Source organism: Pantoea pleuroti, assembly GCF_014156615.1.
Classification (GTDB): Bacteria; Pseudomonadota; Gammaproteobacteria; order Enterobacterales; family Enterobacteriaceae; genus Pantoea; species Pantoea agglomerans.
The window spans coordinates 1-48938 of the sequence record NZ_SBFD01000013.1 but is presented as its reverse complement, the minus strand read 5'-3'; the positions used below and the strand labels follow the sequence as shown (position 1 = coordinate 48938).

The following is a 48938-nucleotide window of genomic DNA, read 5'->3' as shown; positions in this document are numbered from 1 at the left end:
AAAAAAAAAAACCCTGCCGTAATGGCGGGTTTTTTTATCTTTTTTTCACTTTTTTTATTTTGACTGGAATCATCACCACGCAATAAAACCCCTGTTTGATTAGCGCTTGTTGAGCTTTAATGGATAAGTCTCGCCGATTCTTTACTATTCAGGTCATGACTTAAATTTAAGCGTACCGGTAAGGGTTTTACCGCCTGTTAAATATTATAACTCACTGAAAGTGAATGAATTACAGGCAGGCATAGAAAGCTTTAATTATATTTTTCAATGAGATAAATCCCCCGCGTTACGCTTGCCGGTTCAGGCGCACCCTCTACACTTAATCCTGTCACTGCAGGGAAGTTAAGTGTCTTTGCGAAGTCTCAGGGAGCAGCAACCACATTATGTAGTCCTGAATGAATCTATTAACGGAGTAAGTTATGGCAGAGCATCGTGGTGGTTCAGGTAATTTCGCAGATAATCCGCAAAAAGCGTCTGAAGCCGGTAAGAAAGGCGGTCAGAGTAGCGGCGGCGGAAATTTCAAAAACGATCGTGAAAAAGCATCAGAAGCCGGGAAAAAAGGCGGCAAAAAGTAGTCGTCGCCCCTTTCTCAGCCCAGATCAAGGCCTGAATGTGGCCTGGCAATGATGTGTATGACACTTTGCCCCGTCCTCCCATAGAGGTCGGGGCTTGTTGTTTTGTGCCTGTCGCGCTTTTCCAAAAGAGTCTGATCCGTTGAACGACTCGCTAAGCAGTGCCCGCCTCCCGATGTTAAACTTGAGCCATTCATTCATTTTGTTGCGCATCATCACTGATGCCGCACAGGGAATCTGGCATGCAACCCTCTTATGGCAGACTGGTAAAGCGTGCTGCGCTCGGCGCGACCATTCTTGCGTCTGTGCTGTTGCTCGTGAAAATTTTTGCCTGGTGGTACACCGGTTCGGTGAGTTTACTGGCCTCTCTGGTGGATTCACTGGTGGATATCGCCGCCTCGCTGACCAATCTGCTGGTGGTGCGTTATGCGCTGCAGCCTGCCGACGAGGATCATACTTTCGGGCACGGCAAAGCGGAGTCGCTGGCAGCGCTGGCGCAAAGTATGTTTATTTCTGGCTCGGCGCTGTTTCTGTTTCTGACCGGCCTGCAGCATCTGGCGACGCCCAATGAGTTGCGGGCGCCCGGCGTCGGTATTGTAGTAACCGTGGTGGCGCTGAGCTCAACGCTGGTACTGGTGGCCTTTCAGCGATGGGTGGTTCGTAAAACCCGCAGCCAGGCGATCCGGGCTGACATGCTGCACTATCAGTCCGATGTCATCATGAATGGCGCTATTTTGATTGCGCTGGTGCTGAGCAGCTACGGCTTTGCCCGCGCGGATGCCCTGTTCGCGCTGGGCATTGGTATTTTTATTCTCTACAGCGCACTACGTATGGGCTACGAGGCGGTTCAGTCATTGCTGGATCGCGCGTTACCGGAAGAGGAACGGCAGCAAATCCTGACGCTTGCGACAAACTGGCCGCAGGTGCAGGGCGTTCACGATCTGCGAACCCGTCAGTCCGGGCCGACCAAATTTATTCAGCTGCATCTGGAACTGGAAGATCAGCTGCCACTGGTGCAGGCGCATCGGGTAGCCGATCAGGTTGAGAAGGCGTTACGCAAAGAATTTCCCGGGTCAGACGTAATTATCCATCAGGATCCCTGTTCTGTGGTACCGTTCGAGAGAAAGGATTCTTTAGGTTTTTAACTTAAATGAATCAAATCGATACGGCAGGGATGACGTAACGCTAACATTGCTGCAAAAAATAGTGAAAAGTTGTCTGACCTGAATCAATTCAGCAGCAAGCCTTTGATATACTATCTGCCATCACGTGTCGCGCGAGTCGTAAAATGAGCTTCAGCAGCGATCGACAGGCAGGATTAACCCTTAGTTTTGAACAATCCAGAGGTTGTCATGATCAAAAAAATTGGTGTATTAACCAGCGGCGGTGACGCCCCAGGCATGAACGCAGCTATTCGTGGCGTGGTGCGTTCCGCGCTGAGTGAAGGACTGGAAGTTTTTGGGATCTATGACGGTTACCTGGGATTGTACGAAGATCGCATGATCAATCTTGATCGCTACAGCGTTTCAGACATGATTAACCGCGGCGGCACTTTCCTGGGCTCAGCTCGCTTCCCTGAGTTCCGTAATGAAGATGTGCGTCAGGTTGCCATTGAGAACATGAAAAAGCGCGGCATCGATGCGCTGGTTGTTATTGGTGGTGACGGTTCCTACATGGGGGCTAAGCGCCTGACTGAAATGGGCTTCCCGTGCATTGGTCTGCCAGGCACCATCGATAACGACGTTGCCGGAACGGATTACACTATCGGTTATTTCACTGCGCTGGAAACCGTGGTTGAAGCGATTGACCGCCTGCGTGATACCTCTTCATCGCATCAGCGTATTTCGATTGTGGAAGTGATGGGTCGCTACTGTGGCGATCTGACACTGGCGGCCGCCATTGCGGGTGGCTGTGAGTTCATCGTACTGCCTGAGTTCCCGTATACTCGTGAAGAGCTGGTAGCGGAAATCAAAGCGGGCATCGCCAAAGGTAAAAAGCACGCTATCGTGGCGATTACTGAGCACATCTGCGATATCGACGATCTGGCGCGTTTCATCGAAACAGAAACCAAGCGTGAAACCCGTTCTACCGTTCTGGGCCACATTCAGCGTGGCGGTGCACCTTGTGCGTATGACCGTATTCTGGCTTCACGCATGGGTGCCTACTCCATTGAACTGCTGATGCAGGGTTACGGCGGCCGTTGCGTCGGTATTCAGAACGAGAAGATGGTGCATCACGACATCGTCGACGCCATTGAGAATATGAAGCGTCCGTTCAAACGCGACTGGCTCGACACCGCGAAAAAACTCTATTAATTCCTCTTCGGGGTGTGCGACCTGGCGCGCCCCGGCATCCCGCCTCTATATTCCCCATGGTTATAACAGCTTATTTTTAATTCTTTTAGCTCTGTATTGGTTTATGTCACGCTTAGCCCATAACGACATTGGGAGAGTGCGTAATGAACAAGTGGAGTATCGGCGTTACCCTGTTGCTGGCCTCAACCAGCGTTCTGGCGAAAGACATTCAGCTGTTAAACGTTTCCTACGATCCAACGCGTGAGCTTTACGAACAGTACAACAAAGCGTTCAGTGCGCACTACAAACAGGAAACCGGCGATAATGTCGTGGTCCGTCAGTCGCATGGCGGTTCCGGTAAGCAGGCGACCTCCGTGATTAACGGCATTCGGGCGGATGTGGTCACCCTGGCGTTGCAATCGGATGTTGATGCCATTGCAGAACGCGGTCGTATTGATAAAAACTGGATTCAGCGTCTGCCGGACAACTCTGCGCCCTACACCTCGACCATTGTCTTCCTGGTTCGTAAAGATAATCCTAAAGGCATCCATGACTGGAGCGACCTGACGAAGCCAGGCGTATCTGTTATTACCCCTAACCCGAAAACGTCCGGCGGCGCACGCTGGAACTATCTGGCGGCCTGGGGCTGGGCGCTGGATCATAACAACGGCGATCAGGCCAAAGCGCTGGCTTACGTCAGAGCGCTGTTTAAAAACGTTGAAGTGCAGGATTCCGGCGCACGCGGCGCAACCAATACCTTCGTTGAGCGCGGGATTGGTGATGTGTTGATCGCCTGGGAAAACGAAGCGTATCTGGCGGTTAACAAGCTGGGCAAAGACAAGTTCGAGATTGTCACCCCGAGCGAATCGATTCTGGCTGAACCGACGGTGTCGGTGGTCGATAAAGTGGTAGATGAAAAGGGGACGCGTAAAGTCGCCGATGCTTATCTGAAATACCTCTACTCGCCAGAAGGCCAGACTATCGCTGCACAGAACTACTACCGTCCGCGTGATGCTGAAATTGCGAAGAAATTCGCCAGCACCTTTGCGCCAGTGAAGCTGTTTACCATTCAGGACAAGTTTGGTGGCTGGACACAGGCTCAGAAAGCTCACTTCGCCGATGGCGGCAGCTATGACCAGGTCATGAAACCGTAATGCGTTGCGGTCAGCGCATCCCTGCGCTGACCGCTTATCCTCTACCATCCCGGTTTTTCTCTTCTCCGCCCAGCCGCTGGGTTATCTGCCAGAATTCCCCGTGACATTTTTTTCTCGCCAGGCGAGGATGCAGGCTGCTAAGCCATTCAGGAAGCGTTGTTATGCCGACACATCGTCGTGCAACCCGCCTGGTTGCGGTTCTGCTGGTACTGGTCATTGCGGGGATGCTGGCTGCCGCACTGCATTTCAAAAAGAACAGTGATGCATTGTGGCAGATCGTCAGCGAGAAATGTCTGCCTCACCAGCAGAGTGGTGGAGAACCTGCGCCCTGTCAGCGCGTCGATCAGCGGCATCGCTATGCCATGCTGAAAGATATGCACGGGCCGTTGCAGTATCTGCTGATCCCGATCGACAGGATCACCGGCATCGAAAGCCCGAGGTTACTGCAATCCGCTACGCCCAACTACTTTGCTCTTGCCTGGAATGAGCGGACTCTGCTTGCGCAGCGACACGGCTCACCTATTGATGATCGGGTCCTGTCACTGGCTATCAATTCACAGTATGGCCGCACGCAGAACCAGCTCCATATTCATATTTCCTGCCTGCGACCCGATGTGCGTCAGCAGCTTGATCAGCTGACGCCACAGCTTAGCGGGCGGTGGCAGAGCATCACGCTGCGTAAGCACCGCTACTGGCTGCGTGCATTGACCCCGGACGAGTTGACCCGGCAGAGTGCGTTTATCCGACTGGCCGATGAGCGGCCAGAGGCACGCAGCGAGATGGGGAAATATGGGCTGGCACTGGCTGAATTAAGTGATGGACGACTGGTGCTGATGGCGATAGAGCGAAACTGGCTGCTGCTGAACAGCGGTTCGGCGGAGGAGGTACAGGATCACGCCTGTCAGCTGATAGCGCCCATAAAAAAGGCGGCTTAAGCCGCCTTTAATCGGTACGTTTACTGCTTAGGCGCTTTTTGCAGCCGCTGCAGCTTTAACGATCACAGCGAAAGCGTCCGCTTTCAGTGAGGCACCGCCAACCAGCGCGCCATCAATGTCGGGCTGGGTGAAGAGCTCAGCCGCATTTTTATCGTTAACTGAGCCGCCGTACTGAATGATGACCTGTTCTGCGATAGCCGCATCTTTCTTCGCGATATGGTCACGAATGAATTTGTGAACGGCCTGAGCCTGAGCAGGGGTGGCAGATTTGCCGGTACCGATGGCCCAGACTGGCTCATACGCGATGACCGCATCTTTAAACGCTTCGGCGCCCTGAGTTTCCAGAACGGCATCCAGCTGACGAGCGCAGACTTCTTCAGTTTTACCCGCTTCGTTTTCCGCTTCGGTTTCACCAATGCACAGCACCGGTACCAGGCCCACTGACTTCAGCACCGCGTATTTCTTCGCGATGAATTCGTCGCTCTCTTTGTGGTAAGTGCGGCGCTCTGAGTGACCGATAATGATATATTTCGCGCCGATATCTTTCAGCATCTCTGCGGAAACTTCACCGGTAAACGCACCAGACAGGTTAACGTCTACGTTCTGCGCACCCAGTGCGATGTGGCTACCGGAGATGGCGTGTTTTGCCTGCTCGAGATAGAGAGCTGGCGGTGCAATGGCGACGCCACAACCCTCAACGCCAGACAGTTCCTTGCGCAGACCGGCGATCAGTTCAGCTGTGATCTGCTTGCTGCCATTCAACTTCCAGTTACCCATAACCAGTGGATGTCGCATTCTATCCTCCGCATAAAGCGATACATGAAAAATCGCTGCCAGCTGGCAGCGTTGTCTGCCAGACAGTATAGAGATCAAATGTAGCGATGGCTTTGCTTTTCGTCATTTTCGGCCTCATCATCAGGGGCTGGCGAGCGCCAGTTTCACCGGCTCAACGGCGAAAGTCAGCCCCTTGTCGCCATTGTCAGCCACCACAAAACGCAACGCGCCCTCGACCTGCGCAAAGTAGGGTAAATCCTTACCTTGATTCAGCAAACCCTCCAGCTTTTTACGTCCCTCATCGGCGCTCAGTCCCGGTACAAAGAAGCGCAACATGGCGGTCATGTAGGCCAGCGCTTTTTGCTGTGAGGCGTTCTGATCCGGGCCTGGCAACGGTAGCCAGGTAATCTGCAGCGTCTTAATTTTGCCGGTACCGGGCTCCAGCGCGGTAGACGCATAGAGAGTTTCATTGATTTTGCTGGCGGCGCGCGTCAGGGTGCTTTTGTCACCCCGATTATCAATGGCGCGATATTCCGGCAGCATCAGCGCCCCGTTGGCCTGATTATACTTTTCGCGGAACTGGCCGATAGTCATATCAAAAGTGGGGGCGCCCGCCAGCAGATAGGGGGCGGTGGGCAACGCATCGGGCCGATCCTGCGGTGGCGGATCGGCGGCAAAGACCGGAACCGTCAGCGCAAACGATAACAGCAGTGCGCCAGGCAAATTCTTCATTTTGTCGATCCTAACCCGTAAACTCAGGCGCAAATTAAAACGGTTTTTATCCGCGAGGTCAAAACCGCAGCGGTTCTCTTCTCTCTGGATGATAATGCATGACGTTACAACAATGGTGTTTTTCCTGGCGCGGCCGGCTGGGACGACGTGATTTCTGGATCTGGCAGGCGGTCTGGTTGCTGACAACAACCCTGTTATTCGCGTTAGCGGCTAACGACTGGCTTGATACTCAGATGGCGGCCTTTGGCGTGGTCTGCCTGCTATGGCCCGCCAGCGCGGTTATCGTTAAACGATTGCACGATCGTAATCGCCGCGGCTACTGGGGATTTCTGGTGATTGTTGCCTGGCTGCTGGTGGCAGGGAACTGGAGCATGCTGGACGGCATACTGCCCTGGCTGTTGGGTCGCGCCATTCCGTTTATGTTACTGGCTGGCCTGCTGCTCGATCTCGGCCTCTTTCGCGGTACCCCCGGCGCTAACCGGTTTGGTACCGCGACTCAGCCGGTGCGATACCGGCAAACGGCTCACCAGTAATGTTCGCTGGTGATATGGCCCGGCTTGCGCTTCAGGTGCTTGCGCATCTCGCGCGTCTCTTTCAGTAATTGCTGGGTATCACGCACCATCTGCGGGTTGCCGCACAGCATCACATGGCTGCTGTCAGCATCCAGGCTTAACCCGGTGGCGCGCTCCAGCTCACCGTTTTCGATCAGCGCCGGGACCCGGCCAGTCAGCGAACCGGCGATCTCTTCGCGACTCACCACCGTCTGGATGTGCAGCTTGCCTTGATAATGTTGTTGCAGCTGCTGCATCAGCGGCAAAAAGCTCAGGTCGGCTGCATAGCGTGCAGCATGAACCAGCACGATGTTTTCAAAGCGATCCAGACCTTCGCCCTGCTGTAGCATCGACAGGTAGGGGCCAATAGCGGTGCCGGTTGCCAGCATCCATAAGGTTTTGCACTCAGGGACTTCATCCAGCACAAAGAATCCTGCCGCTTCTTTGGTGACCATCACCTGATCGCCAGGCCGAAGTGCCTGCAGATGCGGACTCAGTTTGCCCTCTGGCACGGTGACCAGGTAAAACTCCAGCAGATCATCTTTCGGCGCATTGACGTAAGAGTAAGCGCGCTGTACCCGCTCACCGTCGATTTCCAGTGCCAGCTTGGCAAATTGCCCGGCGATAAAGGGATCGATGGGCGCTTTTACCCGGAGACTAAACAGCGCATCCGTCCAGTTTTTTACTTCCTTTACTTCAGCATTGACCCACTCAGCCATAATCACTCCCTGGTTGTTGATTATTCAGGCAGGTCACTATTTTCGCGGCTGCCCGGTGAGATTGCCAGCCTGCGCCGGGGCAAAGGCTCTAATCGACAAACTGTTGCTTTGTCTTTACAGGCTGGCCCATAAACTTGACAGGCGCAAGCCGGGACCTTTTCGCTCACCTCTCGCTTTGTCATCTAATCCTGATATTTTGCCCGCCATAACAAGATGACTGGCGGGTGAACCGCTGTTTTAACCTCCTTTCACAGAAAGAAATTTTGCATAATCATGATGACTAAACTCGAAAATCGCCCGCTGCTGGTGATGCTCATTGTGCTGGTGGCAGTAGGGCAGATGGCACAGACTATCTACGTCCCGGCGATGTCGGTGATGGCGGATGCTCTGAATGTGCGGGATGGCGCGCTGCAGCGTGTGATGGCGGCCTATCTGATGACCTATGGCGGATCCCAGCTGATCTATGGCCCGCTGTCAGACAGCATCGGTCGTCGTCCAGTGATCCTGGCGGGCATGATGATCTTTATGATCGGCGCAATTACGGCACTGATGGCGACGTCGCTCGATATGCTGGTGTTCGGCAGCGCTGTTCAGGGACTGGGCACCGGCGTAGCAGGCGTGATGGCCCGCACCATGCCGCGCGATCTCTACGAGGGGCACGCGCTGCGCCGCGCTAACAGCCTGCTTAATATGGGCATTCTGGTCAGCCCGCTGCTGGCGCCGGTGATTGGTGCACTGCTGACGCAGCTCTTTGGCTGGCACGCCTGCTTTGCCTTTCTGCTGCTGCTCTGTCTGGCGGTAACCGTTTCAATGGCACGCTGGCTGCCGGAGACCCGACCGCAGAGTGCGGAAGTGACCCCTTTCTTTAAACGCTACGCCCGCCTGCTCAGTGACGCGAATTTCGTTCGCTACATTGTGCTGCTGATTGGCGCGCTGGCCGGGATTGCGGTATTTGAGTCGAGCTGTGGCGTTCTGCTGGGCGGCGTGCTCGGCCTGCACAGCCTGACCGTCAGCATTCTGTTCATCCTGCCGATTCCGGCAGCGTTTTTTGGTGCCTGGTTCGCCGGGCGTGAGCAGGGTTCCTGGCACAGCCTGATGTGGTGGGGCGTTAATAGCTGTCTGCTGGCGGGCATCCTGATGTGGATCCCGGCATGGTTCGGCGTGATGAATATCTGGACGCTGCTGGTGCCTGCCGCGCTGTTCTTCTTTGGGGCTGGCATGCTGTTCCCGCTGGCGACTTCAGGCGCGATGGAACCTTATGCCTGGCTGGCGGGTAGCGCGGGCGCGCTGATTGGCGGGATGCAGAACCTGGGATCGGGCCTGGTGGCGTGGCTGTCAGCCATGATGCCGCAGCGCGATCAGTTCAGCCTTGGCATGCTGATGTTCTTTACGGCGCTGGTGATGCTGCTCTGCTGGTTACCGCTCTCACGTCAGCCGGAGCGCGGCAACCAGCCGGTTACAGGATAAAGGGATGGAGCGCCGGATCTTTACGGTCGAGATAGTGAATCGACTGAATACGGCGGATGGTGCGTGATTTACCGCGAATCAGCAGGGTCTCGCTGGTGGCGATATTGCCCTGACGCGTAATGCCTTTCAGGAGTTCGCCACTGGTAATGCCGGTGGCGGCAAACACCACGTTGTCATTGCGTGCCATCTCATTCAGCGTCAGCTTTTTGCCCGCTTCAATCCCCATCTCTGCACAGCGCTGCAGCTCCTGTTCACCCAGCAGACGGTTTTCAGCGCTGTCGCCTTTCACGTGGTGACGCGCCAGCAACCGGCCCTGCATATCCCCATCCAGCGCGCGGATCACCGCCGCAGAGACCACGCCTTCCGGTGCGCCGCCGATGCCATACATCACATCGACTTCGCTGTCCGGCATGCAGGTCAGAATGGAGGCGGCGACATCGCCATCCGGGAAGGTAAACACCCGCACGCCCAGCTGCTGCAACTGGCCGATCACTGCGTCATGACGCGGCTTTGCCAGAATTGACACGGTTAGCTGCGACAGCGGCTTATTCATCGCGATGGCGATGTTACGCAGGTTGGTTTCCAGCGGCAGGTCGAGATCGATCTCTCCACGCGCTGTGGGGCCAACAATCAGTTTTTCCATGTACATGTCGGGTGCGTGCAGAAAGCTGCCCTTATCGCCTACGGCCATCACCGCCAGCGCATTAGCCTGGCCAAGCGCCGTCATGCGGGTGCCTTCAATCGGATCGACCGCAATGTCGACCGCATCGCCGCGGCCGGTACCGACTTTTTCACCGATATAGAGCATCGGAGCTTCGTCGATTTCGCCTTCACCGATCACAATCTGACCGTCGATTTCAATGGAGTTCAGGACATGACGCATGGCATGGACAGCCGCGCCGTCAGCCGCATTTTTGTCGCCGCGTCCTAACCAATGATAGCCTGCCAGGGCGGCAGCTTCGGTTACGCGGGAAAATTCAATGGCAAGTTCTCGTTTCATGGCATCTACCTGACAAAAAACAGGCAGGCAGTGTAACACAGCGGGGCAGTGGAGCGGGGAAAAGGCCCGCGACAGCAACGGTCGCGGGCATTGATATTACTCTTGTTCTTCCCACGCCTGGGCGCGGGCTACGGCTTTTTTCCAGCCAGCATAACGGAAGTTACGCTCGGTGGTTTCCAGGCTTGGACGGAATTCACGCTCAATAACCGCTTTAGAGCGGACTTCATCCAGATCCTGCCAGAAGCCGACGGCCAGACCTGCCAGATAAGCAGAACCCAGCGCGGTGACTTCACGCACTTCCGGACGCTCAACACGGGTGCCGAGGATGTCCGACTGGAACTGCATCAGGAAGTTGTTGGAAACCGCGCCACCATCAACACGCAGCGCCTGCAGGCGGGTGTTGGCATCGTTCTGCATCGCTTCCAGCACGTCGCGCGTCTGATAAGCGATAGACTCCAGCGTCGCACGGATGATGTGGTTAGCATTAGCACCACGGGTCAGGCCGAAGATGGCACCACGGGCATACGGGTCCCAGTAAGGAGCGCCCAAGCCGGTGAAAGCAGGCACCATGTAAACGCCGTTGGTGTCTTTCACTTTCATCGCAAAGTATTCAGAGTCAGCAGCTTCACTGATCAGCTTCATCTCATCGCGCAGCCACTGAATAGAGGCGCCACCGATAAATACAGCCCCTTCCAGTGCATAGTTCACTTCACCGCGCGGGCCACAGGCGATTGTGGTCAGCAGGCCGTGCGTTGAGGTTACCGCTTCAGTACCGGTGTTCATCAGCATAAAGCAGCCGGTGCCGTAGGTGTTTTTCGCCATGCCAGGCTGAACACAGAGCTGGCCATACAGCGCAGCCTGCTGGTCACCGGCAATACCAGCGATTGGAATACGTGTACCGCCTTTACCGCCGATGTTGGTCTGACCATAAACTTCAGAAGAGGATTTCACTTCTGGCAGCATTTCACGCGGGATATCCAGGATATCCAGCATACGCTGATCCCACTCCAGCTTATGGATGTTAAACATCATGGTACGGGAGGCGTTGGTATAGTCGGTGATATGCACCCGGCCCTGGGTCATTTTCCAGACCAGCCAGGTATCGACGGTACCAAACAGCAGTTCGCCACGTTTTGCACGCTCACGTGAGCCTTCAACGTGATCCAGAATCCACTTCACTTTGGTTCCGGAGAAGTAAGGGTTAATCACCAGACCGGTGGTGTGCTGGATATACTCTTCCAGACCCTCTTTCTTCAGTTTGTGACAGTAGTCGGCGGTGCGGGGATCCTGCCAGACGATGGCGTTATAGATCGGCTTGCCGGTCTCTTTTTCCCAGACGATAGCGGTTTCGCGCTGGTTGGTGATACCGATTGCCGCAATCTCATCAGAGCGGATGTCGGCATGTGCCAGGACTTCAACCAGCGTTGAGCTTTGTGAAGCCCAGATATCCATTGGATCATGTTCAACCCAGCCCGCTTTCGGGTAGATCTGGGTGAATTCGCGCTGCGATACCGCGACGATATTAGAGTCGTGGTCGAGAATGACAGCGCGTGAACTGGTTGTGCCCTGATCGAGCGCGACAATATATTTTTTATCTGTGGTAGTCATAAATTCTGTCCTGATGATAAAAGGTGAAACTTACGCTTTACGCTGCTGAGCGCGTGCAACCGGTTTGTCTGCTGGAACGCTTGCAGGTTCCTGGGCGGTACCTGGCAGGTAGCGACCAATCAGTGTGCGATAACCTACTGCACCCAGGCAGGCACCGACCAGCGGGCCAAAAATCGGCACGAGGAAGTAAGGGATGTCACGACCACCGGTAAAGGCAACGTTACCCCAGCCTGCCAGCCATGCGAAGATCTTCGGTCCGAAATCACGAGCCGGGTTAAGGGCGAAGCCGGTCAGAGGACCCATGGAGCCACCGATAACTGCAACCAGCAGGCCAATCAGCAGTGGAGCCAGTGGGCCACGCGGAATGCCGTTGCCGTCATCCGTCAGACCCATAATGACCGCCATTAATACTGCCGTGATGACCATCTCAACCAGGAAGGCCTGGCCGACACCGATATGTGGATTAGGGTAGGTTGAGAAGATGCCTGCCAGGTCGAGACTTTCAACCGTGCCGCGCACCATCTGGTGGCTCTGCTCATAATCAAAAAACAGGCTGTAGTAGAGACCGTATACCAGCGCCGCGGCACAAAAGGCACCGGCAATCTGCGATACGATATAAGGCAGAACTTTACGTCCTTCAAAATTAGCAAACAGGCAGAGCGCAACGGTAATTGCCGGGTTCAGGTGCGCGCCCGAAATGCCTGCGGTGAGGTAGGCGGCCATGGAAACGCCAAGACCCCAGATGATGCAGATTTCCCACTGACCGAAGGCGGCACCGGCGAGTTTCAGTGCAGCCACACAGCCTGCGCCAAAGAAAATAATCAAGCCTGTCCCCAGAAATTCGGCAATACACTGACCTTTGAGCGTGTTAGTTGTCTGACTCATAATAGTGGTTCCTGAAGCGAGGTTAAATTTTATCAGTTTTTGTTCTCATTCCATGAGGCACCCAGCTTTAATGTAGGGCTGGTGTGAATTTATCGTTAACGAACATAAACGAGAAATAGCGAAATCGTTTTTTGTGTACTGCGTCATAAAAATGCGCGTTTTCGCGTATTCTGGCTTTCCTTAGCCAATATTCGCGCCTGATGACGGGGATAACGGACCCGTACCAGAAAGCAGTCGCAGTAAGCGCAGCGTAAATTCAGGGATTGGCTGAAAAGTGTTACAGACTACGCCCGCAGCGGCCGCGTTGCTGGACTTGCGGGGTGAGGCTACATACAATCGGGACAACGTTGCTGGCTTAAGCTGGCATCATCAACGCCTTGCAGGAATTTAGGAGAGGTCAGAAAGATGTCATTTGAAGTGTTTGAGAAACTGGAAGCGAAAGTACAGCAGGCGATTGATACCATCACCCTGTTGCAGATGGAAATCGAAGAGCTGAAAGAGCAGAACAACTCACTGCGTAACGATGCGCAACAAGTCGCGGGCAACCACGATGCGCTGATGCGTGAAAATCAGCACCTGAAAGAAGAGCAACACGTGTGGCAGGAACGTCTGCGTGCATTGCTGGGAAAAATGGAAGAGGTTTGAAGCCTCAGCTGATGTGAAAAACGGGTGCTCAGGCACCCGTTTTCATGTCTGGCCTATTCGAGGTCCAGCGCATCCTCTGACAGAATGATACCGGTGTTGTCGGCATAGAGATGGTCGCCGGAGAAGAAGGTGACGCCGCCGAAATTGACGCGCACATCGCTTTCGCCAATTCCTTCACCCGCAGCGCCTGCCGGAATTGCGGCAATCGCCTGAATGCCAATCTCCAGCTCTTCCAGCTCATCAACCTGGCGTACCGAACCGTAAATCACCAGACCTTCCCACTCGTTGGTTGCCGCCAGACGTGCCAGCTGCGCATCCACCAGTGCACGGCGCACTGAGCCGCCGCCATCAATCACCAGTACCCGACCCCGGCCATTCTCTTCCAGCAGATCGTAGAGTAAGCCGTTGTCTTCAAAGCATTTCACTGTGGTAATCTGACCACCGAATGAAGTGCGCCCACCAAAATTTGAAAAAAGCGGTTCAACAACATTCACTTCTTCATGGTAGATATCGCAGAGTTCAGATGTATCGTATTTCATAAGGGTTTCGTCTGTTTGCCACAGGAAGGGTAAGTATATCGCTATATGCAGATTGTTGGCAAAATCATCAGTATGAAAAAAGCACCGTTCGATCAAGAACATGCATAAAAAAGCCCAGCCGGGCGGGCTGGGCTTCTGAAAAGCGCTGAATCAGTGGATCAGAGAATGAAGCGACTAAGGTCTTCGTCAGCCACCAGTTCATCCAGATGCTTACCGACATAGTCAGCATCGATGGTAACGGATTCACCGTGACGATCGCTGGCGTCATACGAGATATCTTCCATCAGACGCTCCAGCACCGTGTGCAGACGGCGCGCACCGATGTTTTCGGTGGTTTCGTTGACCTGCCATGCGGCTTCAGCGATCCGGCGAATACCCTCTTCGGTGAACTCAATGTTCACGCCCTCAGTATTCATCAGGGCTTTGTACTGCACGGTAATCGAGGCATTCGGCTCGGTCAGGATGCGCTGGAAATCGTTCACGGTCAGCGCCTGCAGTTCAACACGGATGGGCAGACGACCCTGCAGCTCCGGGATCAGATCGGAAGGGCTGGCAACCTGGAACGCGCCTGAGGCGATAAAGAGAATGTGGTCCGTTTTCACCATACCATGCTTGGTGGAGACGGTGCAGCCTTCAACCAGCGGCAGCAGGTCGCGCTGAACGCCTTCGCGTGAGACATCCGGGCCGCCGGCATTCTGGCCGCCGCGCTTACAGATTTTGTCGATCTCATCGATAAACACGATACCGTGCTGCTCAACGGCATCAATGGCGTCCTGCTTAAGCTCTTCCGGGTTAACCAGTTTGGCCGCTTCTTCTTCGATCAGCAGCTTCATCGCTTCTTTGATCTTCAGCTTGCGGGCTTTCTGCTTCTGGCCGCCGAGGTTCTGGAACATCGACTGCAGCTGGCTGGTCATCTCTTCCATGCCCGGAGGGGCCATGATTTCGACGCCAGGGCTGCTGGCAGCCAGGTCGATCTCAATCTCTTTATCGTCCAGCTGGCCTTCGCGCAGCTTCTTGCGGAACGACTGGCGTGCTGCAGAGGGTTCAGCGCTCTGCTCTGACTGGCCCCAGTTGTTTTTTGCTGGTGGAATCAGCACATCAAGAATACGCTCTTCCGCCATCTCTTCGGCACGATATTTGTTCTTTTCAATCGCCTGACTGCGCACCATCTTAATGGCCGAATCGGTCAGGTCACGAATGATAGAGTCCACTTCCTTACCGACATAACCGACTTCGGTAAATTTGGTCGCCTCTACTTTGATAAACGGCGCATTGGCCAGCTTAGCCAGACGACGCGCGATCTCGGTTTTACCGACACCGGTCGGACCGATCATCAGGATATTTTTAGGGGTCACTTCATGGCGCAGCTCTTCGTCGAGCTGCATGCGGCGCCAGCGGTTACGCAGTGCAATAGCCACGGCGCGCTTAGCGCTGTCCTGGCCGATGATAAAGCGGTTCAGTTCGCTGACGATTTCGCGAGGAGTCATCTCAGACATATTTATACCCTTACGACTTAGACGTTAATTCTTCGAAATTAACGTTGTGGTTAGTGTAGATGCAGATATCACCCGCGATATTCAGCGACTTTTCGACGATGTCGCGTGCGCCCATCTCGGTATTCTCCAGCAGCGCACGTGCCGCTGCCTGGGCAAAAGGCCCACCGGAGCCGATGGCGATCAGATCGTTTTCAGGCTGGATGACGTCACCGTTACCGCTGATGATAAGTGAAGCTGATTCATCTGCGACGGCCAGTAAGGCTTCAAGGCGACGCAGCATACGGTCAGTACGCCAGTCTTTGGCCAGTTCCACCGCAGCTTTCACCAGATGGCCCTGATGCATTTCCAGTTTACGTTCGAAAAGTTCAAACAGGGTGAAGGCGTCTGCGGTGCCGCCAGCAAATCCGGCAATCACTTTATCGTTGTATAAACGACGCACTTTTTTAACGTTGCCTTTCATCACGGTATTGCCGAGCGTAGCCTGGCCATCACCGCCAATCACTACCTGGCCGTTGCGTCGTACACTTACTATTGTTGTCACGGGCAGACCCCTTGTTGCAGTCGGAAAAGGACTCCGCGCACCGGGCGCGGAGTATCATGCAACAGATATGGGGCGGGTTTGACGGGTTTCAACCCCCGACGGAGAGCGGAATACAGCTGGAGTGTCCGGAACTGCGCAGGCGCTTCAGGGTGCTGTCAGCGGAGGCGCGGTCTTTATAAGGACCGATAACCACACGATTCCAGCCGCCACCGGTGGTAATACGGCTTTCAAATCCTTCAAAGGCTAAGCCGGCGCGCACCGATTCAGCCTGGTCAGTGCCTTTAAATGAACCACACTGCACCATCCAGCGCTGCGAAGAAGCTTTCTCCGTCGGTTTCGCCTTCGCGGTCTCCTGCGGTTTTGGCTGAACTTCCGGTTCACGCGTAACAGGTGCAGGCTGCGTCTGGCGCTGTACGTTTTGCTGCTGCTGCTGCTGCTGCTGCTGCTGCTGCTGACGTTGCTGTTGTTGTAATTGCTGCTGTTGCTGGCGCTGTTGTTGTTGCTGCAACTGCTGCTGGCGTTGCTGTTGCTGCTGAGCCTGCAACTGCTGACGTTGTTGCTGAACCTGTTGCTGCTGCTGTTGTTGCTGAACCTGCTGCTGCTGACGTTGCAGTTGTTGCAACTGCTGCTGGTGCTGCAGTGTCTGCTGACGTTGCGCCGGCGTCTGTTCGTTCCACGGCACTTCGTTGAGCTGCGTCGGCTGCTGACGCATATCCGCCTGCATCTGCTCCAGCAACTGGCGCTGCTCGTCGGTCAGCTGTGTCTGCGACTTCACTTCGCCACCGGAAGAGGGTTCGATAGGTGTCGGCACGGTGACCTGACGGTTTTCCAGCTCTTTAATATATTTCCAGCGCTCTTCTGGCTTCGGCGGCAGGCCATTGCCGTTGGCTTTATGATCCGTAATGACCGGCACGTCCTCTTTTTTGTGATGCGCCAGGAACCATAAACCACCGGCAAAGGTCACCAACACTGCGACCGCCAGTACAATCATCAGTTTAGATGTTCCCGAACCGCCTTTGCTCTTCTTGCCACGGCTGGGGCTTTTTTTGCGACGCGTCCCTGTTGAACGCCCGCGGCCTACGTAATCTTTTTGTGCCACTCTCGTTCTTATACCCTTCAAAAATAGTGCCAGATGGGCGAAATGATGATTTTTACGCGCCCGGCAAGGAGTCCGCCATGTTACTTAAGGGTCGGAACTTTGACCAGCAGTGTTCGCCTTAAGAATCTACTGAAAACATCAGACAAATACGCTTATTTTTCACGCTTTTTTGCTCGCGCCGTGCTGCCACGAATGGTTAAACCGGCATCCAGCAGCCGCGATCCGCTGATGACCCGTTTACCATTTAACTCATCCAGCAGCAGCAGCATCGCTTCCCGGCCTATCTGGTAACGTGGCTGCGTGACCGTGGTCAGCGGCGGCTCGCAGTAACGTGATAGCTCAATGTCATCGAATCCGACCACAGAGAGGTCCTCCGGTATCCGCAGTCCGCAGCGCCGGGCCTGATTCATCGCCCCAAGTGCCATAATATCGCTGTGGCAGAAGAGCGCGCGCGGCGGTTGCGGCAGGGTCATCAGCTGATTCATGGCGGCAACGCCCGCTTCAAATGTGAAGTCACCGCGCACAATATAGGTGGGATCGACCGTCAGCCCGCTGCGACGCATCGCCTGGACATACCCCTGCAAACGATACTGGCAGAGCGGCATCTCTTCCGGCCCGGCGATACAGGCTATATGCGTGTGACCTAACTGCAGTAAATGATTTACCGCTTCAAATGCGGCGGTCAGGTTATCGATGTGGACAGTGGGCAGTGACATTTCCGGCGCAAACTCATTCGCCATTACCATAGGCGGCAAGTTGCGTTGCTCATCAATGCTGGCATCAAAAGGCAACTTTGAGCCGAGCAGCACCATGCCATCGATCTGTCGCGTCACCATCAGGTTGAGAAAAGTTCTTTCCTGCTGATTCTGATGCGCGCAGTCACCAATCAGCACCAGATAGCCCTCTTCGGCTGCCGTAACTTCAACGCCTCGGATGATTTCACTAAAGAAGGGATCGCAGATGTCAGGGACAATGACCATGATGGTACGCGTCTCATTACGACGGGCGTTGCGCGTGGGGCCATGTGCCGCGTAGCCGACGGCGGCAACCGCCTGCTCGACTTTCTGGCGGGTGGCCGCAGAAACCTTCTCCGGATTCATCAGCGCACGCGATACGGTGGCGGTTGAGACGCCCGCATGCTCCGCAACATCTTTCATCGTGGCGGCGGGCGGTTGTTGATTCTGCTCCAACACATGCTCCTGACGCGTTATGGCGCGTTCAATTCTGTTTCTGCCTGACCTGAAGGCAAACCGGGCAACATTGTTAACGATTGCCCGGCTGGTTGTTACTTAATTTGCATAAAAATTGTGACTTATGCGACATTTTTCGATCTGGCTCGCAGTGTCAGCTTAAATCAGCTCTCGGTAGGGTCGATATCCAGCGTCCATTTCACTTTGCGCGCCGCGGGCAGTGTTGAAACCAGCGGCAACGAACTGCTCAGCAACTGTTGCAGACGCTGCCGGGAAGGATGCTGTAGCAGCAGTTGCCAGCGCCAGCGTCCACTGCGTTTTGGCTGCAGAGCAGGCAACGGACCCATAAACCACATCGCCTTATCGTTCAGCGGGCTTGCCTCCAGCAAATTACGGAGTTGTTGCAGGAATTCCGCCGCCTGCTGGTTATCCATATCTTCAGCGCGGAACAGCGCATGGCGGCTCCAGGGCGGCAGATGGACTGCCTGTCGCTCCAGCAAGGCCTGCTGGGCGAACGCCGAATAGCCCTGGTGCAACAGCGTCTGTAGCAGCGGATGTTCCGGATGGTGAGTCTGCAGCAACACCTCCCCCTGTTTGCCGGCACGGCCAGCACGCCCGGCGACCTGGGTGTAGAGCTGAGCAAAGCGTTCCGCCGCACGAAAATCGGCTGAGAACAGCGCACCATCGACATCCAGCAGCGACACCAGCGTAACATCGGGGAAGTGGTGGCCTTTGGCCAGCATCTGGGTGCCGACCAGGATTCGTGCGCCTCCGCGATGGACGTCAGCCAGATGCTGTTCCAGCGCACCTTTGCGGCTGGTGGTATCACGATCGATTCGCGACACCGGCACGCCAGGGAAAAGTGTGCCGAGCTGCTGCTCCAGTTGCTCAGTCCCGACGCCTACCGGCAGCAAATGGGTTGAACCACACTGCGGGCATTGATTAGGCAGCGGACGCTGGCTGTCGCAATGGTGGCAGCGTAGCTGACGATGGTGCTGATGCAGCGTGTAGTAGCGGTCACAGCGGGTACACTCAGCAATCCAGCCGCAATCGTGACAGAGCAGGGCGGGCGAAAAGCCGCGGCGGTTAAGAAACAGCAGCACCTGATTATCGGCCTGCAGATGCTGGCGCATTTTACCAATCAGGCCCGGTGCCAGACCGCCGATCAGCTGCACGCCTTTTAAGTCGATAAGCTGTTGCAGTGCCGGTCTGGCATTGCCGGCGCGTTTTGTCAGGTCGAGCTGGCGATACTTGCCGCTGCGGACATTGTGCAGCGTCTCCAGAGCGGGTGTCGCCGATCCCATAACAATCGGGATATTCTCTTCATGTGCGCGGAAGACGGCCAGATCGCGCGCCTGATAGCGCCAGCCCTCCTGCTGTTTATAGGAGCTGTCATGCTCTTCATCGATAATAATTACGCCAGGACGGGCCAGTGGCGTAAACAGCGCCGATCGGGTGCCAATCACAATCGCCGTTTCGCCGCGCCGCGCACGTAACCAGACCGCCAGCCGCTCACTGTCATTTAATGCGGAGTGCAGCACATCAATGGGCGCATCAAAACGTTCGCGAAAACGGGCGATAGTTTGCGGGGTCAGGCCAATCTCCGGCACCAGCACCAGCGCCTGTTTACCGCGTGCCAGCACATTTTCCAGCACGCTGAGGTAAACCTCGGTTTTGCCTGAACCCGTGATGCCCGCCAGCAGCCAGGCTGCGTAATGTTCATCATCTGCCCGAATCGCACCCACGGCCATCGCCTGATCGGTATTCAGTCGCAGACGTTCGCCTTTTACGGCATAAGTGGTACGCCAGTCATGCATCTGCGGCTGATGCTCATGCAGTTCGCATAACCCTTTGGCGCGCAGTGCCTGCAACGTCGCATCCGTGAGGTCATGTTCACTGACCTGATGACGATAGAGCGGTTGCTGACGCAGTGCAGCCAGCGCCTGCTGCTGTTTCGGTGCCCGCTTTAAACTCTCCGGCGCAGTCGCCCGACCCTGCTCGGTGATTTCCCAGCGCCATAAGGGATTGTCCTGCGCCGCTTTCCCCTGCCGCAGCAGTACCGGAATAGCGTGACTCAGTACCTCTCCCTGTGGCGAATGATAGTAGCTGGCGGCCCAGTTAAGGATGCGCCACAGCGACGCTGGATAGAGGGATTCACTATCCAGTACCTCGATCACGCGCTTGAGTTGTGCTTCCGGCAGATCGCTACTCTCACGAAAGGCGACCACAATCCCGATCATCCTGCGATTGCCAAAGGGCACACTCACGCGACCACCAATGACCGGCTGCGCGCCCTGTGGCGGCAGATAATCAAACAGGCGGGGCAAGGGGACGGGCAGGGCGACCTGGACTACGGGCATAACTCTCTCTTTCCGGCTCAATGATCGGGGAAGGTAGTGTACACGCTGACCCTGATGGCGGGTATCTCAGCAGATATTTGCAGCAATCGAAACTTACCTGTATAATATGCCGCCTTCGGTGAGAAATATCTGGCCGGAGTACACCCTATAATGTTCAATCGCGTGTGGTGCTGTGCAGGTTAAAGCCTGGCACGGAGAGCGACACGGCCTTCAATGAGGTTTCCCATGAAACAAGGTATTCACCCGAAATACGAAGCAGTTACTATCAAATGTACCTGCGGCAACGAGATCCACACCCGTTCAACACTGACTCACGAACTGAACCTGGACGTTTGTGGCAAATGCCACCCGTTCTATACCGGTAAGCAGCGTGAAGTGGCAACTGGTGGCCGTGTTGACCGCTTTAACAAGCGTTTCAGCGTGCCAGGCGCTAAAAAATAAGATTAAAAGGCACCTGAACCTGCGGGTTCGGCGGCAAGAAAAAACCCAGCTTCGGCTGGGTTTTTTTATATCTCAATTACAGGCTGGTGTCTGATGCCACCGCCGCAGGCTTATTCAGTTCAAGTACCTGCGTAGTATAGGTACCATCTAAATCACCAATGGCAGCGATCTTCGGCGCTGTAATGGTGATCTTGTCTGCTGACAGGGTGCCTTTGCTGCACAATATCCACAATAAGCAGGATGAGTTGCTGATTTTCTCGTCCGTTGCCAGCGTCAGTGTGCCCGCCTTCATGGTGCCCGTATTAGAGATGCCGTTTTTCCCCGACACATTTAACAGTCCACTCGTTTGAATGACACCCTGATTGCTGACCTCGTTAGCCACAACAGACGCATTCTGAGCGGTCAGTGTCGCACTATTAGAGACCTTCGTCGCAGAAACATAGGTTGTACCTTGCGAGATAACGTTTCCGCCAGATAAGAGGCTGACCTCTTTAACGGCGTTCATGCTGAGGTTACCTGCCTGAATTGAACCTGAATTGAGCAGGCTGGTGTTGGCGACAGCCGTGACGACGCCGTCAACGGTGTTATAGCCGGTTTGCATTGCCAGGTTTTTTGGCGTCGTGATTGTTCCTTTATTTTCAATATTACCTGCCAGAGAAACGATGTTTACGGTACCTGCAGCATTAATTTGCGCTTTATCGCTGTTAGAGAATTTGCCCAGGCTGACGATGGTGGCGTAATCAGTGGTTTTAATCGTGCCGTTATTCGTGAACGCGTCTGTTGTCTGCAGGACGGCCTGACTGGCAGAAAGCGTTCCTCTGTTAGTGATGCTGCCGCCAGCAGTGGCGCTCATCAGTCCGGTTTGAATGGTGCCGCTGTTGGTTAACGCGCCATCAGATGCAATATAAAGATTAGTTGCGTTCAGGACGCCGCTATTATTAACGCCCGCGCCCGCTTCAGTCGTTTGCAGCTGAATAATACCCGCTGTTGCTCCTCCCAGTGCGCTGACATCAATGCTGTTGCTGCGAAGCTGGCTGGTTCCGGTAGCCGTTGCCTGACCGGAGGCAAGATCATAGGTATAGCTACCCGCAATCGCCTTCAGTTGAGTCGTATCAATCTGCCCCTGGATATTGATTTTCTGTGCCAGCAGGTCGGTGTAATCAGCACCTTTCAGGCCATTACCACTTACAGTAAGCGTGCCTTTCGCCACATTAAAGCCAGTAAGTGCACCATCGGTAAAAGTAGGCGTACCGGTAGTAAGTGTGGCCCGGCCGGTATTAATGAAGCCACAGCCAGAGCAGGTAATACCATTCGGGTTGGCGATAATGACATCTGCTTTTTGACCGGCTACTTCAATATAACCGTTCAGTGAAGAGGGGCTTCTTGATATAACCTCATTCAGGATAAGGCTGGCTGACTTATCCAGATTGCCGTTTCGCGCAATATTACCATTTTCACGTATTAAATCTGTGGTGCTGTTATTGAGCACCATCCCATCACTGGTAACGTTAAAGCTCTGATACATATTGTGGGAAAGACCATTCGCATCAGCCTGATTAATATTAACAACAGTCGATCCGTTTGCATGGGTGTAACTGTTGAGTGCCGCAAGAGCAGACTGACTGCACAGCGTGGCCACTGTGGCCAGAAATAGTAGCTTAAACTTATGCTTCTTCATTATTTTAATCCTTTAAATGTGTGTGTACGTTTGTCATGTAAATTGCGTTTTTATTAAATTATTTCCTCCTTTTTAATATTTCCATTGCAATGAAAATCCCAGCGTAAGGGGATCGGTATGAAAGGCTTGTGGTTTTTTAAGAGGGGAACCAGCAAAAAAATCAAAGCGCGTTTTCAGAAGATTTCCCCGCAGGCCGACAACGCTGCCTATGACGGTTTTTCCGGTATAATCCTGCGTCTTGTTATTGCCATAGACCTGGCCTGCATCAACACCGATATAAGGCTGAACCGGTTTGCCGGGGAATATCCAGCTAATATCGTTGCGCCAGTACCACCCTTTATTGTCCTGAAGGGCGTATTCGCCATCGAATCCGCGCACCGTCCAGCGGTTTGCCAGCGAAAATCGGTTCAATGATGAGAGCGTATCAGGCGAGTATTGCAGGCTGAAATGAGGAGAATAGTTCAGCCAGTTATCATAAACACGGAAGTTGACTGAACCCTGCAGATCGAAAGTGATGATCCGGCCTTGCTTATCAATGAGTCCATACGCCTGCTCAACGGTATTGCTGCTGTTAAACCAGGGCATCTTTCTCTGATAACTCAGCGTTGTCGCCAGGCCTGCATTATCGTAATTGAGTTGATGTTGCAATACCGCTTTCCAGCCCGCACTTTTTTTATGCATGCTGACAAGCTCAAAGTCATCCAGAGAGTAACGCGATTCCGCATCGAAAATTTGCAGGCCGACCGTGCTGGTCTGATGCACAGTTCGTGAAATCAGTCGATTGATCTGCGCACTGTAATAACTGTTCTTGTTATTCAGCGTCCATTTAGCCCAGTTTCCGGTCATATATTGCCGGTAATCACTGCGGCTGGCGTAGAGATCGAGCCACCAGTAGCCCCAGGGGATCGAATAACCAATCGATTTATTACTGTTACCTTTTATCGTATGCTTCGGTACGATGTCGTGGCCATAAGAGACAAAGAGGGTGTCGCTCAATGATGTAATATTATTTAAGTAGAGCGCTGCGCCACCCTGATAGCGGCCGGTTGCAACCGAGCCAGCATCATTGAGCCATGCACCGACCTGCCAGTATTTATCCTGTTCGCGCTGAATATAAATGTCGCTTTCGCCTTTGCCACTGCCAGGCACCAGATTGACTTTAACCTGTGATCCCGGTACTCGCTGAAGATTAAGACTCCCCTGTTCCAGATCGCTGAGTTCAAGTACATCACCTGCTTTGAACGGTAACGTGCTGGTCAGATTAATATAATCACCACCTGCTTTATTAAGAACGATTTCCCCCACTTTTCCGGCGTTAATCTCAAATTTTAATTCCCGAACTGAAAGATTCTGTTCGGGTAAATTAACGCGCGTGGTGATATATCCTGCCCGGATGATTTCATTCTGCAGGGTTTTTGCCAGCAATCTTATGCCTGCGATGCCCAGACACTTTCCTTCTGCCTGAGACGTAAAATACCTTAATCTTTCGAGGTGGAGTTCTTTGCTATCCTGACTTAAAACAACCTTGTCGATGAAATAGCAGTTTTCTTCATGGGGGAACGGAATCTCTTCTGGCCTGAATCGCTGTTTTTCAGACGTCGCTCGCTGCGGTTCGGGCATTAATTGCTCTTTGCGGATCCGATCCTGTTGCAGCGCATTGATATTGTCACTTTGCTCTGTGAGAGCGGATGCCGCTATCACTTGGGCAGAAGGGAAAATGATTGCAATGGTGATAAAGATAATAAAAAAAGAGGATGCAGATGATTTTATTTTATATTTAATGCTCATTTTCTTTCCGTGAAATAGTCGCTCTGACAAATTTTACGGAGGCAGGTAATTGTGGACAATAGTAATTATTCTATTGTCTGATTGAAAAAAACACTCTTATTGCAACAGAAATAGCGGAATAATATGAGAATAGGGTGGATTTTTATGAGAATTCTGAACGGCAATATTCAGGAGAGTGAATCAGGCTGCGTAAATCAGGATAACCAGGTGCAAATGGATCAGGAAAGCGGCTCCCTGAGCGGAGCCTGCTTCCTTTGAAGCGGGGTTAAGCGAAACCGGCCTGAGGAATTAATACTCCCATGTATCCGGATCGACACCCATCTGGCGCATGATTGCTTTTGCTTCTTCCGGAATCTCATCACTACGCTCTTTGCGCAGGTCGACGTCATCCGGCAGCGGTTGGCCCGTAAAGGCATGTAAAAAGGCTTCGCAAAGCAGCTCGCTGTTGGTGGCGTGACGCAGGTTGTTCACCTGACGACGGGTGCGCTCATCCGTTAAAATCTTCAGCACGCTCAATGGGATAGATACTGTGATCTTCTTGACCTGCTCGCTCTTCTTACCGTGCTCAGCGTACGGGCTGATATATTCGCCGTTCCATTCAGCCATGAGTTACCTTAATTAATAAACGTTAAATGTGAGGAAATCAGCGGATTATGCCTGATTTTTTCCTGCCTGACCCCTGATATGGCGGGTTTTCTTCGCTCACTGCCTCTGTCTCACAGAGGGGAACGCCAGGCGATGACGCATAATTTTAGCGGTTATTGCGGTTTTGCTCAATCTATACGCAAAGACATTTAGATGTCCAGATGTATTGACGTCTAATTAGAGGGTGATATCCTGTGGCCTACATTTTATTCACTCTTCAGGAACAATTCGCTCATGACGCGTAAACCGGCAACCATCGCAGTGCGCAGCGGTTTGAATGATGACGAGCAATATGGCTGCGTTGTCCCGCCAATCCACCTCTCTACGACCTATAACTTCCTGGATTTCAATGAGCCTCGTGCGCATGACTACTCCCGTCGTGGCAACCCCACTCGTGATGTCGTACAGCGTACGCTGGCAGAACTGGAAGGGGGAGCGGGCGCGGTATTAACCAATACCGGGATGTCGGCGATTCACCTGGTCACGACGGTGTTTCTGAAGCCTGGCGATCTGCTGGTCGCGCCACATGACTGTTATGGCGGCAGCTATCGGCTGTTTGACAGCCTGAGCAAGCGCGGCGCCTATCGGGTGAAATTTGTCGATCAGGGTGATCCGGTAGCGCTGCAGGCAGCTCTGGATGAAAACCCCAAACTGGTGCTGATTGAAAGCCCCAGCAATCCGCTGCTGCGCGTGGTAGATATCAGCGCAATTTGCGCCGCTGCGCGTGCTGCGGGTGCCATCAGCGTGGTGGACAACACCTTTATGAGTCCGGCGCTGCAGAACCCTCTGGCGCTGGGTGCGGACCTGGTTATCCACTCCTGTACCAAATACCTCAATGGCCACTCCGATGTCGTGGCGGGCGCGGTCATCGCCAAAGATCCGCAACTCGCTACCGACCTGGCCTGGTGGGCGAATAACATTGGTGTGACCGGTGCAGCGTTTGACAGTTATCTGCTGCTGCGCGGAATTCGTACACTTTCGCCGCGGATTGCAGCCGCACAACGCAACGCACTCGCGATTGTAGAGTATCTGAAGCAGCAGAAACTGGTGAAAAAGTTGTATCATCCTTCGCTGCCGGAAAACGCCGGACACGAACATGCCGTACGTCAGCAGCGCGGCTTTGGCGCCATGCTGAGTTTCGAGCTCGACGGTGATGAGGCGCTGCTGCGTCGCTTCCTGAAAGCATTGCAGCTATTTACGCTGGCGGAATCGCTGGGCGGAGTAGAGAGTCTGATCTCCCATACCGCCACCATGACGCACGCGGGGATGTCGGCAGAAGCACGCGCGGCAGCGGGCATTTCCGATACGCTGCTACGGGTTTCTGTCGGTATTGAAGATCACGAAGATTTAATTGCCGATCTGGATAATGCATTCCGGGTCGCAGCCGAGGGTTAAGCATGACGATTTCAGCAGGCGCGGGAACGCCGAACATCAGGCAGTTGCATAAGTTTGGCGGCAGCAGCCTGGCCGATGCGCGCTGCTATCAGCGCGTTGCCGGTATTATGGCGGACTACAGCCAGCCGGGCGACCTGATGGTGGTCTCTGCGGCAGGCTCAACCACCAACCAGCTGATTAGCTGGCTGAAGCTGAGCCAGAGCGATCGGCTCTCTGCGCATCAGGTGCAACAGGCTTTACGGCGCTACCAGAGCGAACTGATCAGTGCGCTGCTGCCTGCTGAGGTCGCAGAACCTTTAATCACCGCGTTTATCCGTGACCTGGAAAAGCTGGCCGCACTGCTGGATGCGCCGATTACCGATGCGGTCTATGCCGAAGTGGTCGGTCACGGTGAAGTCTGGTCGGCACGCCTGATGTCAGCGGTACTGAGCCAGCGTGACCTTCAGGCTTGCTGGCTGGATGCGCGTGAGTTTCTGCGCGCTGAACGTGCCGCACAACCGCAGGTAGATGAAGGGAAGTCCTGGCCACTGCTACAGACTTTACTGGCGCAGCATCCGCACAAGCGCATCGTGGTGACCGGATTTATCAGCCGCAACGACGCCGGTGAAACCGTCCTGCTTGGCCGCAACGGCTCCGACTATTCTGCCACGCAGATTGGCGCACTGGCGGGTGTCGGACGGGTGACCATCTGGAGCGATGTGGCGGGTGTCTACAGTGCCGATCCCCGCAAAGTCTCTGATGCCTGCCTGCTGCCGCTGTTAAGGCTGGATGAAGCCAGCGAACTGGCGCGCCTGGCTGCACCGGTTCTCCACACCCGGACTCTGCAGCCGGTTTCAGGCAGCGATATCGACCTGCAACTGCGCTGCAGTTATCAGCCGGAGCAGGGATCAACCCGCATTGAGCGCGTGCTGGCGTCCGGGACGGGCGCGCGTATCGTCACCAGCCATGATGATGTTTGCCTGATTGAGATTCAGCTGCCAGAGCAGCATGACTTCGCCATCCTGCACAAAGAGATAGACCTGTTGCTGAAGCGCGCGCAGCTGCGTCCGCTGGCGTTTGGCGTTCATCCCGATCGTCAACTGCTGCAGCTCTGTTACACCGCCGAAGTGGTTAACAGCGCTTTTACGCTGCTTCAGGATGCCGCTTTACCGGGCCATCTGCAGCTGCGCGACGGCCTGGCGCTGGTGGCGCTGGTTGGCGCAGGCGTTACCCGCAATCCGCTGCATACCCATCGCTTCTGGCAGCAGTTAAAGGATCAGCCAATTGAGTTCATCTGGCAGTCAGAAGAGCACATCAGCGTGGTCGCAGTGCTGCGCGTCGGCCCGACTCAGCATCTGATTCAGGGATTGCATCAGTCGCTGTTCCGGGCAGAAAAGCGCATCGGTCTGATGCTATTTGGCAAAGGCAATATCGGTTCACGCTGGCTGGAGCTGTTTGCCCGCGATCAGGAAACGCTGTCAGCGCGTACCGGCTTTGAATTTGTGCTGGCGGGCGTCGCGGACAGCCGTCGCAGCCTGCTGAGCTATGACGGGCTGGAAGCCAGCCGGGCACTCGCCTTCTTTGATGATGAAGCGGTAGAGCGCGATGAAGAGTCGCTGTTCCTGTGGATGCGTGCTCACCCGTTTGATGACCTGGTGGTGCTGGATGTCACTGCCAGCACACCGCTGGCGCAGCAGTATCTCGACTTTGCCAGTCACGGTTTTCACGTTATCAGCGCCAATAAGGTCGCGGGAGCGTCTGACAGTCAGACCTGGCGCCAGATCCGCGATGCCTTTACCAAAACCGGGCGTCACTGGCTCTATAACGCCACCGTTGGCGCAGGTCTGCCGATCAACTACACGGTGCGCGATCTGCGCGACAGCGGCGATACCATCCTGGCGATCAGCGGGATCTTCTCCGGCACGCTGTCGTGGCTGTTCCTGCAGTTTGATGGCACGGTGCCCTTTACCGAGCTGGTGGATCAGGCCTGGCAGCAGGGTTTAACTGAGCCCGATCCGCGCGCCGATCTCTCGGGTCAGGATGTGATGCGCAAGCTGGTTATCCTGGCGCGTGAGGCAGGCTACAACATCGAGCCGGATCAGGTGCGGGTGGAATCGCTGGTGCCCAATAACTGTCAGCAGGGATCTGTCGACCACTTCTTTGAAAATGGCGAAGAGCTGAATGAGCAGATGCTGCAGCGGCTCGAAGCCGCGCAGGAGATGGACCTGGTGCTGCGTTACGTTGCCCGCTTTGATGCCAACGGCAAGGCGCGCGTGGGTGTTGAAGCGGTGCGTCCGGAGCATCCGCTGGCCTCACTGCTGCCATGCGACAACGTTTTTGCGATTGAGAGCCGCTGGTACCGCGATAATCCGCTGGTGATCCGCGGACCGGGCGCAGGCCGGGATGTCACCGCAGGCGCTATCCAGTCAGATATTAATCGCCTCGCACAACTGCTGTAACTCCTCCTCCTCAGGCGCTTCGGCGCCTGTTTTCAATACGTTATCTCCCCCCTGTTGAATCGCCTTCATGTTGATTGAAAATTGATCACGACTGTTGACCATTTTTAAGTTGACGGCACAGTCAGATTACGTCATTTTGAACATCTGGACGTCTAAACGTGTAGATGTTCACAGGCCGATTGTTAATCGATGAGGGTGCAGGATGAGTTTTTTTCATGCCAATCAGCGCGAAGCGCTAAACCAGAGCCTGGCTGAGCTGAACGGGCAAATTAATGTTTCATTTGAGTTCTTCCCGCCTCGTACCAGCGACATGGAAGAGACACTGTGGACCTCCATCGATCGCCTGAGCAGCCTGAAACCGAAATTCGTTTCTGTGACCTACGGTGCAAACTCAGGTGAACGCGATCGCACCCACAGCATTATCAAAGGCATTAAAGATCGCACCGGTCTGGAAGCTGCTCCCCATCTGACCTGTGTCGATGCCACGCGCGATGAACTGCGCACCATCGCTCAGGATTACTGGAACAACGGCATCCGTCATATTGTGGCGCTGCGCGGCGATCTGCCCCCAGGCAGTGGTAAGCCGGAAATGTACGGCAGCGATCTGGTTTCGCTGCTGAAAGAGGTGGGTGATTTTGATATTTCGGTTGCGGCCTATCCGGAAGTTCATCCCGAAGCGAAAAGCGCCCAGGCCGATCTGATTAACCTGAAGCGAAAAATCGATGCAGGCGCCAACCGGGCCATTACTCAGTTTTTCTTCGACGTTGAAAGTTATCTGCGTTTCCGCGATCGCTGTGTCGCGACCGGCATTGACGTGGAAATTGTGCCGGGCATTCTGCCGGTCTCTAACTTTAAACAGCTGCAACGCTTTGCCACGCTAACTAATGTGCGCGTGCCGGGCTGGATGAGCGCGATGTTTGCCGGTCTGGATGATGATCCGGAAACGCGGAAAATGGTGGGAGCCAATATCGCGATGGATATGGTGAAAATCCTGTCACGCGAAGGGGTGAAGGATTTCCATTTCTACACGCTTAACCGTGCCGAAATGAGTTACGCCATTTGTCACACCCTGGGCGTGCGACCTGCTGCTGCAGCGGCTTAACCGCTCTGCTTCAGCCAATAAAAAAGTCGGGAGAGTCCCGACTTTTTTGTTTTTACTGCAGTGCGACGCTGACGAGCGTCAGCGCCTCACCACCGTTAACCGGTATTGCGCATGCCTGCCGCGACACCGGCAATGGTCACCATCAGCGCCTGCTCAACGCGGGCATCCGGTTCATCGCCATTCGCTTCCCGCGCGCGCGAACGATGCAGCAGTTCGGCCTGGAGTACGTTGAGCGGATCGGTATAGACATTACGCAGTGCAATTGACTCGGCAATCCACGGCTGATCCGCCATCAGGTGTGAGTCATTGGCAATGGTCAGTACCGCTTTGATATCCGCATCAAGCTGATCGCGCAACTGTTTGCCCAGCGGCCAGAGTGATTTCTCGACCAGACGCTGATCGTAATATTCCGCCAGCCACAGGTCCGCTTTTGAGAATACCATCTCCAGCATACCCAGACGGGTAGAGAAGAATGGCCAGTCGCGGCACATCGCTTCCAGCTGATCCTGATGACCGGCGGCCATCGCCTGTTGCAGGGCCGCACCGGCACCCAGCCACGCGGGCAGCATCAGACGGTTCTGCGTCCAGGCGAAAATCCATGGAATCGCACGCAGCGACTCTACGCCGCCGGTAGGTCGGCGCTTGGCGGGACGTGAGCCCAGCGGTAATTTACCCAGCTCCTGCTCCGGCGTCGCTGAGCGGAAATAGGGGACGAAGTCAGCATTTTCACGCACATAACCGCGATACATCGCACAGGAGTCGGCGGATAGCTGATCCATAATGTCGCGCCATTCGCGTTTTGGCTCCGGCGGCGGCATCAGGTTCGCTTCCAGAATTGCGCCGGTGTAAAGCGACAGGCTGGCGATGGTGACGGCGGGTAAACCATATTTAAAGCGAATCATCTCGCCCTGTTCGGTCACACGAAGACCGCCGCGCAGGCTGCCTGGCGGTTGCGACAGCAGCGCTGCATGGGCGGGTGCGCCGCCACGGCCGATGCTGCCGCCGCGTCCGTGGAACAGCGTCAGTGAAATCCCGGCCTTCTCACAGGTTTTAATCAGGGCATCCTGTGCCTGATATTGCGCCCAGCTGGCGGCCATCACACCGGCATCTTTCGCCGAGTCAGAATAGCCAATCATCACCATCTGTTTGCCCTGAATTAAGCCGCGATACCAGTCGATGCTCAGCAGCTGGCTCATCACGTCATTGGCGTTATTCAGGTCATCAAGCGTTTCAAACAGCGGTGCAACCGGCATGGCATAGCCGATGCCTGCTTCTTTCAGCAGCAGATGCACGGCCAGCACGTCAGAAGGGGTTTTCGCCATCGAGATAACATAGGCGGCGATAGAACCCTGTGGCGCTTCAGCCGCGACGCGACAGGTCTCCAGCACTTCACGCGTTTCATCGCTGGGTTCCCAGCTGCGAGGCAGCAGCGGACGCTTTGAGTTCAGTTCACGGATCAGGAAGGCCTGCTTGTCCGCTTCGGACCAGCTTTCATAATCGCCGAGACCCAGATAGCGGGTCACTTCAGCAATCGCTTCGGTGTGACGGGTACTCTCCTGACGCAGATCGATCCGCACCAGCGGCACGCCGAAGCATTTCACGCGGCGCAGCGTATCAAGCAACTGACCGTTGGCGATAATGCCCATGCCGCACTTTTGCAGTGACTGATAGATGGCAAACAGCGGATCCCACAGCTGAGCGTTGGAGACCAGCAGATCGGCCGGGCGCGGCAGACGTTCACCTTTCAGGCGACGTTCCAGGAATGACTGGGTAGTCATTAACTGGCTGCGCAGGCGTTTCAGGATCATACGATAAGGTTCAAGCGCTTCCGGATCGCCGCTGAGTTCCCGGATCTCTTCAGTGCACTCTGACATCGACAACTCAGAGATCAATACGCCGATATCGCGCAGGAACAGGTCAGTGGCTTTCCAGCGACTCAGCTGCATAACGTGGCGGGTAATCGCCGCCGTAACGTTAGGGTTACCGTCGCGGTCGCCACCCATCCATGAGGTGAACTGAACCGGCACGAAATCGACCGGCAGCTTAATGCCGAACGCCTCTTCTACCTGCTCGTTCAGCTCACGCAGGAAGGCGGGTACGCCTTCCCACAGGCTGTTTTCCACTACGGCAAAGCCCCATTTGGCTTCGTCGATAGGGGTCGGACGATATTTGCGGATCTCATCGGTGTGCCACGCCTGTGCCACCAGCTGACGCAGACGGCGCATAATCTGGTTACGTTCGTAGTCGGAGACGTCGCTGTGATCGAGCTGTTTCAGGCAGCTGTTAACTTCGACCAGCTTGTGAATCAGCGTACGGCGGGTGATTTCAGTCGGGTGAGCCGTCAGCACCAGTTCCAGCGACAGCGACTCAATGGCCGCAAGGATGTCGCTTTCGCTGATATCTTTCTGCTGCTTCAGGGTATCAAAGGTCTTTTTCAGCAGTTCGGGATGGTTCTCACCCTCGCCACTTTGCGAGATGGTCTGATACTGCTCAGCCACGTTGGTGAGGTTCAGAAACTGGCTAAAAGCGCGTGCAACCGGCAAAAGCTCCTCGTTGGAGAGGTTCTGCAGCGTATTGAGCAGTTCTTTACGATGAGTGTCATTTCCTGCACGGGATGACTTGGAGAGCTTACGGATGGTTTCCACCTGGTCGAGGATGTTCTCTCCCAGTGCATCCTTAATCGTATCCCCGAGCAGTTTGCCGAGCATACTGACATTACTTCGCATTGCGGAATATTGTTCGTTCATTGGACCCTGACACCCTTATCGTCTTGAAAAACTTCTACACCCGACCTTTCAGGCAGCAGCAAAATCAGCAACGCCATGTTCCCCCCTAATCTACAGGGAACCGGCTCCGTTGCCGCCTGTCCACATTCTGAAACGCTCTGGATAATCACCCGGTGGGCATAACATCGTCTTTTATCTAGCCACGTAATGTTGCGTTCGTCAAATGCGTTAAAGTGCGCTGAAGATGTGGCTAAATAACGGAAATTCGTAGAATTTATCGGGAACGAAGCGGGATAAGTTATTCTTATCGCTAAATCCCGCACAATGAAGGGGCATTTTACTGTTAATGCAGTGAAATGCCCCATTTGCTGTTAATCAGTAGCAAAAATGCTGCACAACCTGACTGATAAGCGCCCTTGTCGGCTTAATAAATGCAGTATCAATAAATTCGTCTGGCTGATGTGCCTGCTCAATCGACCCCGGACCCAGTACCAGCGTCGGGCAGAGCTGCTGAATAAAAGGCGCTTCGGTGCAGTAGTTCACCACCTCAGTAGGTATACCCAGTAATTTCTCGACCACATTGACCAGTTCATGATCTGCCGGGCACTCGTACCCAGGAATCGGCGGATGCAGTTCAGCCACCGTGACACGGCCCGGCCAGCGCGCACTGACCGGTGCCAGCGCCTCATTCAGTAGCCCATCGAGATCGTTCAGCGACAGGCCCGGCAGTGGACGAATATCCATATGCAGTTCACAGCAGGCGCAGATACGGTTAGCGGCGTCACCGCCATGAATATGGCCGAAGTTCATGGTGGGGTAGGGGATGGCAAAACCGTCATGGTGATAACGCTGCTGCAGCGTATTACGCAGTTGCATCAGATGGGTGATCGACTCATGCATCAGTTCAATGGCGTTGACGCCACGTGCGGGATCGCTGGAATGGCCCGATTTCCCCTCAATGCGGATCACATTGGACAGGTGACCTTTGTGCGCACGTACCGGTTTAAGCGAGGTTGGTTCACCGATGATGGCGCAGTCGGGACGCAGCTGCGTCGATTCAGAAAAATATTTGGCGCCAGCCATGGTGGTCTCTTCATCGGCCGTAGCGAGGATATAGAGCGGTTTGCTCAGCGTGCTGACATCCACATCGCGCAGTGTATCGAGAATAAAGGCGAAGAAGCCTTTCATGTCTGCCGTACCCAGGCCATAGAGCTTGTTGTCGTGCTCGGTCAGGGTAAAGGGATCGCGTGTCCAGCGGCCATCGTCAAAAGGAACGGTATCGGTGTGACCCGCTAACAGCAGGCCGCCCGCACCGCTTCCGGTGCGCGCCAGCATATTAAATTTATTGCGGGTGCCGGGCACTGGCTGCACTTCAACGCTGAAGCCGAGGTCGCGGAACCAGCCGGCCAGCAAATTGATTAAAGTTTCATTACTCTGATCCAGTGCGGCATCGGTTGCGCTGATCGACGGTGTAGCGATTAACTGGCGGTACAGTTCAATAAAAGGCGGTAATTTTGTCTTCACTGTTGGCGGTCCTTGGGTTAGGATGTATCCATATTCATGCAGTAATAGTGAATAAAAATACATTAACGTCCTCTGCAAGGGAACCTTAAATCACTGCAGATGACAGGGCGGGTAACGGGGCAAGGCCGCGACCCGGAACGTGCGACTGTAAAAAGGGTTACAGCCTGATGTTGAATACGCTGATCGTTGGTGCCAGTGGTTATGCTGGCACAGAGCTTGCCACCTTCCTGAATCGCCATCCACATATCAACATAACCGCTTTGGCGGTTTCGGCGCAAAGCCCTGATGCCGGCAAGCGCCTCTCCGATCTCCATCCGCAGCTGAAAGGTGTGGTGGATTTGCCGCTGCAGCCGCTGAGCAGCGCGGCCGAGTGGGCAGACAAGGTGGATGTGGTGTTCCTGGCGACGGCCCACGAAGTCAGCCACGATCTGGCGCCGGAATTTCTCAAGGCTGGCTGTGTGGTGTTCGACCTGTCGGGCGCGTTCCGCGTTAATGACGCTGATTTTTATACCCGCTTTTATGGCTTCACCCATCAGCATGGCGACTGGCTGGACAAAGCCGTTTACGGCCTTGCCGAATATCAGCATGAGAAAATCCAGCAGGCGCAGCTGGTGGCTGTGCCAGGTTGCTACCCGACCGCTGCGCAGCTAGCGCTGAAGCCCCTGGTGGATGCCGGACTGTTAAACGAGGCGCAGTGGCCGGTAATCAACGCCACCAGCGGCGTGAGCGGTGCCGGACGTAAAGCCAGTGTCGGCACCAGCTTCTGTGAAGTAAGCCTGCAGCCTTACGGCCTGTTCAATCATCGTCATCACCCGGAAATCGTTGCGCACCTTGGTACGCCGGTGATCTTCACTCCGCATCTGGGTAACTTCCCGCGCGGGATCCTGGCGACGATTACCTGCCGTCTGAAAGCGGGTGTCAGCCGTGAAGATATTGCCGCAGTTTTCCATCGCGCCTATGACAACAAGCCACTGGTGCGGCTCTACGAGCAGGGCGTACCGGCGCTGAAAGCCGTTGTGGGTCTGCCTTACTGCGATATCGGTTTTGAAGTGCAGGGCGAGCATCTGATTGTCGTGGCAGCCGAAGATAATCTGCTGAAAGGCGCGGCATCGCAGGCGGTACAGTGCCTGAACATCCGGTTCGGCTTCCCTGAAACGCAGTCACTGATTTAACGGATAAATAAACCATGACCAATCCATTGATTATCAAGCTGGGCGGTGTGTTGTTAGACAGCGAAGAAGCGCTGGCCCGCCTGTTTGAAGCGCTGTTGACCTACCGCAGCGCCCATCAGCGTCCGCTGATCATTGTCCACGGCGGCGGTTGCCTGGTGGATGAACTGATGAAAAAGCTGGCGCTGCCGGTGAAGAAGAAAAATGGCCTGCGTGTCACACCAGCCGATCAGATCGACATTATTACCGGTGCGCTGGCAGGAACCGCGAATAAAACGCTGCTGGCCTGGGCAAAAAAATCTGGCATCAACGCGGTAGGCCTCTGCCTGGGCGATGCGGGCATCGTGAATGTCACACCGTTTGATGAAGAACTCGGCCATGTTGGCCACGCAATGCCGGGCGATCCGGCATTGCTGAACACCCTGCTGGCGGCCGGTTATATGCCGGTGGTGAGCTCAATTGGTATTACTGAAAGCGGCGACCTGATGAACGTCAACGCTGATCAGGCGGCGACCGCACTGGCCTCGACGCTGGGCGCTGATCTGGTCCTGTTGTCAGACGTCAGTGGTATTCTCGACGGCAAAGGTCAGCGCATCGAAGAGATGACCGCCGACAAAGCTGAGCAGCTGATTACCCAGGGCATTATTACCGACGGCATGATTGTGAAAGTGCACGCTGCGCTTGATGCAGCGCGTACCCTGGGCCGCCCGGTGGATATTGCCAGCTGGCGTCACGCTGAGCGGCTGCCTGACCTGTTTAACGGCGTGTCGATTGGCACCCGGATTCTCGCTTAACGACTCTGATTCAAGGATTACGAAATGCAAACGCAAAACATCAAAAAAATCGTTCTGGCTTACTCCGGTGGTCTTGATACTTCGGCCATCATTCCATGGCTGAAAGAGAACTACGGCGGCTGTGAAGTCGTCGCTTTTGTCGCAGATATCGGTCAGGAGCGCGGCGATCTGGAAGGTGTAGAGAAGAAAGCCCTGCAGTCCGGCGCATCTGAATGCCACGTGGTTGACCTGCGTGAAGAGTTCATCAGCGACTATGTCTATCCGGTGCTGCAGACTGGCGCCCTCTATGAAGGCACTTATCTGCTGGGCACTTCAATGGCGCGTCCTATCATCGCTAAAGCACAGGTTGAGCTGGCGCTGAAAGTGGGTGCGGATGCGCTGTGTCACGGCGCAACCGGTAAAGGTAATGACCAGGTGCGTTTCGAAACCACCTACACCGCGCTGGCACCACAGCTGAAAGTGGTGGCCCCGTGGCGTGAATGGAACCTGCGTTCACGTGAAGCGCTGCTGGACTACCTGAAAGAGCGCAACATTCCGACCACCGCGTCACTGGAGAAAATCTACAGCCGCGACGAGAACGCCTGGCACATCTCTACCGAAGGTGGCGTGCTGGAAAGCCCGGCCAATGCACCAAATAAAGATTGCTGGGTCTGGACTGTCGATCCGCTGGAAGCGCCTGACCAGCCTGAAGAAGTGACCGTGACCGTGGAAAAAGGTCGGGTCGTGGCGGTTAACGGCGAAAAACTGAGTCCGTTCCAGTGCCTGGAAAAACTTAACGTGCTGGGCGCAAAACATGGCGTCGGCCGTATCGATATCGTTGAGAACCGTCTGGTAGGGATTAAATCCCGCGGCTGCTACGAAACCCCTGGCGGCACCATCATGGTCAATGCGCTGCGTGCGGTTGAGCAGCTGGTGCTGGATCGCGATAGCTTCAAATGGCGTGAGCAGCTCGGCCACGAGATGTCCTATGTGGTTTATGACGGCCGCTGGTTCGCCCCGCTGCGTAAGTCGATTCAGGCCGCTGCCGAATCGCTGGCGGAAGAGGTTAACGGTGAAGTGGTACTGCAGCTCTACAAAGGCCAGGCGACAGCCACCCAGAAGCGTTCCGCGAACAGCCTCTACTCGGAAGAGTTCGCCACCTTCGGTGAAGATGAAGTGTACGATCACCGTCATGCTGGCGGCTTTATCCGTCTGTTCTCGCTCTCTTCGCGTATCCGCGCCCTGAACGAGCAGAAGAAGTAATTTTCAGGCGAGGTGCGCCTCGCCTCACAGTTTCATTTCAGGGGCGGCATTTATGCCGCCCCTTGTTTAACGATTCAGAGGAGTTTTCACATGGCACTTTGGGGTGGACGGTTTACTCAGGCAGCGGATCAACGTTTTAAACAGTTCAATGACTCGCTGCGCTTCGATTACCGCCTGGCAGAGCAGGACATCATTGGCTCTGTTGCCTGGTCCAAAGCGCTGGTGACGGTAAATGTTCTGACTCAGGATGAGCAGCAGCAGCTGGAAGCGGCTCTGAATACGTTACTGGATGAAGTCCGTGAGGATCCTGAGCAGATTCTGCAGAGCGACGCCGAAGATATCCACAGCTGGGTTGAAGGCCAGCTGATCGACAAGGTGGGCGCGCTGGGCAAAAAACTGCACACCGGACGTAGCCGTAACGATCAGGTCGCGACCGATCTCAAGCTGTGGTGCAAGGTGCAGATTGAGGCGCTGCTGGGCGCCACCCGTGATCTCCAGCAGGCGCTGGTGGTCACCGCCGAAGCCAATCAGGATGCGGTGATGCCGGGCTACACGCATCTGCAGCGTGCGCAGCCGGTGACGTTTGCGCACTGGTGCCTGGCCTACGTTGAAATGCTGGCGCGTGACGAGAGTCGTCTGCAGGATACGCTGAAGCGGCTCGATGTCAGTCCGCTGGGCTGTGGCGCACTGGCCGGTACCGCGTATGAGATCGATCGTCAGCAGCTGGCAGGCTGGCTGGGCTTTGCCTCCGCCACGCGCAACAGTCTGGATACCGTATCAGACCGCGATCATGTGCTGGAGCTGCTCTCTGATGCTGCCATCGGCATGGTGCATCTGTCGCGCTTCGCCGAAGATATGATCTTCTTCAACACTGGTGAAGCGGGCTTTATCGAGCTGTCAGATAAAGTGACCTCCGGCTCATCGCTGATGCCGCAGAAGAAAAACCCGGATGCGCTGGAGCTGATTCGCGGCAAGTGTGGCCGGGTGCAGGGCGCGCTGACCGGCATGATGATGACGTTGAAAGGTCTGCCGCTGGCCTACAACAAAGATATGCAGGAAGACAAAGAGGGGCTGTTTGACGCGCTCGACACCTGGCTCGACTGTCTGCATATGTCAGTACTGGTGCTGGATGGCCTGCAGGTCAAACGTCCGCGCTGCCAGGAAGCGGCTGAACAGGGTTACGCAAACTCCACTGAACTGGCTGACTATCTGGTCGCCAAAGGCGTGCCGTTCCGTGAAGCTCACCATATCGTTGGCGAAGTAGTGGTTGCCGCCATCGGGCAGGGCGTGGCGCTGGAAGCGCTGTCGCTGGCACAGCTGCAGGAGTTCAGTGCAGTGATTGGCGAGGATGTCTATCCGATTCTGGCGCTGCAGTCCTGTCTGGATAAGCGTAATGCACAGGGCGGCGTCTCGCCACAGCAGGTTGCGCGTGCCATCGGTGACGCAAAGCAGCGTCTGGCGTAATGGTAAAGCTGGCAAAGCAAAGGCTTTGCCAGCTTTTGTAACCGTCTTTTTAACCCCCTCCTGAATTATCCTTCCTTGTTGAATCATTTTTTTGACTATTGCCAGGTTTTATATCTGAAACAAATTTCGGGAAATTTTTATTGTGGCATTTCAGTTTTTATAAAAATAATTTATGGATTTTTTGCGATTTTTTAAAGAGGTAAATACATTTAAATTGTCCCTGTAACAGAATGCGGTTACTTATTTTAAATGTTCTTGATTTGGGCCGGGAGGGCTTATGCGTGAATTAACATTAGATGAAGTTTCAGGCGTTTCAGGTGCTGCTATTACTCCTAATGATGCTGCATTATTTATCGGTGATCATTTGGCTAGCTCCGTCATTGGTGGTGTTGCGGCTGCTGTTGCGGGAGGCGCTATCGGTTATTTGCACGGTGGCGATGCAATGGGGATTTTAGGCCTGAGTGTAATTGGGCAATTGGTTGGAGCCGTTGGTGGTGCGATAATTGGCGGAATTGGAGGCGTAATCGGCGGCGCAATGGTATCGTTATCATATAGCCTGCCCTTGGTCGAGCAATTAGCACAAACTATTATTTCAGGTGGAATTCAGTAATTACTAACCATTCATTTAATAATGAATTTTTTTGCTATTCAAAAGGAATCGATGATGCGTACATTAAATAGTAATGAATTGAATTCAGTATCTGGAGCTTATGGCGAAAATTTACTGGCGAATGTTGCCGAAGGTATAGCATGTTCAATTGGCGGAGCTGTACTGGGTTCCTGGACGTTAGCTATTTTGGGCGGTCGTGGTGCCAGTTCTGCGGACGTCATTGGTATCGGCGGTGGTATTACCGCACTTGTCGGCATGATTGGTGGAGCGATCGCTGGAGCCGCAGCTGGTGCTGTTTATGGCCCTTACGTTGGTTGGGATGCCGGGCTTGTTGTGGCACAAGATTTAATAGGCGATTTGATGAAAGGCCTGCCTGGGGCATAACGTCAGCTCGTTATGTCTGAACTGCAGGCAAAAAAAAGCGGGCACATTAAATGCCCGCCAACCTCTAGCTTCAGAATTACTCATTTTTATAGGCACATCATCAAAGCGCCTGCTCTCCCGGCCGACGCTCAGATTCTCTTACGCTGACAGCAAATATTGTTGCAGATCCTCACTGCCGCCAATGTGACGACCCCCCATGAAGATCTGCGGTACCGTCGCCCGGCCTGAAACGGCGCGCAGACTCACGGTTGTTGCATCCTGTCCCAGCACGATCTCTTCGTACTGAATACCATGATCCATCAGCATCTGTTTTGCCTGTGTGCAGAAAGTGCAGCCAGGTTTGGTGAAGATTGAGACCGACTCCTGAGCTTTACACTCGGGTGCCAGATAGCGCAGCATGGTGTCGGCATCAGAGACCTCAAATGGGTCGCCCGGCTTGTTTGGCTCAACAAACATTTTCTCTACCACGCCGTTACGCACCAGCATCGAGTAGCGCCACGAACGTGGGCCAAAGCCGAGATCGGCTTTCTCAACCAGCATCTCCATGCCACGGGTAAATTCGCCGTTGCCATCTGGGATAAAGGTAATGTTGTCTGCGCGCTGCTCTGCTTTCCAGGCGTTCATCACAAACGTGTCATTCACCGAGACGCACAGAATGCTGTCCACACCCTGCTGGGCAAACAGACCCGCTAATTCGTTGTAACGCGGCAGATGGCTGGAGGAGCAGGTTGGTGTGAATGCACCCGGCAGTGAAAAAACGATGACCGTTTTGTCTTTAAACAGCGCTTCAGTGGTGACATCGACCCAGCGATCGCCCTGACGTGTGTGAAAAGTCACTGACGGAATAGCTTTACCTTCCTGACTTGCAAACATTTTTTTCTCCTGACATACCGCGTTCCATTTGATGTGCGCATTATTCCCAACCACCCTTGATAGGGCCAATCGTTCATTGCTATTCTATCTATCGCCACGGGCTATCGTGGCTTGGAGGGTAATAATGAATATTCGTGATCTTGAATATCTGGTTTCGCTTGCTGAACACCGTCATTTCCGCCGTGCCGCGGATGCGTGTCATGTCAGTCAGCCGACGTTAAGCGGGCAGATCCGTAAGCTGGAAGATGAGCTGGGTGTGATGCTGCTGGAGCGCACCAGCCGTAAAGTGCTGTTCACCCAGGCAGGTTTGCTGCTGGTGGATCAGGCGCGTACGGTGCTGCGTGAAGTGAAAGTGCTGAAAGAGATGGCCAGTCAGCAAGGGGAAGCGATGTCAGGTCCGCTGCATATTGGCCTCATCCCGACTACCGCGCCCTATTTATTGCCACAGATTATCCCGACGCTGCACCAGACATTCCCGAAACTGGAGATGTATCTGCACGAAGCGCAGACGCAGCAGCTGCTGGCACAGCTCGATAGCGGCAAGCTGGACTGCGCGATTATCGCGCTGGTCAAAGAGAGCCAGGCCTTTATCGAAGTGCCGTTGTTTGATGAGCCGATGAAGCTGGCAGTCTATGCCGATCATCCCTGGTGCGATCGCGACCGGGTGCCTATGTCCGATCTGGCAGGCGAGAAATTGCTGATGCTGGAAGATGGGCACTGTCTGCGTGACCAGGCGATGGGGTTCTGCTTTGAGGCGGGCGCCGATGAAGATACCCATTTCCGCGCGACCAGTCTTGAGACGCTGCGCAATATGGTGGCGGCAGGCAGCGGGATTACGCTGCTACCGGCGCTGGCAGTCCCACCGGAGCGTATCCGCGACGGCGTCTGCTATCTCACCTGCTACAAACCGGTGCCACAGCGTACGATTGCGCTGGTCTATCGTCCGGGTTCACCTCTGCGCAGCCGATATGAACAGCTGGCAGAGGCGATTAAAACCCACATGCAGCACTATTTCGACGCCACGTTAAAACAGGCGGTTTAAGCCGTTTAACGCCGCAACGCGATAGGCTTCGGCCATGGTCGGATAGTTAAAGGTGGTATTCACGAAGTACTCAATCGTGTTGCCACCGTTTTTCTGCTCCATGATCGCCTGACCGATATGAATAATCTCGGCGGCACGTTCACCAAAGCAGTGAATTCCCAGAATCTCTTTGGTTTCCCGATGGAACAGAATCTTCAGGCTGCCAACGTTCATGCCAACGATCTGCGCTCGCGCCAGATGTTTGAACTGCGCGCGGCCCACTTCGTAAGGCACCTTCATTGCCGTCAGTTGCTGCTCGGTTTTACCCACGGAGCTGATTTCCGGAATGGTGTAAATCCCGGTTGGGATATCTTCAATCAGGTGCGCTGACGCTTCCCCTTTGATAATCGCCTGAGCGGCAATACGGCCCTGATCGTAGGCGGCTGAGGCCAGGCTTGGATAGCCAATCACGTCACCAACGGCATAAATGTGCGGCTGAGCCGTCTGATACATGCTGTTCACTTTCAGCAGGCCACGACCATCCGCTTCCAGACCCACATTTTCCAGCGACAGCGAATCGGTGTTGCCGGTACGGCCGTTGGCGTAAAGCAGGCAGTCGGCTTTTACTTTCTTACCCGACTTCAGATGCATGATGACGCCATCTTCCACCCCTTCGATCTTCTCAAACTCTTCGTTGTGACGAATCACCACGCCGCTGTTCCAGAAGTGGTAAGAGAGAGAGTCAGACATCTCCTGATCAAGAAACGCCAGCAGGCGATCGCGGGTGTTAATCAGGTCAACTTTGACGTTCAGGCCACGGAAAATCGACGCATATTCACAGCCAATCACGCCCGCGCCATAAATAATGACGTGGCCCGGTTCGTGGTGCAGATTGAGAATAGAGTCGGAGTCATAAACGCGTGGATGAGTAAAGTCGACATTGTCAGGATGGTAAGGTCGTGAACCACAGGCGATAACAAACTTCTCTGCCGTCAGCGTCTCACGCGTGCCATCCGGTTGCTCAATCTCAATGGTGTTGGCATCAACAAAATGCGCATCGCCCTGATAAAGTTCACAACGGTTACGCTCGTAGAAGCCCTGACGCATGGCTGTCTGCTGGCTGATCACGTTTTCAGTGTGATTGAGAATGTCGGCAAAAGAGGAGCGAAGCAGTCGGGTATGATCGCTGTAGAGTGGATTTTGGTTGAATTCAATAATGCGACTGACGGCGTGGCGAAGGGCTTTAGAAGGGATGGTGCCCCAGTGCGTACAACCGCCGCCGATGTTGTGGTAGCGTTCAATCACGGCGATGCGCGCTCCCTGTTTTACCAGCCCCATCGCCGCCCCTTCACCGCCGGGCCCTGAGCCAATCACAATGGCATCGTAATCGTAAGACTTTTGCATACCGATACGTCCTATTATTTATACATTTTTACAACGAGATTCTAACATCTCGTCGCGCACTTCTGAATTCTAACAGCGATTTTCATCACATTTTGACAAAGAGTGAGGTTCACAGGCGGTGACAAAGATTGCCAATCTGTACGCTGAAAATTTTGTTATAGTGCCTGCTTAACACCGCTAAAGGCAGAGAGAATGGGCGTCAGAGCGCAACAAAAAGAACGTACACGACGTACACTGATTGAAGCAGCGTTCAGTCAGCTCAGCGCCGAGCGCAGTTTTGCCAGTCTGAGTTTGCGGGAGGTTGCCCGTGAAGCAGGGATTGCACCTACCTCCTTTTATCGTCATTTCAAGGATGTTGATGAGCTTGGCCTGACGATGGTAGATGAAAGCGGGCTGATGCTGCGACAGTTGATGCGCCAGGCGCGCCAGCGTATTGCCAAAGGCGGCAGCATCATTAAAACGTCGGTGTCGACCTTTATGGAATTTATCGGCAACAATCCCAACGCTTTCCGCCTGTTACTGCGTGAACGTTCCGGCACCTCTGCCGCTTTTCGTGCCGCCGTGGCGCGTGAAATTCAGCACTTTATCGCTGAACTGGCCGATTATCTTGAGGTCGAAAATCGCATGCCGCGCAGTTTTACCGAAGCGCAGGCTGAAGCGATGGTGACCATTGTTTTCAGCGCCGGTGCAGAAGCACTGGATGTTGATGCTGAGCAGCGACGTAAGCTTGAGGATCGGCTGGTGTTACAGCTGCGTATGATCGCCAAAGGCGCTTATTACTGGTACCGCCGGGAGCAAGAGCGACTGGCGGCCACCCTGGAAAAACCCGAAGAGCAATGAGTAAGGATCAGTCCATGACCCACCCAGGTACTCGCGATAAAAGCACACTGGTACTGGCTTTTATTACCGGCTTAGCGATTAACGGCTCGTTTTCTGTGCTGTTCAGCGCCTTTGTTCCATTTTCGATTTTTCCGCTGATTGCGCTGGGTCTGGCGGCCTGGTGTCTGCATCAGCGTTACCTCAACACCAATATGCCGGATGGTATGCCCGGACTGGCAGCGGCGTTTTTCCTGCTGGGGATTCTGGTTTATAGCGCGCTGGTGCGGGCAGAATACCCGGATATTGGCTCAAACTTCGTTCCCACCGTTCTGATGGTAGCGCTGGTGTTCTGGATTGCGACGCGTTTTAAGCGCAAGCGTAATCAGTAGTGATAAAAAAACGGGAACCTCAGGGTTCCCGTTTTTATTTACGCTTTACGTGTCAGCAGGACACCGCATTCCATATGGTGGGTATAGGGGAACTGATCAAACAGCGCCAGCCGCGTCACATCGTGCGTTTCCGCCAGTGTCTGCAGATTATCGCTCAGGGTCTGCGGATTGCAGGAGATATAAAGGATACGCGGATACGCCTGCACCATTTTCACCGTCTCTTCATCCAGTCCGCTGCGCGGCGGATCGACAAAAATCGTCTCGCATTCGTAGCTGGTCAGGTCAATTCCTTCCAGACGATTAAAGCTGCGCACGCCATTCATCGCCTGGGTAAACTCTTCTGCCGCCATACGAATGATCTGCACGTTATCAATCTGGTTCACGGCAATATTGTATTGTGCTGACGCAACAGAGGGCTTGGCGATCTCAGTCGCCAGAACGCGGCGGAAATTGCGTGCCAGCGCCAGCGAGAAGTTGCCATTACCGCAGTAGAGTTCCAGCAGGTCGCCCTGTGAATCCTGCGTCACATCCAGCGCCCACTCCAGCATCTGAATATTCATCGCCGCATTAGGCTGGGTAAAACTGTTTTCGACCTGTCGATAGATAATCTCGCGACCCGCCACCGGCAGACACTCATCAACGTAGTCGCGATCCAGACAGATTTTGGTCTTGGTGGCGCGACCAATCAGCTGCACATCCAGCCCTTCCGCGCGAAGCTGGTCACGCAGCGCCGCGGCTGCCTGCTGCCACTCATCATCCAGTTTGCGGTGATAGAGCAGCGAAATCACAATCTGATTGCTCAGGGTCGACAGATAGTCGATCTGGAACAGTTTATGACGCAGGGTACGGTTATCACGGATCGCGGCGATCATCTTTGGCATCAGCTGATTGATCAACTGGCTGGCCGCCGGGAACTGATCAACACGGATCCGCTCGCGTGTCTGCTGATCAAAGATGATGTGATAGATATCATCACCGTCGTGCCACAGACGGAATTCGGCGCGCATCCGATAGTGGCTGACCGGCGAACGGAACACCTCCACGTCGGGCGCAGCAAACGGCGTCATCATCGTCTCTAAACGACTGACTTTTTCCGCCAGCTGTGCGTCATAGTCTTCAATGGGGAGATGTTCGGGTGTCATGAGCAATCCTGATTAATAGCTTACCAGCGGGCGATTGTAGGCATTCACTTGCTGATGTCCAGTCCTGCAATGAGAAGATGTTTGGCAGTCTGGACTTCCGTATCTCCACTCCGTAGACTGCAGACGCCGGCCTCAAGCCCGAGTTAATAGGGAATCCAGTGTGAATCTGGAGCTGACGCGCAGCGGTAAGGAATGTCGTGATGAGTGCAATTGCAGACACTGTCCTGTGGGATGGGAAGTCATCATCACTTATGGTTCCCAGCCCGAAGACCTGCCGGTGTAACGTCGCTACTCGTACAATCATCGCGTACTATTGATTGTCGGCCTGCGGCATCCTGCTTCGTCTTATGGATGCGATAAAAATGACAAAAAAAACTGCTTCGCTGTTCGCTCTGAGCGCAACGGCGATTTCTCTCTGGGCGCAATACGGTTTTGCTCAGGGGAATGATGATACGCAAATAGTGACCGCCAACCGTTTTGCTGAACCTGTTTCAGGTGTGCTGGCACCCACCACCGTTGTCACACGTGATGAGATTGATCGCTGGCAGGCCAAAAGCCTGACGGATGTGATGCGCCGCCTGCCGGGTGTCGATGTCGCGCAAAGTGGCGGGTTAGGGCAGCAGAGTTCGCTGTTTATCCGTGGCACCGAATCAAGACATGTACTGATCCTGATTGATGGTATCCGGCTTAATCAGGCGGGGATCACCGGTTCGTCTGACCTCAGCCAGATCCCGCTGTCACTGGTGCAGCGCATCGAATATATTCGCGGCGCGCGTTCTGCAGTCTACGGTTCCGATGCGATTGGCGGCGTGGTGAATATCATTACGGGCCGATCGCAACCGGGCACCACGCTGACGGCGGGCGTCGGGTCCAACGGCTATCAATCCTACGATGGCTCAACTCAGCAGATGCTGGGCGATGCGACAAAGCTCACCCTGGCAGGCAACTACACCTATACCAAAGGGTATGACGTGGTGGCGGGTTATCCCAATGACTTTAGCCCGGCGCAACACGATCGCGACGGCTTCATGAGCAAAACCCTGTATGGCAACCTTGAGCATCAGTTCAGCGATGAGCTCAGTGGTTTTGTGCGCGGCTACGGGTTTGATAACCGCACCGCCTACGACGGTTCATACACCTACGATAATAATTTCAATATTATCGGGCTGGCGGATACCCGCCAGCTCTACAGTCAGACCTGGGACACCGGGTTCCGCTTCAATCGTGACTTCTACTCTACCCAGCTCATCGCCAGTTATGGCCATACCAAAGACATTAACTACGATCCGCGCAATGGCCGCTACGGTGCCGCGTCCACCTTTGATGATGTCACCCAGTACAATCTGCAGTGGGGCAACACCGTGCAGGTGGGGCAGGGGGCGATCAGCGCGGGTGTCGACTGGCAGAAAGAGACGACCGAGCCGGGCACGAACACTTTGTCAGATAGTTTTGAGCAGCGTAATACCGGTATCTACCTGACCGGCCAGCAGCAGTTTGGCAGCGTCACCCTTGAAGGTGCGGTACGCGGTGACGACAACAATCAGTTTGGCTGGCATAACACCTGGCAGACGGCGGCCTCATGGGAGTTTATCTCCGGCTACCGCGCGTTCGCCTCTTATGGCACCGCTTTTAAAGCACCTAATCTGTCGCAGGTTTACAGCCCGGTTTATGGCAATCGCGACCTCGATCCTGAAAAAAGTAAGCAGTGGGAAGGCGGTTTTGAAGGGCTGAGCGGACCGGTGAACTGGCGTGTGTCGGGCTATCGCAACGACATCGATAATCTGATTGATAGTGATCCGGCGACTTTCCGTTACTACAACATTAAGCAGGCTCGCATTAAAGGCGTTGAAGCGACCGCAGGATTCGACACCGGGCCGCTGGCGCATCAGCTCTCTTATGATTATGTCGACGCGCGGGATGGCAGCACCGATCAGCCGCTCGTACGCCGGGCTAAGCAGCAGGTGAAATATCAGCTCGACTGGACGCTGTATGAGTTTGACTGGTCAGTCACCTACCATTATCTGGGTGACCGTTATGATACGGACTTTAACAGCTCTCCCAGCCGTCGCGTGAAGTTAGGGGGCGTCAGCCTGTGGGATCTTGCCGTCTCATATCCTGTCACTTCACAACTCACGGTTCGTGGTAGAATTGCCAACCTGTTCGATAAAGATTACGAGACAGTGTATGGCTATCAGACACCAGGACGAGAGTATTACCTCAGCGGCAGCTACAACTTCTGATTTGCGTCCCACCGTGCTGGTGTTTGATTCCGGCGTCGGTGGGCTTTCTGTCTATGATGAGGTCCGTCAGCTGTTGCCGGATCTTCATTATCTTTACGCCTTCGATAACGCTGGCTTCCCTTACGGTGAAAAAAGCGAGACTTTCATTGTGGATCGGGTGGTCGCTATCGTTGAGGCCATTACCCACAGCTATCCTCTCTCGTTAGTCATCATCGCCTGTAACACGGCCAGCACCGTTTCATTGCCCGCTTTACGTGAACGTTTTGCCTTTCCTGTCGTGGGGGTGGTTCCGGCGATTAAACCGGCCGCGCGCCTGACGCGAAATGGCGTAGTGGGCTTGCTGGCGACGCGTGCCACGGTGCGCCGGCCTTATACCCATGAGCTGGTGTCGCAGTTTGCCGGTTCCTGCAAGATAGAGATGCTGGGATCAGCGGAGCTGGTTGAACTGGCAGAAGCGAAGCTCCATGGTGCGGAAGTTGCTCTGGATGAAGTGCGCCGTATTGTTCAGCCGTGGCTGCGGATGGCGGAGCCACCGGATACGGTCGTTTTAGGCTGTACGCACTTTCCTTTACTGCGCGAAGAGTTGCAGCAGGTGTTACCGGAAGGGACGCGTCTGATTGATTCCGGTGCGGCAATTGCACGACGCACAGCCTGGCTGCTGGACCATGAAGCACCTGAAGTGCATTCATCGCAGCAGAACGTTGCATTTTGTACGGAGCTGGATGGCGAAGCGGTACAATTATCACCCGTTTTACGGCGTTATGGCTTCCCGTTGCTGGAAAAACTGGCGCTTTAGCGGCTTTTAGCTGAAAAAATCAGCACTCGGAATTTTATTTGAAATTAGCACTTGTCACCCTCCGAGAACTCCCTATAATGCGCCTCCACTGACACGGCACAACGGCTTACGAAGCGCCGGGTTGAGTAGGTTCGAAATCATACGAACCAGTGAGTTAAGCGAAAATAAATGCTTGACTGACAATGCGGAAAGCGTAATATACGCAGCCCGCGCCGCAGTAAATCGCGGCATGCTCTTTAACAATTTATCAGACAATCTGTGTGGGCACTCGCAGGATTGATATCAGCGTCTCC

43 protein-coding genes and 1 riboswitch are annotated in these 48938 nt (G+C 54.5%); of the genes, 23 read left to right on the top strand and 20 right to left on the bottom strand.

The genetic code is table 11. The features are described 5' to 3' along the window. Window positions 1–419: 419 nt before the first annotated feature. The 5 genes from EPG66_RS21010 (at window position 420) to EPG66_RS20990 (ending at window position 4955) form a co-directional block, all read left to right on the top strand. The gene (locus EPG66_RS21010) at window positions 420–575 is read left to right on the top strand and encodes a con-10 family general stress protein (RefSeq protein ID WP_010258211.1); all 156 of its coding nucleotides are present in this window, start codon (window positions 420–422) and stop codon (window positions 573–575) included. 239 nt (window positions 576–814) lie between these two features. Beyond that, window positions 815–1717: a CDF family cation-efflux transporter FieF gene (fieF, locus tag EPG66_RS21005; RefSeq protein ID WP_031591856.1), complete on the top strand. Its 903-nt coding sequence runs from the start codon at window positions 815–817 to the stop codon at window positions 1715–1717. A gap of 207 nt (window positions 1718–1924) precedes the next feature. Beyond that, window positions 1925–2887 carry a 6-phosphofructokinase gene (gene pfkA / locus EPG66_RS21000; RefSeq protein WP_003851263.1) on the top strand — a complete coding sequence of 321 codons (963 nt, stop codon included), beginning with the start codon at window positions 1925–1927 and terminating at the stop codon, window positions 2885–2887. Between the two features lie 143 nt (window positions 2888–3030). Next, window positions 3031–4020, top strand: coding sequence for a sulfate ABC transporter substrate-binding protein (locus EPG66_RS20995; RefSeq protein WP_022624915.1), 990 nt, complete (start codon window positions 3031–3033; stop codon window positions 4018–4020). Between the two features lie 161 nt (window positions 4021–4181). Next, on the top strand, window positions 4182–4955 hold the full coding sequence (locus EPG66_RS20990) for a CDP-diacylglycerol diphosphatase (protein ID WP_069025518.1): 774 nt from the start codon (window positions 4182–4184) through the stop codon (window positions 4953–4955). 27 nt (window positions 4956–4982) lie between these two features. Here the strand turns inward: EPG66_RS20990 and tpiA are convergent, their stop codons facing one another. Next, entirely contained in the window at window positions 4983–5750 is a 768-nt protein-coding gene (gene tpiA / locus EPG66_RS20985; protein ID WP_010258199.1) for a triose-phosphate isomerase, read from the bottom strand. A gap of 120 nt (window positions 5751–5870) precedes the next feature. Next, the gene (locus tag EPG66_RS20980) at window positions 5871–6461 is read right to left on the bottom strand and encodes a DUF1454 family protein (RefSeq protein ID WP_069025517.1); all 591 of its coding nucleotides are present in this window, start codon (window positions 6459–6461) and stop codon (window positions 5871–5873) included. 98 nt (window positions 6462–6559) lie between these two features. Here EPG66_RS20980 and EPG66_RS20975 point away from each other — a divergent pair, with 98 nt between their 5' ends. Continuing rightward, window positions 6560–6994: a DUF805 domain-containing protein gene (locus EPG66_RS20975; protein ID WP_115758618.1), complete on the top strand. Its 435-nt coding sequence runs from the start codon at window positions 6560–6562 to the stop codon at window positions 6992–6994. Here the strand turns inward: EPG66_RS20975 and fpr are convergent. Then, window positions 6985–7731 (bottom strand): ferredoxin--NADP(+) reductase, encoded by a 747-nt coding sequence (gene fpr, locus EPG66_RS20970; RefSeq protein ID WP_010258190.1) that lies wholly within the window; start codon window positions 7729–7731, stop codon window positions 6985–6987. The two genes, EPG66_RS20975 and fpr, sit on opposite strands and share 10 nt — an antisense overlap. A gap of 273 nt (window positions 7732–8004) precedes the next feature. Here fpr and emrD point away from each other — a divergent pair, with 273 nt between their 5' ends. Then, window positions 8005–9198 carry a multidrug efflux MFS transporter EmrD gene (emrD, locus tag EPG66_RS20965; protein WP_022624918.1) on the top strand — a complete coding sequence of 398 codons (1194 nt, stop codon included), beginning with the start codon at window positions 8005–8007 and terminating at the stop codon, window positions 9196–9198. On the opposite strand, the gene glpX is transcribed toward emrD, so the two are convergent. The 3 genes from glpX to EPG66_RS20950 all read right to left on the bottom strand — a co-directional run bounded on the left by glpX (window position 9188) and on the right by EPG66_RS20950 (window position 12691). Beyond that, window positions 9188–10198: a class II fructose-bisphosphatase gene (glpX, locus tag EPG66_RS20960; RefSeq protein ID WP_031591850.1), complete on the bottom strand. Its 1011-nt coding sequence runs from the start codon at window positions 10196–10198 to the stop codon at window positions 9188–9190. The genes emrD and glpX overlap by 11 nt on opposite strands. A gap of 96 nt (window positions 10199–10294) precedes the next feature. Then, window positions 10295–11806 carry a glycerol kinase GlpK gene (gene glpK / locus EPG66_RS20955; RefSeq protein ID WP_010258184.1) on the bottom strand — a complete coding sequence of 504 codons (1512 nt, stop codon included), beginning with the start codon at window positions 11804–11806 and terminating at the stop codon, window positions 10295–10297. 30 nt (window positions 11807–11836) lie between these two features. Next, a complete protein-coding gene (locus EPG66_RS20950; protein WP_010258182.1) occupies window positions 11837–12691 on the bottom strand; it encodes an MIP/aquaporin family protein in 855 nt (284 codons plus the stop codon). Window positions 12692–13096: 405 nt separating this feature from the next. Between EPG66_RS20950 and zapB the strand changes: the two genes are divergently transcribed. Further along, entirely contained in the window at window positions 13097–13336 is a 240-nt protein-coding gene (zapB, locus tag EPG66_RS20945) for a cell division protein ZapB (RefSeq protein ID WP_003851242.1), read from the top strand. A 53-nt stretch (window positions 13337–13389) separates the two neighbouring features. On the opposite strand, the gene rraA is transcribed toward zapB, so the two are convergent. From rraA to priA, 6 genes are all read right to left on the bottom strand, one after another. Next, on the bottom strand, window positions 13390–13875 hold the full coding sequence (rraA, locus tag EPG66_RS20940) for a ribonuclease E activity regulator RraA (protein ID WP_009088032.1): 486 nt from the start codon (window positions 13873–13875) through the stop codon (window positions 13390–13392). 158 nt (window positions 13876–14033) lie between these two features. Continuing rightward, the gene (gene hslU / locus EPG66_RS20935; protein ID WP_031591847.1) at window positions 14034–15371 is read right to left on the bottom strand and encodes an ATP-dependent protease ATPase subunit HslU; all 1338 of its coding nucleotides are present in this window, start codon (window positions 15369–15371) and stop codon (window positions 14034–14036) included. A 10-nt stretch (window positions 15372–15381) separates the two neighbouring features. Beyond that, a complete protein-coding gene (gene hslV / locus EPG66_RS20930; protein WP_010258174.1) occupies window positions 15382–15912 on the bottom strand; it encodes an ATP-dependent protease subunit HslV in 531 nt (176 codons plus the stop codon). Window positions 15913–16000: 88 nt separating this feature from the next. Further along, entirely contained in the window at window positions 16001–17011 is a 1011-nt protein-coding gene (gene ftsN / locus EPG66_RS20925) for a cell division protein FtsN (protein ID WP_182688004.1), read from the bottom strand. Window positions 17012–17163: 152 nt separating this feature from the next. Beyond that, complete coding sequence (cytR, locus tag EPG66_RS20920; protein WP_069025514.1) at window positions 17164–18201, bottom strand: DNA-binding transcriptional regulator CytR; 1038 nt, start codon at window positions 18199–18201, stop codon at window positions 17164–17166. 164 nt (window positions 18202–18365) lie between these two features. Continuing rightward, window positions 18366–20561: a primosomal protein N' gene (gene priA, locus EPG66_RS20915; protein WP_122889933.1), complete on the bottom strand. Its 2196-nt coding sequence runs from the start codon at window positions 20559–20561 to the stop codon at window positions 18366–18368. Between the two features lie 225 nt (window positions 20562–20786). On the opposite strand from priA, the gene rpmE reads away from it, so the two are divergent. Next, window positions 20787–21002 carry a 50S ribosomal protein L31 gene (gene rpmE, locus EPG66_RS20910; RefSeq protein ID WP_003851227.1) on the top strand — a complete coding sequence of 72 codons (216 nt, stop codon included), beginning with the start codon at window positions 20787–20789 and terminating at the stop codon, window positions 21000–21002. Window positions 21003–21078: 76 nt separating this feature from the next. On the opposite strand, the gene EPG66_RS20905 is transcribed toward rpmE, so the two are convergent. The 3 genes from EPG66_RS20905 to metJ all read right to left on the bottom strand — a co-directional run bounded on the left by EPG66_RS20905 (window position 21079) and on the right by metJ (window position 25074). After that, window positions 21079–22680 carry a filamentous hemagglutinin N-terminal domain-containing protein gene (locus EPG66_RS20905; RefSeq protein WP_182688002.1) on the bottom strand — a complete coding sequence of 534 codons (1602 nt, stop codon included), beginning with the start codon at window positions 22678–22680 and terminating at the stop codon, window positions 21079–21081. A 72-nt stretch (window positions 22681–22752) separates the two neighbouring features. Further along, a complete protein-coding gene (locus EPG66_RS20900) occupies window positions 22753–24468 on the bottom strand; it encodes a ShlB/FhaC/HecB family hemolysin secretion/activation protein (RefSeq protein ID WP_143790226.1) in 1716 nt (571 codons plus the stop codon). A gap of 288 nt (window positions 24469–24756) precedes the next feature. Then, window positions 24757–25074, bottom strand: a complete 318-nt coding sequence (metJ, locus tag EPG66_RS20895) for a met regulon transcriptional regulator MetJ (RefSeq protein ID WP_009088019.1) — start codon at window positions 25072–25074, stop codon at window positions 24757–24759. A 273-nt stretch (window positions 25075–25347) separates the two neighbouring features. On the opposite strand from metJ, the gene metB reads away from it, so the two are divergent. The 3 genes from metB to metF all read left to right on the top strand — a co-directional run bounded on the left by metB (window position 25348) and on the right by metF (window position 30048). Continuing rightward, window positions 25348–26508 (top strand): cystathionine gamma-synthase, encoded by a 1161-nt coding sequence (gene metB, locus EPG66_RS20890; RefSeq protein ID WP_031591842.1) that lies wholly within the window; start codon window positions 25348–25350, stop codon window positions 26506–26508. Between the two features lie 2 nt (window positions 26509–26510). Next, a complete protein-coding gene (locus EPG66_RS20885; protein ID WP_182688001.1) occupies window positions 26511–28946 on the top strand; it encodes a bifunctional aspartate kinase/homoserine dehydrogenase II in 2436 nt (811 codons plus the stop codon). A gap of 202 nt (window positions 28947–29148) precedes the next feature. Beyond that, on the top strand, window positions 29149–30048 hold the full coding sequence (gene metF, locus EPG66_RS20880) for a methylenetetrahydrofolate reductase (RefSeq protein WP_010258148.1): 900 nt from the start codon (window positions 29149–29151) through the stop codon (window positions 30046–30048). A 95-nt stretch (window positions 30049–30143) separates the two neighbouring features. Here metF and ppc read toward each other — a convergent pair whose 3' ends face one another. After that, window positions 30144–32795: a phosphoenolpyruvate carboxylase gene (gene ppc, locus EPG66_RS20875; protein WP_039387248.1), complete on the bottom strand. Its 2652-nt coding sequence runs from the start codon at window positions 32793–32795 to the stop codon at window positions 30144–30146. Window positions 32796–33149: 354 nt separating this feature from the next. Beyond that, window positions 33150–34298 carry an acetylornithine deacetylase gene (argE, locus tag EPG66_RS20870; protein ID WP_031591839.1) on the bottom strand — a complete coding sequence of 383 codons (1149 nt, stop codon included), beginning with the start codon at window positions 34296–34298 and terminating at the stop codon, window positions 33150–33152. A gap of 167 nt (window positions 34299–34465) precedes the next feature. On the opposite strand from argE, the gene argC reads away from it, so the two are divergent. The 6 genes from argC to EPG66_RS20840 all read left to right on the top strand — a co-directional run bounded on the left by argC (window position 34466) and on the right by EPG66_RS20840 (window position 39961). Then, window positions 34466–35470, top strand: coding sequence for an N-acetyl-gamma-glutamyl-phosphate reductase (gene argC, locus EPG66_RS20865; RefSeq protein ID WP_031591838.1), 1005 nt, complete (start codon window positions 34466–34468; stop codon window positions 35468–35470). Between the two features lie 14 nt (window positions 35471–35484). Further along, entirely contained in the window at window positions 35485–36261 is a 777-nt protein-coding gene (argB, locus tag EPG66_RS20860; protein WP_083070711.1) for an acetylglutamate kinase, read from the top strand. 24 nt (window positions 36262–36285) lie between these two features. Continuing rightward, window positions 36286–37503, top strand: coding sequence for an argininosuccinate synthase (locus EPG66_RS20855; RefSeq protein WP_022624925.1), 1218 nt, complete (start codon window positions 36286–36288; stop codon window positions 37501–37503). 90 nt (window positions 37504–37593) lie between these two features. Further along, window positions 37594–38967, top strand: coding sequence for an argininosuccinate lyase (argH, locus tag EPG66_RS20850; protein ID WP_083070712.1), 1374 nt, complete (start codon window positions 37594–37596; stop codon window positions 38965–38967). 277 nt (window positions 38968–39244) lie between these two features. Then, window positions 39245–39577 (top strand): hypothetical protein, encoded by a 333-nt coding sequence (locus tag EPG66_RS20845; RefSeq protein WP_064703057.1) that lies wholly within the window; start codon window positions 39245–39247, stop codon window positions 39575–39577. Between the two features lie 21 nt (window positions 39578–39598). Then, a complete protein-coding gene (locus tag EPG66_RS20840; protein ID WP_071941051.1) occupies window positions 39599–39961 on the top strand; it encodes a hypothetical protein in 363 nt (120 codons plus the stop codon). Between the two features lie 138 nt (window positions 39962–40099). Here EPG66_RS20840 and EPG66_RS20835 read toward each other — a convergent pair whose 3' ends face one another. After that, window positions 40100–40834 (bottom strand): glutathione peroxidase, encoded by a 735-nt coding sequence (locus EPG66_RS20835; protein ID WP_010672060.1) that lies wholly within the window; start codon window positions 40832–40834, stop codon window positions 40100–40102. 124 nt (window positions 40835–40958) lie between these two features. Here EPG66_RS20835 and oxyR point away from each other — a divergent pair, with 124 nt between their 5' ends. After that, window positions 40959–41876, top strand: coding sequence for a DNA-binding transcriptional regulator OxyR (oxyR, locus tag EPG66_RS20830; RefSeq protein WP_039387254.1), 918 nt, complete (start codon window positions 40959–40961; stop codon window positions 41874–41876). Here oxyR and sthA read toward each other — a convergent pair. Continuing rightward, window positions 41859–43259 (bottom strand): Si-specific NAD(P)(+) transhydrogenase, encoded by a 1401-nt coding sequence (gene sthA, locus EPG66_RS20825; RefSeq protein ID WP_010258130.1) that lies wholly within the window; start codon window positions 43257–43259, stop codon window positions 41859–41861. The two genes, oxyR and sthA, sit on opposite strands and share 18 nt — an antisense overlap. Before the next feature lie 192 nt (window positions 43260–43451). Here sthA and fabR point away from each other — a divergent pair, with 192 nt between their 5' ends. Both fabR and EPG66_RS20815 read left to right on the top strand, forming a co-directional pair. Further along, the gene (fabR, locus tag EPG66_RS20820; RefSeq protein WP_010258128.1) at window positions 43452–44099 is read left to right on the top strand and encodes an HTH-type transcriptional repressor FabR; all 648 of its coding nucleotides are present in this window, start codon (window positions 43452–43454) and stop codon (window positions 44097–44099) included. Window positions 44100–44113: 14 nt separating this feature from the next. Continuing rightward, the gene (locus EPG66_RS20815) at window positions 44114–44467 is read left to right on the top strand and encodes a YijD family membrane protein (protein ID WP_010258126.1); all 354 of its coding nucleotides are present in this window, start codon (window positions 44114–44116) and stop codon (window positions 44465–44467) included. 38 nt (window positions 44468–44505) lie between these two features. Here the strand turns inward: EPG66_RS20815 and trmA are convergent, their stop codons facing one another. Then, entirely contained in the window at window positions 44506–45609 is a 1104-nt protein-coding gene (gene trmA / locus EPG66_RS20810) for a tRNA (uridine(54)-C5)-methyltransferase TrmA (protein ID WP_109653795.1), read from the bottom strand. Window positions 45610–45719: 110 nt separating this feature from the next. Continuing rightward, window positions 45720–45902: riboswitch (cobalamin riboswitch) on the top strand. 69 nt (window positions 45903–45971) lie between these two features. Here trmA and btuB point away from each other — a divergent pair. Continuing rightward, window positions 45972–47849 carry a TonB-dependent vitamin B12 receptor BtuB gene (btuB, locus tag EPG66_RS20805; RefSeq protein ID WP_182687998.1) on the top strand — a complete coding sequence of 626 codons (1878 nt, stop codon included), beginning with the start codon at window positions 45972–45974 and terminating at the stop codon, window positions 47847–47849. Then, the gene (gene murI, locus EPG66_RS20800; RefSeq protein WP_182687996.1) at window positions 47794–48645 is read left to right on the top strand and encodes a glutamate racemase; all 852 of its coding nucleotides are present in this window, start codon (window positions 47794–47796) and stop codon (window positions 48643–48645) included. The genes btuB and murI overlap by 56 nt, the downstream gene beginning before the upstream one ends. Window positions 48646–48938 lie beyond the last annotated feature (293 nt).

Coding starts and splice junctions, on each gene's coding strand:
- EPG66_RS21010 (WP_010258211.1), top strand. CDS start 420: ATGGCAGAGCATCGTGGTGGTTCAGGTAATTTCGCAGATAATCCGCAA.
- fieF (WP_031591856.1), top strand. CDS start 815: ATGCAACCCTCTTATGGCAGACTGGTAAAGCGTGCTGCGCTCGGCGCG.
- pfkA (WP_003851263.1), top strand. CDS start 1,925: ATGATCAAAAAAATTGGTGTATTAACCAGCGGCGGTGACGCCCCAGGC.
- EPG66_RS20995 (WP_022624915.1), top strand. CDS start 3,031: ATGAACAAGTGGAGTATCGGCGTTACCCTGTTGCTGGCCTCAACCAGC.
- EPG66_RS20990 (WP_069025518.1), top strand. CDS start 4,182: ATGCCGACACATCGTCGTGCAACCCGCCTGGTTGCGGTTCTGCTGGTA.
- tpiA (WP_010258199.1), bottom strand. CDS start 5,750: ATGCGACATCCACTGGTTATGGGTAACTGGAAGTTGAATGGCAGCAAG.
- EPG66_RS20980 (WP_069025517.1), bottom strand. CDS start 6,461: ATGAAGAATTTGCCTGGCGCACTGCTGTTATCGTTTGCGCTGACGGTT.
- EPG66_RS20975 (WP_115758618.1), top strand. CDS start 6,560: ATGACGTTACAACAATGGTGTTTTTCCTGGCGCGGCCGGCTGGGACGA.
- fpr (WP_010258190.1), bottom strand. CDS start 7,731: ATGGCTGAGTGGGTCAATGCTGAAGTAAAGGAAGTAAAAAACTGGACG.
- emrD (WP_022624918.1), top strand. CDS start 8,005: ATGATGACTAAACTCGAAAATCGCCCGCTGCTGGTGATGCTCATTGTG.
- glpX (WP_031591850.1), bottom strand. CDS start 10,198: ATGAAACGAGAACTTGCCATTGAATTTTCCCGCGTAACCGAAGCTGCC.
- glpK (WP_010258184.1), bottom strand. CDS start 11,806: ATGACTACCACAGATAAAAAATATATTGTCGCGCTCGATCAGGGCACA.
- EPG66_RS20950 (WP_010258182.1), bottom strand. CDS start 12,691: ATGAGTCAGACAACTAACACGCTCAAAGGTCAGTGTATTGCCGAATTT.
- zapB (WP_003851242.1), top strand. CDS start 13,097: ATGTCATTTGAAGTGTTTGAGAAACTGGAAGCGAAAGTACAGCAGGCG.
- rraA (WP_009088032.1), bottom strand. CDS start 13,875: ATGAAATACGATACATCTGAACTCTGCGATATCTACCATGAAGAAGTG.
- hslU (WP_031591847.1), bottom strand. CDS start 15,371: ATGTCTGAGATGACTCCTCGCGAAATCGTCAGCGAACTGAACCGCTTT.
- priA (WP_122889933.1), bottom strand. CDS start 20,561: ATGCCCGTAGTCCAGGTCGCCCTGCCCGTCCCCTTGCCCCGCCTGTTT.
- rpmE (WP_003851227.1), top strand. CDS start 20,787: ATGAAACAAGGTATTCACCCGAAATACGAAGCAGTTACTATCAAATGT.
- EPG66_RS20905 (WP_182688002.1), bottom strand. CDS start 22,680: ATGAAGAAGCATAAGTTTAAGCTACTATTTCTGGCCACAGTGGCCACG.
- EPG66_RS20900 (WP_143790226.1), bottom strand. CDS start 24,468: ATGAGCATTAAATATAAAATAAAATCATCTGCATCCTCTTTTTTTATT.
- metJ (WP_009088019.1), bottom strand. CDS start 25,074: ATGGCTGAATGGAACGGCGAATATATCAGCCCGTACGCTGAGCACGGT.
- metB (WP_031591842.1), top strand. CDS start 25,348: ATGACGCGTAAACCGGCAACCATCGCAGTGCGCAGCGGTTTGAATGAT.
- EPG66_RS20885 (WP_182688001.1), top strand. CDS start 26,511: ATGACGATTTCAGCAGGCGCGGGAACGCCGAACATCAGGCAGTTGCAT.
- metF (WP_010258148.1), top strand. CDS start 29,149: ATGAGTTTTTTTCATGCCAATCAGCGCGAAGCGCTAAACCAGAGCCTG.
- ppc (WP_039387248.1), bottom strand. CDS start 32,795: ATGAACGAACAATATTCCGCAATGCGAAGTAATGTCAGTATGCTCGGC.
- argC (WP_031591838.1), top strand. CDS start 34,466: ATGTTGAATACGCTGATCGTTGGTGCCAGTGGTTATGCTGGCACAGAG.
- argB (WP_083070711.1), top strand. CDS start 35,485: ATGACCAATCCATTGATTATCAAGCTGGGCGGTGTGTTGTTAGACAGC.
- EPG66_RS20855 (WP_022624925.1), top strand. CDS start 36,286: ATGCAAACGCAAAACATCAAAAAAATCGTTCTGGCTTACTCCGGTGGT.
- argH (WP_083070712.1), top strand. CDS start 37,594: ATGGCACTTTGGGGTGGACGGTTTACTCAGGCAGCGGATCAACGTTTT.
- EPG66_RS20845 (WP_064703057.1), top strand. CDS start 39,245: ATGCGTGAATTAACATTAGATGAAGTTTCAGGCGTTTCAGGTGCTGCT.
- EPG66_RS20840 (WP_071941051.1), top strand. CDS start 39,599: ATGAATTTTTTTGCTATTCAAAAGGAATCGATGATGCGTACATTAAAT.
- EPG66_RS20835 (WP_010672060.1), bottom strand. CDS start 40,834: ATGTTTGCAAGTCAGGAAGGTAAAGCTATTCCGTCAGTGACTTTTCAC.
- oxyR (WP_039387254.1), top strand. CDS start 40,959: ATGAATATTCGTGATCTTGAATATCTGGTTTCGCTTGCTGAACACCGT.
- sthA (WP_010258130.1), bottom strand. CDS start 43,259: ATGCAAAAGTCTTACGATTACGATGCCATTGTGATTGGCTCAGGGCCC.
- fabR (WP_010258128.1), top strand. CDS start 43,452: ATGGGCGTCAGAGCGCAACAAAAAGAACGTACACGACGTACACTGATT.
- EPG66_RS20815 (WP_010258126.1), top strand. CDS start 44,114: ATGACCCACCCAGGTACTCGCGATAAAAGCACACTGGTACTGGCTTTT.
- trmA (WP_109653795.1), bottom strand. CDS start 45,609: ATGACACCCGAACATCTCCCCATTGAAGACTATGACGCACAGCTGGCG.
- btuB (WP_182687998.1), top strand. CDS start 45,972: ATGACAAAAAAAACTGCTTCGCTGTTCGCTCTGAGCGCAACGGCGATT.
- murI (WP_182687996.1), top strand. CDS start 47,794: ATGGCTATCAGACACCAGGACGAGAGTATTACCTCAGCGGCAGCTACA.